We start from the raw sequence: 54,977 nt of genomic DNA on the forward strand, positions 1-54,977 counted from the left end.
GGCACGTTCGGCCAGGCGGGGGTGTTCAGCCTGTCCAAGCATCCGGGCGCGGGCTCGGGCGGCGTGCTCGCGGTGACCGACCGCGCCGACCTCGAAGCGCTCGAACGCGCCCGCGACGAGCTGCTCGTCCCCGGCGCGCTGCGCGCCGACCTGTTCAGCGTGGCCACCTCCATGGCCCGGCAGGTCGCGCTCAGGCTCGACCTCGTCCGTCCGGCGCTCGCGCTGATGCGCGCCCTCGGCATGCAGGAGGAGCGCGAGGGTTACCGCATCGCCCTGGAGCCCGACGCGCTGGAGCTGGCGCTCAAGCAGGTGCCCGCGCTGCCGCCGTTCGACCCGTGGGTACGCGCCGACCTGGCGGCCTACCGCGCCCGGCGGGGGCGGCTGGTCCGCTGGTACCAGTCCAGGCGCCTGGCCAAGGTGCCCGGCGAGCGGGCGCGGCGGCTGGCCGGGATCGCCCGGCTGGCCGAGCTGCCCACGGTGGCGCCCGCCGTGCTGGACAACCTGGACCAGCCGCTGTTCCGCGTCCCGCTGCTGGTGCGCGACAGGGACGCGGCCGTCGCCGCGCTGGAGCGCCGCGGGGTGGCCACCGGCTACCTGTACGACCCGCCGTACGACGAGTACGCCCTCGGCTTCACCGACGCCTCGCCGGACCCGGGCCCCGCGCGCTGGTGGGCCCGGCACGTGCTGCCGGTGGACCCGCTGTACGCGGCCCGCTCGCTGCCCGTCCTGCGCGGTCTGGAGCCGCCTATGTGGGGTCCGCGCGAAGCAGTCTGAGGAACGCGCGCAGCCCGGTGATGATCTCCTGGTTGTCGTTGAGGCCGTCCACGGTCTCCTCGAAGCGGCGGGCCATCAGCGTGATCCGGCGGTCCAGGTCGTGGTCGGCCCGTTCCAGGCCGGCCCGGGTGGCCGCGAGCTCGCCGCCGAGCTCCTCGGCCTGCCGGGTGAGCCGTTCGGCGGCGGCGGACAGCGCCTCGACCTGGTCGCGCAGCGCGATCACGTCGAGGCGCGGGTAGCGGACCTCGCGTCCCAGCGTCCTGACCCGCTCGCGCAGGTGCCCGACGTAGGCCCCGGCCGGGCGGAACGCCGTGGCCAGCAGGTAGAACCCGGCGAAGTAGTAGCCGATCTGCCGCCCGGAGAAGAACGTGACCACCGCGACCACGACGGCCGAGACCACGTGCCCGGCGACCGCGAGGACGAGCATGCGGCGGGCGATCGTCCTGGCCTCCTCCGCACCGCGGGCCGGGACGTCGATGCCGGTCTCGCGGGAGACCTCGATGTCGCGCACCACCTGCCGGGCGGCGAAGGACAGGTTCCACGGGAAGGTCAGCAGGACGGCCAGCCAGACCAGGCAGATCGCGCCCAGGCCCAGCGACAGGAGGGTGGACAGGGGCACGCCCGCGTACAGGACGAGCCACGCGGTGACCGCCGTGACGATCAGCGAGGCCGGCAGGAGCCAGGGTTTCATGCCCGCCACCCTGCCGACGGCGGACCGGCCGGCACCAGCGCTCAGATACTCAATCCGGTCTGAGCATCCCGGATCAGCCCGGCCAGCACCGCGCAGCCGCGCCGGACGTCCCTGAGCGAGGCCGAGCCGTAGCCGAGGACCAGGCCGTGCAGGCGGGCGCGGTCGTGGTGGTGGCGGTCGGCGGGGTCGAGCAGCACGCCCCGTTCCCTGGCCCGCTCCACGACCTCCTGGACGTCGCCCGCCGGCAGCTCGGCCAGCACGTGCAGCCCGGCGGTGTCGCCGCGCAGGCGGCAGACCGGGCCGAGGATCTCCACGACGGCGGCCCGGCGGCGGGCGTACTCCAGGCGCATCCTGCGCAGGTGGCGGTCGAGGTCGCCGCGTTCCAGGAGGGTGGCGACGGCCTGCTGGACCGGTCCGCTGGTGCGGTCGGAGACCGCGGCGCGGAGGGCGGCGATCCGGCTCACCAGGTCGGGCGTGCCGACCAGCCAGCCGACGCCGACGTCGGGGGCCAGGGTCTTGGACAGCGAGCCGAGCAGCACGACGCGGGTGGGGTCGAGGCCGTAGAGGGCGGGGAGAGGGGCGACGTCGTAGCGGAACTCGGCGTCGTAGTCGTCCTCGACGATCGTGGCGCCGGTGCTCCTGGCCCAGGACAGCAGGCGTTCCCGGCGCGGGATCGGCAGCCGGCCGCCCAGCGGGTACTGGTGGGCCGGAGTGGTGTAGAGGACGCGCAGGTCGCGGGGCAGGTCGTCGACGATCACGCCGTCCTCGTCCACCGGGCAGGGCACGACCTCGGCGCCCCTGGCCGCGAACACCGTGCGGGCCACGTGGTAGCCCGGGTCCTCCACGCCCGCCCGCCCGCCGCCGGCCAGCAGGGCCAGCGCGCACAGGTCGAGCCCGTTGCCGGTGCCCCTGGTGACCAGGACGTTCTCGGGGCCGACGGCCATGCCCCTGGCCCTGCGCAGGTGGTCGGCGAGCAGCTCGCGCAGGCGCGGCAGGCCGTGCAGGTCGGGCGAGTCGCCGGGCGGCAGCTCGCCGGCGCTGCGCCAGGCCCGCTTCCAGGCGGCCCGGTCGTAGTCGCGCACCCAGGGGTCCCCGGGACGCAGGTCGATCCACTCGCCCTCGGGACGGCGGGCGGGCGGCGCCGGTTCGTACGGGCTCTCGCGCGGCGGGACGTGCGACTCCATGGCCGCCACGAACGTGCCGGACCCGTGGCGCCCCTCCAGCCAGCCCTCGGCGTAGAGCTGCTGGTACGCCTCGGTGACGACCGTCCGGCTCACCTTGAGCTGGTCGGCCAGCGCCCGCGTGGACGGCAGCCGCTCGCCCGGCGCGAGCGCGCCGCCCATCATGGCGTGCCGCAGCCAGCCGGCGAGCTGGGTGGTCAGCGGGACGGCCGAGTCGCGGGACAGGGATACCGGCAGGTCAATGTGGGTGCGCACGAAAGTGGTCTCTAGGAAGGGTCGGTTAGTGGCCCTACAGGATAGGTCCACTTCGCGATTAGCGTCGAATCATGCTCTCCTCCACCCCGCGCACGGCTCTCGGCCGAGAGAAGCACCGCGGCAGCACCGACCGGAACGATCTCTACGACGTGCTCGACAGCGGGCTCGTCTGCCATCTCGGCGTGGTGGCCGACGGCCATCCCATGGTCGTGCCCACCGGCTACGGACGGATCGGCGACACCCTCTACCTGCACGGCTCCACCGGCGCGCGCTCGCTGCGGGCCGGCGACGGCGCCGAGGTGTGCGTCACCGTCACCCACCTGGACGGCATCGTGCTGGCCCGCTCGGTCTTCAACCACTCCGTCAACTACCGTTCGGCGATCGTCTACGGCCGGGCCCGGCTGGTGAGCGACCCCGACGAGCGGCTGGCGGCCCTGCGGGCGCTCACCGAGCAGCTCGCCCCCGGCCAGTGGGACTACGTCCGGCCGCCCACGCGCAAGGAGCTGGCCGCCACCGCCGTGCTGGCCCTGTCGCTGGCCGAGGCGTCGGTCAAGATCCGCAGCGGGGCGCCGGAGGACGAGGAGGAGGACTACGCGCTGCCGGTCTGGGCCGGGGTGCATCCGCTGGTCACGTCGTGGGGCGAACCGCAACCGGATCCGGCACTTCCAGAAGGTATCGATATACCGGTTCACATCCTCCGTCGGGAGTAGTTCCATGAATCCGGAACCACCTGGCAAACCCGACTCCTTGATCACGCGTCTCATCAGGTGGGCCGGCTCCTGATGGGAGAGGGCGATGGAGTGGAGTGCTCCCGGTTACACGGAGATCAGACAGCTCGGCGCGGGCGCGAGCGGGCGCGTCGTGCTGGGCGTGCACGACGAGACGGGCGTGAAGGTCGCGATCAAGTACCTCTCCGAGGCGCTGCTGCGCGACCCCGCCGCCCTGTCCCGCTTCCAGGCCGAGGCGCGGGTGCTGACCTCGCTGCGCGACCCGAACATCGCCACGATGTGGGAGTACATCCAGGAGCCGAACGGCGCCTGCATCGTGATGGAGCTGGTCAACGGCGTCTCGCTGCGCGCCCTGCTGCGTGAGAACGGCACGACCGAGCCGGAGGCGGCGCTGGTCGTGCTGAAGGGCTCGCTGCTGGGCCTGGCCAGGGCCCACGCGTCCGGGGTCGTGCACAAGGACTACAAGCCCGAGAACGTGCTCGTCCGCGACGACGGGATGAGCAAGCTCGTGGACTTCGGCGTCGCGGTGCCGCAGGGCACGGCCACGCATCCGGAGGGGACGCCGCCGTACATGGCGCCGGAGTTGTGGGCCGGCCGGCCCGCCTCGCCGGCGACCGACGTGTACGCGGCCACCGCCGTCTTCTTCGAGTGCCTGACCGGGCACCGGCCGTACCGCTCCACCGAGCCCAGCGTGCTCGGCTACCAGCACGTGCACGCGCCGGTGCCCTTCCACGACGCGCCCGAGCCGGTCCAGGAGCTCGTCCGGCGCGGCCTGGCCAAGGAGCCGCGGGACCGGCCGCCGAGCGCCCTGGCCTTCGTCGAGGAGCTGGAGGCCACGGCGCGGGCCGCGTACGGCGAGGACTGGGAGGAGCGGGGCAGGCGGCGCCTGGCCGCGCTGGTCGCCCTGCTCGCGCTGCTCCTGCCGGCCCCGCCGCAGCCCACCCCCGAGGTCACCACGTCCCTGGCCAGGACGGTCTTCCGCGGCCTGCGGTCCAACGCGGTGCGGGTGGGCATGGGCACCGCCCTGGTGGCGGTGGTGACGGTGGCGGTGGTGGTCGCGCTCGCCGCCCGGCGGCAGCCTGCCGAGCAGCCGGTCGGCGCGGCCGTCGCGGTGCCACCGGCCACGACCGAGGCGGTGACCGCGCCGCCGAGCACGGCCGAGGCGGTGCTCGCGCCGCCGACCACGCCCGAGGCGACGCCGCGGACCTCTCCCGAGGGGCCGCCGTCGCCGGCGTCCTCGCCCGAGCTGCTGCCTCCGCCGACGACCTCCAGGCCGCCCGTCACCACCCGGGCGCCGCGCACGCCGACGGCCGGGCCCACGAGGAAGCCGACCAGGACCGCCACGCCGACGCCCACCCGGACCCCGACGCCGTCCCCCAAACCGACCCCCAGGCCGACGCCCACCCCGACGCCGACGCCCGTCGCGACCGTTCTCGGGGTGAGCGTGGGTGACGTCACGATCGACGGCGACGGCGTCGCGCGCGCCTCCGTCACCGTCCGGACCGCAGGGGGCGCTCCCGTCAACGCCACCGGGACGTGGACCGCGCCGGGCGGCGAGGGCCACGTCCAGCGCCTCCGGCTGAGCGGCGCGACGTCCTACACCCGCGCCTTCACCTGGGACCTCGGCGAACGGCCGTGCGGCGGGACCGTCACGCTGACCGTCGTGACCTCCCCCGCCGCGCCGGGCGGCGCCCGGTCCTCCTCGGCGCCGGTGCCGGCCTGCCAGACGCGGGTGAACGGGCTGTTCGTCTCGCTGGCGATGCCCGAGGCGCCGGGGCTGACCGCGCGCGCCCGGGTCGGCGTGACCGCCGACGGCACCGGCGAGATCCCGGTCGAGGCCGCGTTCGCGGTGGACGGCGAGACCGTCGGCACCCGTACGGCGAGCCTGTCCGGCCGGACCTCCTACTCCCGCGTCTTCACCCACTCCTTCCGCGCGCGCCCCTGCGGCTCCACCCTGTCGGTACGGGTCCGCGCCGGCGACCGCGTCCGGACCGCCCGGGTCGAGGTCACCTGCCCGCCCGCGGTGCGACGGGTCTCGATCGTCAGGGCCGGGCTGAGCGAGGGCGGCCTGGCGGCGACCGTCTCGGTGGTCACCGCCGACGATCGGCCGGTGACGCTGGACGTGGGGTTCCTGCTCGGCGGCGAGCCGGCCGGCTCGGAGCGGGTCACGCTGTCCGGCGACACCACGTACACCAGGACGGTGAGCCGGGCGCTCAGGACCGTCCCGTGCGGCACCACCTGGACCGTCACGGCGAGCACGACGCCGGAGGCGGCGGGCGGCCCGGACCGGGCGAGCGGAAAAACCCCAGAATGCCCCAGAGAGACACCCAAGCCAGAAGAAACCCCAAAACCACAGGAAACACCCAAACCGCAGGAATCCCCACAATCCGATAAGCCCGACACTGTGGACTAACCTCGCAAATTCGGCCATATCGGCATATCGGTGGCGGGAAAGCCCTTCCCTCTGGTTAAGCTACGCAGCGTTTGATGCGGGTGGGGGCCCGAATGACTCCAGAGGAGACCGTTTATGTACGGCGATGGGCAGTGGGGGGTCCCCGGCTACACCGAAGTCCGGGAACTGGGCAGCGGTGCCGCCGGCCGGGTGGTCCTGGCCACGCGTGACCACGACGGCGTGGAAGTCGCCATCAAATATCTGAACGACGAGCTCAGGTCCGACATGGGCTTCGTGGCCAGGTTCCGGCACGAGGCCCGGCTGCTCGGCACCCTGCAGAGCTCGCACCACGCGCGCCTGATCGACTACGTCGAGTCGGGGCAGGGCGCGGCGATCGTCATGGAGCTGGTCAACGGCGTCTCGCTGCGCGAGATCCTGCGCTCCGAGGGGCCGACCGGGGCCGAGGCGGCGCTGGTCGTGCTCAAGGGCTCGCTCCAGGGGCTGGCCGCCGCGCACGCGATCGGCGTCGTCCACCGCGACTTCAAGCCCGAGAACGTGATGGTCCAGGGCGACGGGGTCAGCAAGCTGGTGGACTTCGGCATCGCGGTCCGGGCCGGCGAGGGGGCGAGCGCCGCGGGCACGCCGCCGTACATGGCGCCCGAGCAGTGGGCGGGCGGGGCCGCCGGGCCGGCGACCGACGTCTACGCCGCCACCGTCGTGTTCTTCGAGTGCCTGACCGGCACCCGGCCCTTCCGGGCGCCCAACATCGCCGCGCTCGCCCGCCAGCACCAGAGCGCGCCGCCGCCCGTCGAGGAAGTGCCCACGGCGCTCCAGAGCCTGGTCGAACGCGGCCTGGCCAAGCAGCCGGGCGAGCGGCCGCCGTCCGCCGAGGCGTTCCTGACCGAGCTGGAGGCCATCGCGGCCGAGGCGTACGGCGCCGACTGGGAGGAGCGCGGACGCCGCCGCCTGGCCGCCCTCGCCGGCCTGCTCATCCTGCTGTTCCCGAGCCCGTTGCACGATGCCGCCGAGACGCATACCGCACTCACCGAGACCCGTTTCCCCGACCCCGCCCGCCTGCTGAGCAAGCTCTCGGCCAAGATCGCGATCGGCGCGGTCGCCGTGGGCGTGGTGGTGGCCGTGGGCGTGATCCTGGTCAACTCCTCCTCCGACGAGCCGGTGCTGCGGGCCCAGACGAGCGAGGTCACGCCCAGCGCGACCGACCCGGTGATCGACGAGGAGCCCACGGAGGAGGAGCCGACCGCGACGCCCGAGGAGACCACCCCGGAGCCGGACCCGACGCCGACCTCCGCGGACCCGGCCGTCTCGACCCCGCCGCCCGTCCTGCCGACGGCGACGGCGGCGGCCTCGCCGTCCAGGACGCCCAAGCCGACCCCGACGCGGAAGCCGACCAGGCGGCCGGTCAGGACGCCGAAGCCGACCCCGACCGACTCCCCCGAGCCGGACATCACCGGCAAGAACAGCACGACCAGCGACGGCAGCAAGCCCACCTCGGCCGCTCCCACGCCCACCCAGACCTCCGCCCCGCCCACCAGGACGCCCTCGACCAGGACGCCCCCGAGCAGCCCGCCGCCTTCGGAGACGGAGGAGCCCAGCCCGACCGGGACGCCGAGCGGCGGCGGCGACGGCGAGGGCGGCGGCACCGAGACGCCCACCCTGGACCAGGTGGGCAAGGCGCAGGCCGGACTCCTCGCGCTCGGCCTGATGACGTCCGGCGCGGTTCCGGTCACACTTGCGGTGAAACGTCGCATGGCAGGACGCCACAGAAAGCAGCGCTAGACGCGCCGGGGGGCAAGGGGGATGGACAACCACAGGAACGGTATCGCCGGATTCCGGTTGACCGAGCACACGTGGATGACCGAGCTCGGCAACTGGATCGACGCCATCTCGCCGGACGGCCGCAGGGCCGGGGCGCTGCTGTTCGACCCGCGGGTCATCGGCCTGCCGGGCGTCCGGGAGCGCGTGGTGAACGCGGTCATGACCGACCAGCACCTCGTGCTGGGCGGCATGGGCGGGCTGATCCCGGTGGCCGACGTGGTCGCGGCGGGCGACCAGGTGTGGCTGCTCACCGCGCAGGCGGTCAGTCCCACGCTGGCCGACCTGCTCGCCGGCGCGCCCGTCGATCCGGCGGGGGCGGCGTCGGTGCTGACGGAGACCGCGCAGACGCTGCTCGCGCTGCACGCCGCCGGGGTCACGCACGGCTCGGTGCATCCGGGCACGGTGGTGATCACCGCCGAGGGGGCCGCGCTGCTGTCGGAGCGCGGCCTGTCCGACGCGATCCGCGGCCAGGTCTCGCCGCGCGAGCGGGACGCGGCGGGCTGGGCGTCGCTGGCCCGCGGGCTGGCCGCGTCCTTCACGCAGACCGCGCCGCGGGCCGCCGGCCTGTTCGAACGGGCCGCCGGCACGGCCACCACGCTCGGCCTCGAACCGGCCCGCGCCATGCTGAGCCAGGAACGCGCGGCGCTGCCCGGCGGCCTGATCAGCCGGGACGCGCTGGCGCGGGCGGCGCGCGGCAGGTCGGCGTTCGCGCAGCCGCCGTCGTTCGCCGCGCAGCCGCCGCCGGCGCCCCAGGACGAGGGCGACATCGTCACGCTGCTGCACGTGCCGGCGTCGGGGTCGCCGCCGCGCCTGCAGTTCGGCCCTGGGGTGGGCGGCCCGGGAGCCGGCCCGGGAGCCGGTGCCGGCACCGTGCGGCAGCCCGAGACGACGGCCGAACGCATCTGGCGCGAGGGACGCGACGGCGCCGCGACCGTCCACCAGCCGGAGAAGCGCTCCCAAGGCCGGGTGGCCAAGGTGTCGCGGCGACGGCGGCGGCGCACGATCCTGTCCACGGCGCTCTTCGCGGTCGTCATGGCGGGCGCGATCGTGGCCTGGTTCAGGCTGACGGACGCCCCCGAGCTGGCGGTGCGGTCGATCGACGTGGTGGCGCCGAAGAAGACGCTGGGCTGCGGCGGCGCGATCGTCCTGACCGGGACGGTGGTCACCAACGGCGGCGTGGGCGAGATCCGCTACGAGTGGCGCAAGAACCTGGACAAGGAGGTCGTCAAGGGCAGCCTGCGCACGAGCGCCGACAAGACGTCCTACTCGGTGCCGCTGCGCTGGACGTTGTCGGGCAAGAGCAACGTCAAGGCCACGGCCACGCTGAAGGTGCTCTCGCCGGGCCCGGCGCGTACCGACAAGGCGAGCTTCACCTACAAGTGCTGACCTTCCCTGAATGCGCAACAAAGCGGTTCTTACTAATCTGACGGGCATGACCACGCAGACCCCCGCGGGCTGGTACCCCGACCCGTACGGAGAGCCGCAGCTCCGCTGGTGGGACGGCAACCAATGGACGGACGCCACCCACGCGCAGGAGCGGCAGCCTCAGCCGCAGCAGCCGTCCTCCGGGCCGCAGCCCCAGTCGTCCCCCGACTGGTCGGCCACCCCGGCGAACCCCACGCTCCAGTACGGCCGGCCCTCCTCCGGCCAGCCGCCCTACGGGCAGCCCGCCGACCAGCAGCCCGCGCAGGGTCAGCCCCCCTACGGCGGTCAGCCCGCCCAGGGCCTGCCCGCTTACGGGCAGCCCACCCACCAGCAGCCCGCCTTCGGCCAGCAGCCCACGCAGTGGGCCGGCGGTCCGCTGCCCGGCCCCGGCCAGGCGCCGCCGCCCAAGCAGGGCAACCCGCTGCCGTGGGTGTTCGGCGGCCTGGCCGCGCTGGTCGTGGTCGCGCTGATCGTGGTCGCCGGGATCTTCTTCCTCAACCGGGGCAGCAGCACGCCGGTCGCCTCGCCCACCACCGAGGAGCCGCAGCCGTTCCCGACGGCCGAACCGCCCTCCGCCGGGCCGCCGACCGAGCTGCCCCCGCAGGGCGGCGAGCTGCCGCAGCCGCAGGACGGCCGCATCACCGACCCGCGGAGCGGCCTGTCCTACCAGGCGCCCGACGGCTGGAAGGTGCCCGCGTACGGCGACGTCAACGGCACCGACCCCTCCCAGCAGATGTGGACGAGCGGCGTGCAGGCCAGCTCGCAGGAGAACTACGAGGGCGACAAGGACTGGATCGGCAACGCCTACGCCGGCCCGCTGGCCGCGCTCATCCCCTACACCGGCGCCTCGGCGCTGGAGGACACCGCCAAGGCGCTGTTCATGCAGTTCAGCACCCAGTTCTACGAGCCGCAGCACACGACCAAGCTGATCGAGAACAAGGCCACGAAGATCGGCGACCATGACGCGTGGGTCATGCAGTTCCAGCTCGACTTCACCGCCGTCGCGGAGAAGAACGGCTACAAGTGGAAGAAGGAGAACGCCGCGATCGTGCTCATGGACCGCGGGGCCGGGCAGCGCCCGACGTTGTTGTACATCTCCGTTCCCGACAATCTGGGCACGGACGTGGTGGCGAAGGTTCTCGGCTCGCTCAAGCCCGCGTAAGCGGGGGCACTAGGCTGGTGGGGTAACAAGCGGGCGGATTGCTCCGAGCCGCTGGGCGAGGAGATCGAATGAGTGACGTGCTGGTCTGGATCGACTGCGAGATGACCGGGCTCGACCTGGGGCGCGACGCGCTGGTCGAGGTGGCCTGTGTCATCACCGACAGCGAGCTCAATCAGCTCGACGAAGGCGTCGACGTGGTCATCAAGCCGCCGCCGGAGTCGCTGGAGCAGATGTCGCAGGTCGTGCGCGAGATGCACACCGCCTCGGGCCTGCTGCCCGAGCTGCCGGGCGGCGTCACGCTGGCCGAGGCGGAGTCGCTCGTGCTCGACTACATCCGGCGGCACGTGCCGGAGCCGAAGAAGGCGCCGCTGTGCGGCAACTCGATCGGCACCGACCGCACGTTCATCGCCAGGGACATGCCCGGGGTCGACGCCTGGCTCCACTACCGCATGGTCGACGTGTCGTCGATCAAGGAGCTGGTGCGCCGCTGGTACCCGCGGGTCTACTTCGCGGCCCCCGAGAAGCAGGGCGGCCACCGCGCGCTCGCCGACATCAAGGAGAGCATCAGGGAGCTGCGCTACTACCGCGCGGCGATCTTCGTGGCGCAGCCCGGCCCCGACTCGGCGACCGCCCGGCAACTCGCCGAGCGGGTCAGCGGCTAATTGGATGGCGTAAAGACTCCCGAACCCCGCTACACTTTTCCTGTGCCGTCACGGAGCGGGCGGCCATGGTGGGTGTAGCTCAGTTGGCAGAGCGCCAGGTTGTGGTCCTGGATGTCGAGGGTTCAAGTCCCTTCACTCACCCCAAGCACACAGCCGGTCCCTCGGGACCGGCTGTTGTCGTTTTCTCCCGACAACGCCCCCAAATCAGGACAATGCGAGTTATGCTCGCTGTCTACCGCTAACGCCGGAAGCACGGGGGCCATCGGCGATCAGACCGTCTGCGCGCCCCCGGAGGCCGGATGAGAGTCGACGACGCAGCGTTCGACAGTGTGATCACCTCCTTGAGCAAACGCGAGGCCGAGGTCATGGATCTGATCGCCTCGGGCCGGTCCAACGGCCAGATCGCCCAATGCCTGTTCCTCAGCGAGAAGACCGTGAAGAACCACGTCAACCGGATCTACGCCAAGCTCGGCGTCGACTCCCGGGTCACGGCCATCGGACTGTGGTTGTCGCTCAGGAAGAACGGCTCCTGACCCGGCGGGGGTTCAGCCGGTCGTGATCCGGCGGCCGGTCAGGCGGGTGGGCCTGATCTTCAGGTAGTGCTGGCGCCGCCCGCCGGCCCACGGCTCGACGCCCGTGCTCGCCGCCTCGGCCTGCTCGTCCTCGGTCGTGACGTGGTGCAGCGAGCCGTGGACGAGCACGCTCCAGCCGCCCCGCGTCAGCTCCTCTATGCGATCGACCTCGAACGCGACCTCGTACTCGACGTCCTCCACACCCGTGCTCAGGTCCTCGTCGGTGCTGCCGCCCGCCGCGGTGCGGAACACGATCGCCCCCTCCGACATCCGGAAGTTCACCGGCAGCACGGTCAGGCCGTAGCGGCCCTCGAAGGCGATCCGGCCCACTCCCCCGGGCCGCAGCAGGCGCAGGCACTCCTCCTCCGCCAGCGGCACCAGCGTGGGGTGCGCCGCGGCCGGCCCCGCGCCGGCGGGCTCGGCCACCTCCCCGAGCAGTCCCTCCACGGTGGTCTCCAGCGCCTCGGCCAGGCGGGCCAGGGCCTCGCGTACCGAGATGCCGGACTGGTCCTCCAGATAGGCGACGTAGCCGACCGCCACGCCGGACCTCTCGGCCAGCTCCTGCCGGCTCAGGTTCAGCGATTCCCGACGTTCGGCTATCCGGCGGCCCAGGCGTTCCATCGTGGTCACTTGCTCAGACATACCGGTGCCCTACCCCGGATCTCCCCTCTTCCCGGTGGTGTCTACGGCAGAAATGGTTTAACCGATGCTCTGGGTGCCATATGGACCATGGAACGCAATCCGGGAAGGGACGTGGTCATGGTGCGGAGAGCGCGCGTCGTCGTCGTGGGGGCGGGCTTCGCCGGCCTGGCCGCGACGCGGGAGCTGGCCAAGGGCGGCGCCCTGGTCACGCTCGTGGACCGGAACCCCTACTCGACCTTCCAGCCCCTGCTCTACCAGGTGGCCACGGCGGGGATGGGCACCTCCGACGTCTCCTACCCGATCCGTACGTTCGCCGCGAAGTGGCCGAACGTCCGCGCCCACCGGGCCGCGCTGAGCAAGGTGCACCCGAACGACCGGCGGGTGGAGTTCGCGGACGGCTCCACCCTCGACTACGACTACCTGGTGATCGCCACCGGCGTCACCACCAACTGGGTCCACGTGACCGGCGCCGAGGAGAACGCGCTGCCGATCTACTCGCTGCGCGACGCGGCCGACCTGCGGCGGCATCTCCAGCACTGCCTGGAGGACACCGCGGCGGGCCGGCGCGAGAGCGCCCACGTCGTGGTGGTGGGCGGCGGCGCGACCGGCGTGGAGACCGCGGGCACGCTGGCCGAGCTGCGCCGCCGTACGGTGCCGCTGACGCATCCCGAGATCCGGCCCGACCAGACGAGCGTCACCCTGGTCGAGCGGTTCGACTACGTGCTGGCGCCGTACAAGCCGCGGCTGCGGGACGCGGCGGCCGAGGCGCTGCGCAGGAGAGGCGTCCGGATGCGCCTGGGAGCCACGGTGGCGGGCGTGGAGCCGGACGCCGTCATCCTGGAGGACGGGACGCGCCTGCCGAGCGACGTGACCGTCTGGGCCCTCGGCGTCACCGCGCCCAAGGAGGTGACCGACTGGGGGCTGCCGCAGGGCAAGGGCGGCCGGATCACGCTCACCGACGCACTCAGCGTGCCCGGCCATCCCGAGATCTTCGTGGCCGGCGATCTGGCCGGACAGCCGGACCCGCTGCCCCAGCTCGCCCAGCCGGCCATCCAGATGGGCAAGCACGTGGGCAGGCAGATCCTGGCCGCGGCGCACGGGCGGCCGATCGGCCGCTTCTCCTACCGCGACCCCGGGATCATGGCCACGGTCGGCAAGGCCGAGGCGGTGCTCCAGCTGCGCAACGGGCTGACCATGCGCGGCCTGCCCGCCTGGCTGGCCTGGATCTTCGTGCACGTGGCGTACCTGCTGGGCGGGCGCAACCGGGTCAGCGTGCTGCTGAACTTCTTCTGGCGCTACGGCGGGCCGCGCCGCAGCGCCACCAGCATCGCCTCCACCGAGTGAGTGCCGAGTGAGTGCCGGGTGAGCGGCGATCAGAGCGCGGCCGACAGCGCGCCGAGGCCGTGTTCGAGGTCGGCCTCGGGGATGTTCAGCGCCGGGCGCAGGCGGACGGACCGGGGCCCGCAGGGCAGCGCCAGCACGCCGTGCTCCTCCCTGAGCCGGGTCACGTAGCCGTCCCTGGCGGCCTGGTCGGGCAGGTCGAAGGCGCACATCAGGCCCCTGCCGCGCACGCCCGAGACCGTGTCGGGGTGCTCGGCCTCCAGCTTGGTGAGCCGTTCGAGCAGGACGCCGCCGAGCGTGCCGGCCCGCGCGATCAGGCCGTCGCGCTCGATGATCTCCAGCAGGCCGCGGCTGCGGACCATGTCCACCAGGCCGCCGCCCCACGTGGAGTTGATCCGGCCGCTGAGCTGGAAGACGTTGTCGGCCACCAGATCGACCCTGCGACCGGCCATGATCCCGCCGACCTGCACCTTCTTGGCGAAGGCCACCACGTCGGGGGCCAGGCCGAGCTGCTGGTAGGCCCAGGGCGTGCCGGTGGTGCCGCCGCCGGTCTGGACCTCGTCCAGGACGAACAGGGCGTCGTGCTCGTGGCACAGGGCCTGCATGGCGCGCAGGAACTCGCCGCGCATGTGGTTGTCGCCGCCCTCGCCCTGGATCGGCTCGGCGATGAAGCAGGCGATGTCGTGCGGGTGACGCTCGAAGGCGGCCCTGGCCTGGGCCAGCGCGCGTTCCTCGGCGGCCTCGACGTCGCCGAGGTGGATGGCCGGCACGTCGATGCGCGGCCAGTCGAACTTGGGGAAGCGGTCGGTCTTGCCCGGCTCGGTGTTGGTCAGGCTCAGCGTGTAGCCGCTGCGGCCGTGGAAGGCGCGGGTCAGGTGCATGACCTTGGTGCCCAGGTCGCGGGGGCGGCCGGCGGCCTCGTTGCGCCGGCTCTTCCAGTCGAAGGCGGTCTTGAGCGCGTTCTCCACGGCCAGGGCGCCGCCCTCGACGAAGAACAGGTGGGGCAGCTCGGGGTCGCCGAGCACGCGGACGAACGTGTCGACGAAGTCGGCCAGGTGCTCGGTGTAGATGTCGGGGTTGGCGGGCTTGTTCCGGGCGACCTGGCCGAGCAGGGCGGCGAAGTCGGGGTCGAAGGGCGGGTTCACACCGAGCGGGGCGGACGCGAAGAAGGTGTAGAAGTCCAGGTAGCGGCGGCCGTTGCGGGCGTCCACCAACCAGGAGCCACGGCTGAGTTCGAGATCGAGGACGAGACGGTAGCCATCGACGAGCAGGTGACGGGCAAGGCGGGTGTGTACGTCCATGCCTTCTCCAATGTCGTGAGACAGGCCGGAGGTTCCATCCAGGGAACCCGGTCGTATCCGTAAAATTTACGGTATTCCTGCCCCGCGAGTGAACTTCTTCAAACGAAGTGACAGCACAATCATCGCGATTCCATACAGGATCGCGAAAATGCCGATCAGCCAGACGAGGCTCAGCATTCCGGCGCCGGGCCAGATGATGAGCAGCACACCGAAGATCACCGACAGGATGCCGGCGATGATGAACATCCACTCGTTCTCGATGGACTTGCGCAGCCGCACGCCCGCCACGATCTCGGAGATTCCGGAGACGATGGCCCAGAAGGCGATGAGGTAGAGCAGCGCGAGCGAGGTGATCCCGGGCCAGGCGAAGGCCATGATGCCGGCCACGATGCCGACGATGCCGGAGAAGATCAGCCAGGCCCGCGACCGGGCGCCGTGCCGGAAGGCGGCGAAGAGCTCGAAGACGCCGGAGACGATGGCGTACGCACCGAAGAAGATCACCAGCACCAGCAGAGTGATCCCCGGCCAGATCAACGCCAGCACACCGAAGATGATCGCGGCAATGCCACGGACGAGCAGCAGCCACCACGAACGCGAAAGTTCCTGCATACTGGTCTGCTTTCCGTGATTCATGCGAAAAGAGACCAGTGCCGGGTCAAATGTCGACCTACATGTGGGAATAGACCACGATCGACACCGCGATGTACTGCACCAGGTACGCGGCGATCGTGCAGGCGTGGAAGACCTCGTGGAAGCCGAACCAGCGCGGCGACGGATCGGGGCGGCGCAGCCCGTAGACGATCGCGCCCGCCGAGTAGAACACCCCGCCCACGGCCACCAGCACGACGGCGGCCACCCCGGCCCCTGCGAGCAGCTGCGGCATCACGAAGATCGCCGTCCAGCCCAGCGCCAGGTACAGGACGGTGTAGAGCCAGCGCGGCGCGTTCATCCAGAACACCCGGAACAGCACCCCGGCCAGCGCGCCGCCCCACACCACCGAGAGCACGGCGACCCTGGCCGCGCCGTCGAGGGCGAGCAGCCCGAACGGCGTGTACGTGCCCGCGATGATCAGGTAGATGTTGGCGTGGTCGAACCTGCGCAGCACCTCGGCCAGGCGCGGCCCCAGCGTGCCCCGGTGGTAGGTCGCCGAGATGCCGAACAGCAGCCCCGAGGTGATCGCGTAGACCCCTGCTGCCAGCCGGGCCTGCAGGGTCGGGCCGAGCGCCACGAGCACGAACCCGGCCACCAGCGTCACCGGCAGCGCCCCGGTGTGCAACCAGCCACGCAGCCTCGGCTTCACGGTGATGGTCGTCATGTAACCTACGGTACCGTAGGTTACGGATTGAGCTGAAGTGCCAAAGGTCACAGGCCGTTCAGGAAGCGCACGGCGATCGGCACCGCGGCCGAGCGGCCCGATCCGCCGTTCCTGACGAACACGCAGAAGGCCAGGTCGCCCCGGTAGCCGATGAACCAGCCGTGCGACGTCTGGTCCTGCACCTCGGCGGTGCCCGTCTTGCCCGCCACGCCCTCCGGCAGGCCGGCCTGGCTCGCCGTCCCGTGGTCCACGACGGCGGCCATCATCTCCCGCAACGCCCCGACCACCCCCTCGTCCAGCTTGACGTCGGGGAACGGCTCGCCGTCCACGCGGCGCACGTCGTCCTCCGACAGCAGGCGGGGCGAGCGCCAGGTTCCGCTCTGCACGGCGGCGGCCACGGCGGCCATGCACAGCGGGGTGGCCACCACCGTGCCCTGGCCGATGACGTCCAGGGAGAACATGTCCGTGTCGTCGGTCTGCTGCATCGTGCCGCACCGGCCGCCCACGCCGGTCGCCATCGGCCGGTCGAACCCCCAGCGGGCGGCGGTCCTGCGCAGGTCCTCCATGGACAGCCGGCTGGTGGCCTGCTCGACGAACGTGGTGTTGCAGGAGTAGGCGTAGGCGTCGGCGAAGGTCACGGTCCCCCGGTCCACGTCGCCGTCGTTGCTGATCGCCGCCGCGAAGTCCGGCGCGTACGAGGCCGGGCAGCCCATCTCGTCGCCCGTGGCGACCCCCTTCTCCAGCAGCGCGGCGGCGACGATCGTCTTGAACGTGGAGCCGGGCGGGAAGGCGTCGCGCACCGCGCTGAAGTTGTCCTCCAGCCGGTCGGCCAGGGCCAGGATCTCGCCCGTGCTCGGCCTGAGCACCACGATCGAGGAGTTCGCCACGCCGTCCAGGGCCCGCGCGGCGGCGGCCTGGACCGGCTGCGACAGGGTGGTGCGCTCGACGTTCGCCTTCGGCAGGCGGGTCAGCAGCGTCTTGTCGGGCCGTCCCGGCATCCGCGACACCAGCTCCAGCCCGTGGTTGGCCTTGGCGAACTCGGGCTTGAGCGGGTTGAGGTAGGCGTCGGCGTAACTGTCGTTGGGGATCTTGGCGCCCTCGCTGGTCACCAGCTCGGCAGCCGGGGCCTCGACCTCCTCCACCTCCAGCGTGCCGCCGTCCTTGAGCAGCGGGTGCAGCGTCTCGGGCGTCCACAGCACCCGCCAGGCCCGGTCGCGCACGCCCAGCCGCAGCGTGCTGTCGAACGGCCACGACCCGAGGTCCGTCAGCTCCCGCACGCCCGTGAAGCGCACCTCGGCCGACTCCTCCCCCGTGCCGCGCACCGGCCCCGGCGTGAGCCGGATCGACTCGACGTGCAGGTTCTGCGACAGCTCGCGGTGCCGGTCGAAGAAGTCGGCCGGCGGCCGGTCGACCAGCAGGGCCATGCCCGCGACGTCCCCCTTCCGCCAGGCGTCGAAGTAGGCGGCGGCGGTCTTGGCGGCGCTGCCCTTGACCTGCCCGGCGGCCAGAACGGCGAAGGCGCCCGCCCCCAATACCGCGACAACCGCGATGACGAGCACAATCAGCCTCTTGCGTCGCATACGGTTCTCCCAGGGAGGGATCAGCGTGGCACGTGGACAGCGGGAACCGATGCCTGGCCTTTATCCGGTGACGTTCGGCGAGGTCGAGCTTCTCCGGGACCTGGACAGGCAGGACGGCTGGGTGCTGTCCAAGGATGGCGTACCTCAGTCGTACGTTGACCTACAAGACCCGACATTTCTGGATTTCGAGTACGTCCGGCTCATGGCGGACGTCATCGACCTCCTGCCGGAGGGGCCGCTGAGCTGCGTCCACGTCGGGGGCGGCGCGTGCACGATCCCGCGTTACGTCTCGGCCACCCGCCCCGGCTCCCGGCACATCGTGATCGAGCCCGACGGCCTGCTGGTCAACCTGGTCCGCGAGCAGCTCGACCTGCGCTCGGTCCCCCGGCTGAAGGTCATCGTGGCCGGCGGCCGCGAGGGCACGGCCAAGGTGTGGGACGACTCGGCCGACCTGGTCGTGCTCGACGCGTTCACCGGCGCCACGATGCCGGTGGAGCTGGCCACCGCGGAGTACATGGGCGACCTGGCCCGCGTGCTGCGCCCCGACGGCACGCTGCTGATCAACATGGCCGACGGCAAGGGCCTGGCGTTCGCCAAGCGGCTGCTGGCCACGGTGTGCGACGCGTTCCGGCACGTGGCGCTGCTGGCCGAGCCGGGGATCATGCGGGGCCGCCGGTTCGGCAACCTGATCGTCGCGGCCTCGCGCACGGAGCTGCCGCTCGACCTGCTGTCCCGGCGCGCGGCCGGCGGCCTCACCCAGGCGCGCTGCGTGCACGGGGAGACGCTGAAGAACTTCATCGGCGGCGCCTACCCCATCAAGGACGGCGACGCCGTGCTCGCCCCGGTCCCGCCCCCGGCCGTCTTCGGCTGAGTCAGCGGTCGGCCGGGCCGAGGTAGGCCAGGACGGCGGCCACCCGCCGGTGCACGTCGCCGCTGTTCTCCAGCCCCAGCTTGGTGAAGATGGCGTTCACGTTCTTCTCCACCGACGAGATCGACAGGTGCAGGGCACGGGCGATGCCGGCGTTGGAGCGGCCGTGGGCCATCTCGCGCAGCACGTCCCGCTCCCTCGGGGTCAGCGACTCCCCCTGCCCGCGGACCTCGCGCCTGGCCAGCAGGCCCTCGACCACCTTGGGGTCGATGACCGAGCCGCCCCCGGCGACCGCCCGGATCGCGCCGAGCAGCTCGTCGAGATCGCCCACGCGGTCCTTCAGCAGGTAGGCGAACCCGGCCGTCCCGTGCTTGAACAGCTCGAAGGCGAACAGGGCGTCGGAGAACTGCGACAGCACCACCACGCCGGTGCCGGGGTGGCCGGCCCTGATGCGGTGGGCCGCGTCGATGCCCTCGAAGCCCGGCCGCCACTCGCCGCCGGGCATGCGGATGTCGGTGACGACGACCTGCGGCTCCAGCCGGCGCACGGCGTCCAGCAGCTCGTCGGCGTCGCCGACCGCGCCCACGACGGTCACCTCGCCGGACAGTTCGAGCAGCTGCCGGGTGCCCTCGCGCACCAGGTAGTGGTCGTCGGCGACGACCGTGCGGACGGGCTCAGGCATCGGCCGGCACCCACGCGTGCATGCGTGTCCCCTTTCCGGGCTCGCTGTGGACTTCCATGCCGCCGCCCAGCGCGTCCAGGCGGTCGGCGAGCGTGGCCAGGCCGCGGCGGGCGGCGGTGGCCGGGTCGAAGCCCCTGCCGTCGTCGGCGACGGTGGCCCGTACCCGGCCCGGCGCCAGGGTCAGGCGTACCTCGATCCTGGCGGCGGCGGCGTGCTTGAGCGCGTTGGCGACGGCCTCGCTGACGGTGAAGTACATCGCGCCCTCGACCTCGTCGGCGAAACGGCGGGCCCGCAGCCCGGGGTCGGCGGTGACGGTCGTGGGCACCGGCAGCCCGGAGCAGCGTTCCTCCACGGCCTCCACCAGGCCGCCCTGGCTGAGAGCCGACGGATGGATGCCGGCGGCCAGCTCGCGCAGGTCGGTGAGCGTCTGGCGGGCCTGCTCGCGCAGGCGGGCCAGCGCGTCGGGGCCGGCGCCGGTGACGCGGGCCAGCTCCAGCCCGGCGATGAGCGCGACGAGCTGCTGCTGCACGCCGTCGTGGATGTTGCGCTCGATCCGCCGCCGCTCGGCCTCCTGGGCGTTGACCAGGCGGGCGACCAGCCCGGCGCTCTGGATGGCCAGCCCGGCGGGCACGGCCAGGGCCTCCAGGAGGCGCCGGTCCTCCCGGTCGTACCGGCCGGCGCGGCGCGGGCCGAGCTCGATGCGTCCGAGGCCGCCGCGCACCGGCACGGTCAGCGCCGTCCCGCCCTCCTCCTCGCCCGCGGCCACCCGGGTCCCGTCGGCCAGCGTCACGGCCGCCCACCTGGCCTCCAGCCCGTCGCGGACGGCGGCGGCGAGCCTGCCGAGCTGCTCGACCGGCTCGGGCGTGGCCGCCAGCGCGGTGCCGAGGCCGGACAGCACCTCGTCCACGGTGGGCCGCAGGTCGAAGATCAGGTGCAGGCGGGAGCCCCGCAGGCCGAGCCGGATGTCGAGCAGCCGGTGCCGCACGATCCCCACCAGGACGGCGACCGGCAGCGCCGCCATCACCGTGAGCAGGCCGATCACCACGGCGCCCCACAACCGGGCGTCCAGCAGGAACAGCAGCAGCACGCCCGCGCAGAGCTGGACGGCGGTGCCGGCGACCATCCAGGCGTACTGTCCGCGCTCGGCCCGCTCGCTGCGCCGCCAGCGGACCACGAGGCCGGCGAGGACGACGACGGCCGTCAGGAAGGTGAGGAGCTGGCCCAGCGCGCTGGCCAGGGCCGCCCAGATCGCCCCGGTCGTCAGCACGGCCGGCAGCTCGCCGGGCCGGGCCGGGTCGACGCCGAACAGCCCGTTTCCCACCGTGTGCATGGCGATCGCGACCCCGCCGATCCAGGCCACGGGCCGCCAGCGCCGGGACGGCAGGCGGCCGTCGGGGAAGAGCAGCGGGACGAAGATCCAGGTCAGGCCGTAGAACGTGGCATAGAGCGCGGACAGCCAGACGACGACCGGTCCGCTGTAGTGGAACCTGACGGCCAGGCCGGTGCCCAGCGCGGCGAGTCCGAAGCAGGCGGCCGCGGCCAGGAACAGCCAGCCGTACCGCAGGTCGGGACGGCGGACGGTGAGCAGCCAGCCCAGCGCGGGCAGCACCAGGCCGAGGACGCCGAAGGCCCATTCCTGCGGCGGCGCGGGCAGCCCGGACCCCAGCAGCGCACCCGCCAGGGCGCCCCCGGCGCCTATGGTCGCCAGCGACCCGGCGAGCAGCCTGGAACTCATGGACCACCATCGTCAGGGGAAACCGAATGGGCGTCTATGAGGTTAACCGCACATTCGGTACGGACAGCCTCACCTGCGAGAACGGCGGCGCATATGGTGGGCGCGGGCCCGGCCGCGGCTGTTGGCTGGGCACATGTCTCACTACAGGTTCACCGCACTGGCCACCGCCGTCATGGCCGTGGCGGTCACGGCCTGCGCGACGCAGCCCGTGCCAGCCCTGGCCACCGTCACCGGGTCCGCCACCGCCACGCCGACGGCGAGCGCCGCGGTCGAGATCCCCGACACCCCCGTCGGCCGGCAGCTCCGCTGGCTGCTGGAGGCCGTCACCCGGCTGCCCGTCGGCGACGCCGAGCTGGCCGGGCACTTCGCGCCGAGCTTCCTCGACCACATCCCACCGGCGCAGCTCAACCAGGCGCTGGCCGGGTTCGAGGACATGCGGCTGGACCGGCTGGACCAGGCCCAGGAGCGGACGTTGTCGGCGACCGTCAGGGCGGCCGGCAAGTCGTTCACCCTCGCGCTCGGGGTGGACGGCACGGGGAAGGTCGACTACATCCAGTTCACCGGCGTCGCGCTGGCCAGCTGGCCGGAGCTGGACCAGCGGCTGCGCCAGGCCGCGCCGCGGGCCGGCTTCCTGGCCGCCGAGCTGACCGGCGACGGCCGCTGCCGCCCGGTCCACGCGGTGGCCGGCGAGAAGACGTTCCCGCTCGGCTCGATGTTCAAGCTGTACGTGCTCGGCGCGGTGGCCGAGCGCATCAGGAGCGGCGCGTTCGGCTGGGACACCGAGCTGACGATCAGGCCCGAGCTGAAGAGCCTGCCGAGCGGCGAGCTGCAGAACCGTCCGGACAACAGCAAGGTGACGGTGCTGGAGGCGGCCCGGCTGATGATCTCCATCAGCGACAACACCGCCACCGACCTGCTGATCCACCAGGCCGGTCGCAAGGCGGTCGAGCGGGTCGTGCGCTCGTGGGGCGGCGACCGGCGCAACGTGCCGTTCCTGACGACCCGGGAGCTGTTCGTGCTCAAGGGCGCCGACTACCCCCGGCACGCCGAGCGGTACCTGTCGCTCGGCACGTCGGCGCGCCGCGGCTACCTGGCCGGGGTCGTGGACAAGGTGCCGCTGTCGAAGGTGCGGCCGTGGACCGAGCCGCGCGAGCTGGACCGGCTGGAGTGGTTCGCCACGCCCGCCCAGGTCTGCCGCGCCTACGCCGGGCTGGCCCGGCTGAAGGACGCCCGCGTCGGCGAGGTGTTGTCGATCACCGACGCGGGGCTGCGGCTGGACAGGAACCAGTGGCCCGTCGTGTGGCACAAGGGCGGCTCGGAGCCGGGCCTGCTGACCATGAGCTTCCTCGCCCGTACGGCCGCCGGCCGGACCTACGTGGTGTCCACGGCGGCCGTGAACCCGGACGCCCCCTTCCAGCAGGGCCCGGTGGCCCAGGAGCTGCTGGTGCTGACGCGGGGGGCGTTCGGGCTGGTCACGTCCTCATAGGGCGGCGTGGGCGAGGTCGACGAACAGGGCCGAGGACCAGCCGAAGCCGGTCGTGGCGCGGCCCGCCCGCCGTCCCGTGAGGGGGTTCCAGTACTCGTACAGGCCGCCGCCGTCGCGGACCATGGCCAGGGTGCGGGCGGCGAGCTCGGCGGCGACGTCCGGGTGGCCGGAGCGGCGCAGGCCGTCGATCAGCAGGTAGTTGACGTTCAGCCAGACCGGGCCGCGCCACATGGCGTCGGGGTCGAAGCGCGGGTCGTCGAAGGCCACCGTGGGGACCGGCCGCTCGCCCCAGAAGGCGGGCGAGGTCAGATCCTGGACCAGCCGGTCGGCGATCTCGGCCGGGAGGCGGCCGGTGAGCAGCGGCATGAGGTCGAGCGGCGTCCGCACGTCGGCGTCGGCCGCGCCGGCGACCTTGGTGACGAAGCGGCGGCCGTTCCAGCGGCGTTCGACCATGCGGTCCACGAGCGCCTGGGCCCTGGCCCGCCACTCGCCGGCGTCCTTGCCGAGCGCGGCGGCGATGTCGCCCAGGCGGTCGTACTGGAGGGCCAGGTAGGAGTTGAGGTCCGGGGGCTCGGCGCGCGGGCCGCCGTCCCAGATGGGGCTGTCGTCCAGGCCCGAGGAGTACGGGTGCAGGTACTCGGCCAGGCCGTCGCCGTCCGGGTCGGAGTGGGCGAACCACCACTGCTGCGACCTGACCAGCGGCTCGTAGACCTCGGCCAGGAAGCCCGGGTCGGGGTCCACCTCGTGGATCTTCCACACCGCCCAGGCGGTCAGCGGCGGCTTGGTGACGGGCACGACATGCCGGATCGGCTCGCCGCCGACGTGCTGGGCCAGCCGGGCCAGGTCGGAGCGGGGCAGGTCGGTGGTCTCGGCGAGCACGCCGTGGTCGTGCACCACGTCGGGGATCAGGCCGTCGGGACGCTGGTTGTCGAGCAGGATGCGGATCTGCTCCCTGGCCAGGGCCGGCTCGGCGTGCCGCAGGGCGATGGCGTGGAAGTAGGAGTCCCAGTTCCACAGGCCGACGTAGCCGTACTTGGAGGGGATGAGGGATTCCCTGCCCTGGATGCGCACCAGGTTGACGGCCAGCGTCCACCAGGCCTGCTCGGCGCGTTCGCGCAGCTCGCCGGGGACGGCGGGCATCCGGGCGAACCAGGCGGCCCAGCGTTCGGCGGCCTCGGCCAGCACCTTCGCGCCGTCGGTGACGGTCCGCCCGCCGGCCAGGGTGAGGCAGCCGTCCACGGCGGCCTCGCCGCCGTCCCAGACGGCCCTGGCGCCCTCGCCGACCGCGACGAGGGTGTCGGGGTCGGCGAAGGCCAGGGTCACGTCACCGTCGAACTCCACCCGGTGGGGCAGGGCCCGGCGCACGCGCAGCTCCCGGGAACCGGCGTAGAACCGCAGTCCGGCGCGGACGGTCGTGTCGTCGAGCCGGGTCTCGTAGAGCGCCTCGGCGACGCGCAGCGAGCCGTCGTCGGCCGCCATGACGAGCAGCCGCGAGCCGCGCTCGGTGAAGGGACGTTCGCGCAGGTCCAGCACTTACTTTCCTCCCAGGCCGGAGGCGGCCATCGAGTTGATGATCTTCCGCTGCCCGATCAGGAACGCGATCAGCGTCGGCACCACGGCGATCGCCGAGGCCGCCAGGATCTGCCCGTAGTCGGTCGCGCCGTGCTGCTGGGCGAACTGGCTGAGCAGCAGCGGGACGGTGGCCAGCTCCGGCGTGTTCAGAAAGATCAGCGGGAACAGGAACGAGTTCCAGGACGCCAGGAACACGATGATGCCGAGCGCGCCGAGCCCCGGCCGGATGTTGGGCAGGACGATGCTCCAGAAGCACCGCCACCGGCCCGCGCCGTCGATCCTGGCCGCCTCCTCCAGCTCGATCGGCACCGCCCTGATGAACTGACGCAGCAGGAACACCGCGAACGGGTTCGCGATCGTCGGGATGATCAGCGACAGGTGCGAGTCGATCCAGCCGAACTTGGCCAGCATCAGGTAGAGCGGCACGATCGTCACCTGCGCCGGCACCATCTGCGTGGCAAGGAACAGCACGAACAGCACGCCCGAGCCCCTGAACCTGATCCGGGCGAAGGCGTAGGCGGCCATGGCCGAGGTGAGCAGGGTGAGCACCACGTTGAGCGCGGCGATGTAGAAGCTGTTCCAGTACGCCAGCCCGAACGGCATGGTCGACAGCGCGTCGGGATAGTTCTGCCAGGTCCAGGGGTTGGGCAGCCAGGCGGTCGGATCGTTGATCATCTGCCGCACGCCCTTGGCGGAGGTGAACAACATCCACACGAACGGGAACAGCATCAGCAGCCCGCCGACCGTGAGCGCGGCGTGCAGACCGATCTGCCGTGATCTCATGCGTACCGCCTCACGAGTCGTAGTGGACGAAGCGCTTCTGCGCGGCGAACTGGACCAGCGTCACGAGCAGCGTCAGCACCAGCAGGATCAGGGCGGCCGCGCTGCTCGGCCCGAACTCGAACTTCTTGAAGCCGAGATCGAAGATGTGATACACGATCGTGCGCGCGCCCTCGTTGTCCTTCGGGTCCACCAGCACGTAGATCTGGTCGAACGCCTGGAACGAGCTGATCACCGCGACCACGCTGGAGAAGAAGATCGTGGGCGACAGCAGCGGCAGCGTGACCGACCGGAAGATCCGGAAGGAGCTCGCGCCGTCGATCCGGGCGGCCTCGACGACCTGCGGCGGGATGGTCTGCAGCCCGGCCATGAAGATCACCACGTTGAGGCCGAGCGAGGACCAGATCGTCACCACGGCGATCGCCACGATGACCCAGCCGGGGTCGAGCAGCCAGTCGGGGCCGCTGACGCCGAACCAGCTCCTGAGCGAGGTGTTCAGCACGCCGTTCTCGTCGCCGGCCAGGATGACCTGCCACATCAGGGCGACGGCCACCGAGCTGGTGACGACCGGCATGAAGTACACGACCCGGTAGACGTTGCTGCCCTTGATGCTGTTCAGGGCCACCGCGATCAGCACCGCCAGGGCGAGCCCGAACGGCACGGTCAGCAGCGCCAGCTTGACCGTGTTCCACACCGCGCGGCCGAACAGCGGGTCGGTGAGCTGGGCGGCGAAGTTGGACAGCCCGGCCCACGACTTCTCGCCGAGCCCGTCCCAGTTCATGAAGGCCAGCACCACGGCGAACCCGAGCGGGATCACCAGGAACACCACCAGCGCGCCGACCTGCGGCGCGAGGAAGATCGCGGCCCACCAGCCGTCGCGGTCGCGCAGCTTCTTGGCGGGCCGCGCGGCGGTCTTGCCGCGCGGCCCGGCGAGCACGGCCATCCGCTAGCCCAGCTTGCCGTCGACGAGGGTCTGCAGCTCGGTCATGCCCTGCTCGAAGCCGAGCTTGCCCTGCCAGACCTTCATCAGGTGCTCGTTGATCGAGGCGGTCAGGCCGGGCACCGCGACCTCTTCGGGGTAGTTCGCGAAGCCGGTGTCCCGCACGTCGAGGAACGTCTGGGCGTGCGCGGGGTAGTTGCCGTCCAGCACGACCTGCTCGGCGCCCTTGATCGAGGGGACCGCGCCGCCGTTCTTGAGCCGCAGGAGCTGGCCCTCCTTGCTGACGAACTCCGTCAGGAAGGTGAAGGCCTCCTTGGGCTGCTTGGTGCCCTTGTTGAGCGCCAGGTAGGAGGCCGCCACGGCGCCGGGCATCGGCTCGCCGGTCTCGGACGGGAACGGGACGATGTCGTAGTTGTCCAGCTCGCCGCCCTTCTTGACGATGTCGATCATCCAGCGGCCACCGGCGAAGAAGCCCGCCTTGTGCTTGATGAACTGGGTGTTCGCGCCGTTGCTGGCCGGCAGCACGTCCGCGCTCAGGAACGTCTTGTCCTGGTAGCCCTTGGCCAGGGTCTCCAGCGCCTTGCGGGACTTGGGGTCGGTGGTGGCGACGAACTTGCCGCCGTCCCAGACCTTGCCGCCGAAGCCGGAGACGACCGAGTACGTGGATCCGTACCAGTTCCAGTAGATGGACCCGCCCAGGCCCGCGGCCTTGAGCTTGGCGTTCATGTCCAGGTACTTGGCCATGGTCCACTGCTTGGACGCGTTGAGGGTGGCCGGGTCCTCGGTGATGCCGGCGGCCTTCAGGGCCTTCTTGTCGTACCAGAGGACCTCGGGGTTGGTGTCGTTCGGGACGCCGTAGATCTTGCCGTCCTTCTTGGCGCCGCCGTACACGCCCTCGAAGAAGTCCTCGGGCTTGCTCTTGGAGTCCGGGCCCGCGAGCTGGTCGTTGAGCGGCGAGACGACACCGGCGGAGACGAACTTGCCGATGTTGTCGTCGCCCACGAAGAACACGTCGGGAGCCGTGCCGCTGGTGAGCTGGGCGAGCAGTTTGGGGTGGTAGTCCTCGTACTTGGCGACGGACTCCAGCTTGAGCTTGATGTTGGGGTGACGCTGCTCGAAGTCCTTGGTGAAGGACTCGTAGAGCTTGACGTCCTCCGCCGATCCCCACGTGGACCAGCGGATGGTGACCTGCCCTGCGGCGGCGTTCCCGCTCACGCCTGGAACGTTCCCTCCACCGCCGCTGCAGGCGGTGGCGGCGGTGGCGAGCAGACCCAGTACGGCCAGCGCACGCTTCATGATGGGCTCCTTCGGGGGGTGGTGCTGTTGGGGCTACGCGAGCCCGCCGCCGTCGACGACGAGAGCGGAACCGGTGATGTAACTGGCGGCGTCGCTCGCCAGGAAGAGGACGGCCTGGGCGATCTCCTCGGGGCTGCCCGAGCGGCCCATCGGCCGGTCGGCGGCGTCGGCCTCGAAGGCGGCCCAGTCCTCGTTGAGCTGACGGGCCTCGTCCCGCAGCATCGGGGTGTTCGTGTCGCCGGGGTTGACGGAGTTCACCCGGATCCCGGCCTTGGCGTGGTCGATCGCCAGCGCCCTGGTCATGTTGACGACGGCTGCCTTGGAGGCGCAGTAGGAGATCGCGTTCCCGCCGCCCTTGAGGCCCCAGCCGGAGCCCGTGTTGACGATCGAGCCGCCCTCGGTCATGAGCGGGATGGCGTGCTTGCACATCAGGAACACCGAGCGCACGTTGACCGCCATCACGCGGTCCCACTCGTCGGCGTCGAGGTCGAGCGCGGTGGTGCGGCGGATGATGCCCGCGTTGTTGAACAGGACGTGCAGGCCGCCGTAGGTGTCCACGGCCGTGCGGGTGATGCGCCGGCAGTCCTCCTCCGCGGACACGTCCCCCTGGACGGCCACCGCGGCCGCCCCCGTCCGCGTGATCTCCTTGGCCGTCGCCTCGGCCCCGGCGCCGTCGATGTCGGCGACGACGACCTGGGCGCCCGCCTCGGCGAAGAGCAGCGCCGTCGCCCGGCCGATGCCGGAGGCACCGCCGGTGACGATCGCGACCTTGCCATCGAGCCTGTTCATCCGTAGAACTCCTCACTTGCCGCACAAATGCGATAAATCGTGCTTTCGCGGTATCCGGTGATCACCCGTACGTGCCCGGCCAGCTTCCGGTCCAGTTCCTGGTCCCCGCTGTCGGCCAGCAGCGGCCGTCCGCCGAGCCCGGCCAGCTTCTGCTGGGTGGCCAGCACGACCAGCCGGTCGCCGGACCCGTCACCGAGCACCTCGTCGAGCACCCGCGGCGAGACCTGCTGGTTGCCGCGGCCGAGCACGAAGCCCTGCCCGCCGATCACCGACAGCACGATGACCGTCTCCCGGCCGCGTACCAGCTCGAACAGCTCCCCCTCGGTCACGTCGGCGGCCACCAGGTCGGCGCCACCGCCCGCGCGGGCCTCGATCACGTCCACGCCGAGCAGCGTGGTGGCGAGCCCGAGCTCCCTGCCCACGGCCGCCGTGGTGGCGCCGGGACCGAGCACGTAGCGCGCCCCCGGCCGCAGCCGGGCCGCGACCTCCCGGGCGATGCCCTCGACCGTGGCCGGAGCCGCGTCCGAGGAGCCCGCCTTGCGTCCCGACAGGGCCGCGCGGCCTGCCGGGACGCGCAGGCTACCGTAGAGCCGGGGGCTGACGAGCCCGCGGCGGTAGCGCTCCTCGTCCAGGTCGACCACCTCGGCCTCGACGCTGTCCGGCCGGGCCAGGAAGTCGGCGGCCACGAACCCGGCGGTGGCCGGGCTGAGCGCGAAGCACCCCGAGTACACCTTGACCCCGGCCGGGATCCCGAGCACGGGCGGCGCCTGGCCGCCCAGCTCCCGCACGGCGTCGAGCACGTCGCGCGCCGTGCCGTCGCCGCCGGCGAACAGCAGCAGGTCCACGCCGGCGAGCGCGGCGACGGCCGCCCGGGTGTCCGCGGCCGTGGTCGCTGCCGTGCTCATGCCATCGTCCTGGACGCCGGAGGGCGCCAGCTCGTACGGGACCGCGGCGGCGCGGGCGCTGTCCTCGCCCATCGCCCCCGCCACGGTCACCAGCCGGGCCCCGGGACGGCGGGCGAGCAGCGTGGCGACGGCCTGCGCGGCCCGCCGCCCGGCCCTGGGCTCGGCGCCCTTGGCCAGGGCCGCGCGCTGCACGTCGGCGCCGTCGCTGCCCTTGAGCCCCACGGACCCGCCCAGCCCGGCGACCGGGTTGACGACCAGCCCGATCACGCCGTTCCCTCCGGACGTCATGGCTCAGCCGCCCGCGGCCAGGTGCTTGCGCACGTACGCCCGCCAGGTCGGCGCCCACTGCTTGGGGTCGTCGAGCGGCGTCGGGTCGATCTTGTGGATCGTCTGGTTGTACGGCGCGCCCTTGACGAACTCCGGATCCCGCCGCGCCTCCGAGGCGACGTGCTCCAGGATCGCCGCGTACTCGTCCAGGTCCTCCCGCGAGTACGACTCCGTCGGCTCCAGCGTGAACGGCTCCGGCACCAGGTACGGGTGGTGGCTGGTCCAGTAGTGGACGCCGAAGTCGGCGGCGCGCACCCCGATCTCCTCCGAGTGCACCCCCGTCTCCTCCGACAGCTCCTGCCAGGAGTAGCGGACCTGCTCGATCCGGCGCTGGTTCCACGGCGCCGAGGCCCCGGGGATCTGCAGCACCTTGTGCATCAGGTAGTTGTTGTTCAGCGCCGATGTCTCGGCCACCTCGCGCAGCCCCTTCGCGCCCAGGGTCATGATCCAGGCGTAGGCGCGCACGATGTTCGGGGTGACGCCGAGGAACGGCCGGATCTTGCCGACGCTCCGCGCGGGCGTCTCCAGCCCGTAGGACTCGCCGTCGAAGGAGACGACCGGGCCGGGCAGGAACGGCTCCAGCTCCGGCGAGACGCCGCAGGCGCCGGCCGCCGGGCCGCCGCAGGCGTGCGGCGTGGAGAACGTCTTGTGCAGGTTGAAGTGGCACAGGTCGAACCCGGCGTCGCGGGCCCTGGTGATGCCGAGGATGCCGTTGGCGTTGGCCTGGTCGTAGCAGGCCAGGCCGCCGACCTCGTGCACCAGGTCCACGAACTCCTTGATCCGGGAGTTGTAGATGCCGGTGTCCTCGGGGTTGGTGATCATCAGGGCGGCCGTGCGCGGGCCGACGGCGGCGCGCAGGGCCTCGATGTCGGGCAGGCCGTTGGCGTCCGGCATGAGGGTGATGACCTCGTACCCGGCGACCTTGGCGCAGGCCGCGTTCGAGGGGTGCGAGAACATCGTGGTGATGACCTGGTCCCGGTGGCCCTCGCCGCGGGCGGCGTGGTAGGCCCTGATCATGGCGATGTTGGCGTAGATGGCCGCCGAGCCCGAGCCGGGCTGGAGCGACACCCGCGACATGCCGGAGATCTCGGCCAGCATGCGCTCCAGCCGCCAGTAGATCTCCAGCACGCCCTGCACGGTGTCCTCGTGCTGCAACGGGTGCAGCTCGGCGATCGCGTTGGCGAACTGGTCGTTGACCTTCGGGCTGTACTTCATCGTGCAGGTGCCCTGGCCGATGTCGATGTTGAGGTCGACGCCCAGGTTCTCCTGCGACAGCCGCAGGTAGTGCCGCACCACGTGCGGCTGCGCCATCTCGGGCAGCTTCGGCGGGGTGGCCCGGCCGACGCCCTCGGGCAGCTCGACCTTCGGCGCGCCCGGCTCGGGCACGGCTATGCCGCGGCGGCCGGGGCTGGACAGCTCGAAGATGATCGGCTCGTCCCAGCGTGCCTGGTGGAAGCGGCGCAGCGGCGGCTTGGGCGCCACCGGCAGTTCCGCGAAGGACTCGGCTCCGTGCCCGCTCATGCCTGCACAACCTCCTGTACGGCTGCCGCGAGCCGGTCGATGTCGTCGATGGTGTGGCGTTCGGTCACGCAGACCAGCACCGTGCGCTCGTCCAGCGGGACGCCGCCGTAGATGCCGCGCTCTCGCAGCGCGGCGAGCAGCGCCGCGGAGTCGGCCACCTCGATCGCGAACTCGCGGAAGTGCACCGAGCCCGCGTGCCGGACGGTGACCGACCGGCCCAGGGCGTCCATCGCGTACCGGGTGCGGGCCAGGACGGTCTCGCCGAGCTCCTTCATGCCCTGCGGGCCCATGAGCGCGAGGTAGACCCCGGCCGTGATGCCCCACAGGGCCGCGGCCGTGCCCACCCATTCCTTGCCCTCTTCGCGCAGGGCGAAGGAGGTGCGGTCGTAGAAGACGTCGCCGAAGCCGTACTCGCCGGGGACCTTCGTCGGCGCGATGCCGAACAGGCGCGAGGGGAACTCGGCGACCAGCGGCTCGTGGTCCTGGGTGGCGATGTAGCCGGCGTGGCCGCCGCCGTAGTTCTGGTGGATGCCGAGCGACTGGATGTCGCCGCAGACGATGTCGGCGCCGTAGGAGGCGGGCGGGGCCAGCACGCCCAGGGAGATGGGGTCGGCGCTGACGACCAGCAGCGCGCCGGCGGCGTGCGCGTGGTCGGCCAGCTCCCGGCCACGGGTCTCGACGACGCCGTAGACGTTCGGGGTCTCCAGGTACAGGGCGGCGTAGGAGTCGTCCAGCGCGACCTCGCCGATCTGCCCGTCCTCGGCCACCGGGGCGAGCTCGATGGTGATGTCGGGGGCCAGGAAGTCACGCAGCTTGCTCAGCTTGTCGGCGGCGATCGCCCCGGTGACCAGCACCTTCGACCGCTTGGTGTAGCGGCAGGCCATGCGCAGCGCGGTGCCCGAGGCCTGGAAGCCGTCGTAGGTGGGGACGTTGACGACGTCCATCTCCAGCAGCTCGCCCATCATGCTGACGTACTCGAACAGGGCCTGGAAGCGGCCGTGGTCCTCGTACGGCTCGCCCGCGTACGCGGTCAGGAACTCGCTCCTGGAGTTGACCTCGTCGCAGACGGCGGGCACGTGGTGCGGGTAGCAGCCGTGGCCGAGGAAGCTGAGCGCCTCCTCGGTGTCGGTGTTCCGGGCGAACAGCCCCTTCATGTGGCGCACCAGGTCGCGCTCGGCGGTGAACGGCGCCGGCAGGTCGAGGGGCCGGTCGAGCCGCAGCTCCGCGGGGATGTCGGCGTAGAACTCGTCGACGCTCGACGCGCCGACCGCCGCGAGCATCTCGGCTCGTACGCCCGGCTCGGCGTTGGGTATGTACGGGTGCGTCACTTGTCTCCTTCGATCCTGAGCACGACGGCGTCGCGCGGGGCCAGCTCGATGCCGCCCCGCAGTTCGGCCCCGGTGAGCAGGTCCGTCCCCGGGTGCGGGAGCGTGACCGGCTGCGGGGCGGTGGTGTGGTTGAGGAGGAACAGGTGGCCGCCCCTCCTGACGGCCTCCACGCCCTGCGGCACGTCGATGCGGTCGATGCCGTCCAGCAGCGGCTCCAGCACCGGCGTCACGTCGTCGAGCAGGCAGCCGACGTAGGTGGCCGTGCCCTTGCGGGTGACGGCGGGCAGTCCGTCCAGGTCGCCGCCCTCGAACAGGGCGACGGGCTCGGCGCCCTCCAGCCTGATCCACTCGGCCCAGGTGCGGGCCTCGCCCAGGCCGGTGCGCTGGACGTCCCCGTCGGCGAGCGGCCAGAACTCCTCCACGGCGATGCCGAGCAGGCCGGCCAGCGGGCCGGGCGCGCCGCCCTCGTGCACCTGGTCGCTCTCGTCCACGACGCCGCTGAACGGGCCCACGACGAGCCTGCCCTGGTACGCCTCCAGCGCCTTGGCCTGCTCGGCGGTGCACATGTACAGGTTCGGGGCGATGACCAGCTCGTACGGCGACAGGTCTCGGCCGGGCGGCACCAGGTCGACCGCGATGCCCCTGGCGTGCAGCGGGGCGTACCAGGCGAGCAGCAGCTCCTTGAGCCTGAGCCGGTTGGACGGCATGGACTCGGGGGCCTCCAGGGCCCACCAGCTCGGCCAGTCGAGCACCAGTGCGACCTGGGCGCGGGTGTCACTGCCCGCGACCTCCGACAACCGCCGCAGGTCGGCGCCGAGCGCCAGGGTGTCCCGCCAGCCGCGGGTACGCGTCCCGCCGTGCGGCAGCATCGCCGAGTGGAACTTCTCGGGGCCGTACTTGGCCTGCCGCCACTGGAAGAACATCACGCCGTCGGAGCCGTGGGCGAGCGCCTGGAGGCTGTGCAGGCGCATCATGCCGGGCGGCTTGGGGACGTTCACCTCGCGCCAGGACACCGCGGACGGCGCGGACTCCAGCAGCAGCCAGGGCCCCTGCCGCAGCGAGCGCATGAGGTCGTAGCTGAGCGCCACCTGCACGTGCGAGGTCGGGTCGGCCGGGTCGGGGTAGGCGTCGTCGCTCACCAGGTCCTCGGCCGCGGCCCACTTCCAGTAGTCGAGGCCGTGCAGGATGCTCATGAAGTTCGTGGTGACCGGGACGTCCGGCGTGATCGCGCGCAGCGCCGCCTTCTCGGCCAGGAACAGCTCCAGGAGGGCGTCGCTGCAGAAGCGCCGCCAGTCGAGCACCTGGGCGGGGTTGACCGGGCCCGGGGCCGTCCTGGGCGGCTCGACCTGGCCGAAGGACGTGTAGTGCTGACCCCAGCAGGAGGTGCCCCAGGCGGCGTTGAGGCCGCCGACGGTCGCGTACCGCTCTTCCAGCCAGCGGCGGAAGTGGGCGGCGGACTCGGGGCAGAAGCACTCCAGCGTGTGGTCGGCGTACTCGTTGCCGATGTGCCACATGGCCAGCGCCGGGTGGTCGCCGTAGCGCTCGGCCATCGCGGTGGCCATCCGTACGGCGTGCTCGCGGTAGACCGGCGAGCTCGGGCAGTAGCCCTGCCGGGAGCCGAACTCCAGCCGCACGCCGTCGGCGTTGACCGGCAGCATCTCGGGGTGCTCGCGCACCAGCCAGGGCGGCGGCGTCGCGGTCGCGGTGGCCAGGTCGGCGGCGATGCCGTGCTCGTGCAGCAGGTCGATGACCCGGTCGAGCCACCCGAAGTCGTAGACCCCGCGCTCGGGCTCCAGGCGCGACCAGGAGAACACCGCGACGGTCGCCATGTTGACCCCGGCCTCGGCCATGAGCCGCGCGTCCTCGGCCCACACCTCCTCCGGCCACTGCTCGGGGTTGTAGTCTCCGCCGAACAGCAGCCCCGGTATCCGGGTCAGCCCCACTCGAACTCCTCGATCATGCAATGTAATATTTTGTATGCCGAATTCATAGTGCAGTATTTTGCATCACGTCAAGGGTTAAGATTCGGTTGTCCTGAACGAGAGGGAGTCCCCCATGCCGATCGAGCGGCGACCGTTGCGTGAGCAGATCAGGGAAGAGCTGCTGAGCCGGCTCGACCGGGGCGACTTCGCCGCCGGCACCGACATCAACGAGGCCTCCCTCGCCGCCGACCTGGGCGTCAGCCGCACTCCCCTGCGCGAGGCGCTGATCACGCTGGCGGGCGAAGGCGTGCTGGAGAGCAACCAGGGGCGCGGTTTCCGGTTCGCCCCGGTGAGCCGGCGCGAGTTCCGCGAGCTGTGCGAGATCGTGGCCGCCCTGGAGTCGCTGGCCCTCGACTGCTCCGACCCGGCCCACCTGCGCTCGATCGCCCCCGACCTGCTCAAGCTGGCCCAGGACTTCCCCGACAACGTGGCCGAGCAGCAGGTCATCGAGCGCCACGACGACGAGTGGCACGACCTGCTGCTGAGCGGCTGCCGCAACGAGCGCCTGCTCGACCTCATCACCAGCGTCAAGGCCGGCATGCGCCGCTACGCGCACCTGATCGCCGGCGACGACGCGCCCCTGGAGCGCGAGGCCGCCGAGCACCGCCGCATCGCCGAGTTCCTGCTGGCCGACGAGCCGGCCAAGGCCGTCCAGGCGCTGCGCGACAATTGGATCAACGGCATGGAGCGGATGATGTCCCGCATCCCGTGACGCGACGGAATAGTTGAAATCTCAACTTGGTTGCATGGGGCAGATCCCGCTGGAAGGAGCGCGACATGCCCGCCGTAACCGTTGAGAACCCGCTCACCCTCCCCCGCGTGCCCGCGCCCGTGGCGGGGGTTCCCGAGCGGAAGGTGCTCGCCGTCGAGACCGCGCCCAGCGGGTTCGAGGGCGAGGGCTTCCCCGTGCGCCGCGCCCTGGCGGCGATCAAGCTCGAATACCTCGACCCGTTCGTGATGATGGACCAGATGGGCGAGATCGACTACGCCGCCGGCGAGCCCAAGGGCACGCCCTGGCATCCGCACCGCGGCTTCGAGACCGTCACGTACATGATCGACGGCGTCATGGAGCACCTCGACTCCAACGGCGGCGGCGGCACGATCAGCAACGGCGACACCCAGTGGATGACGGCCGCCTCCGGCATCCTGCACAAGGAGGCGCCGCCGGAGTGGCTCGTGCAGAAGGGCGGGCTGTTCCACGGCATCCAGCTCTGGGTCAACCTGCCGGGCGCCAAGAAGATGATCGCGCCGAAGTACCAGGACATCGGGCGGTCCAGCGTCGCGCTGCTGAGCAGCCACGACGGCGGCGCGCTGGTCCGGCTGATCGCCGGCGAGCTGGCCGGGAACACCGGTCCGGGCAGCACGCAGACGCCGATCACGCTGCTGCACGCCACTGTCACCCCGGGCGCGCGACTGACCCTGCCCTGGCGCAAGGACTACAACGCCCTGGTGTACGCCCTCTCCGGCCGCGGCACGGTCGGCGCCGAGCGGCGTCCGCTGAACAGCGGGCAGCTCGCGGTCTTCGACGGCTTCGGCAACCGGCCGGGCCTGACCACCCTGGGCGAGACCATCACGATCGAGGCCAAGGACACCCTCGACGTGATCGTGCTGGGCGGCGAGCCGATCGGTGAGCCGGTGGCCCACCACGGACCGTTCGTCATGAACACCCGCGCCGAGCTGGTCCAGGCGTTCGAGGACTTCCAGGCGGGCCGCCTCGGCACGATCCCGGCCGAGCACGCCCACTCCTGACCGTCCTGCCGCGAAGGCCCGTGCGTTCCGCACGGGCCTTCGCTTTTTCTGGTAGACATTCATTGTGAAGGACGTACATAAATTTGACCAGGAGCCGGACGGCTCCCTCTTCGACCCGCGGGCCAGGGCGGCCATGAGCGAGTTCGCCGGCGGCGGCGACACCGCGGCCTTCGAGGCGGCCGCCGCCGTGCGGACGGCGTACCAGGCGGTCGAGCGCATGCGCGCGCACGGCAGCGAGGGCCGCGGGCTCAGCTCGGGCGCGATGGACGTCCTGCTGCGCCTCGGCGCGGCGGGCGCCGGCGCCGGCATCAGCATCGGCGACCTGGCCCAGGCCGCCGGGGTCAGCTCGCGCAACGTGACCGGCCTGGTGGACACCCTGGAGCGTGACGGCCTGGCGCGGCGGGTCCAGGACAGCCGCGACCGGCGCTCGGTGCTGGCCGTGATCACCGACGAGGGCCGGGCGTGGATCGAGGCGTTCCGCACGCCGTCGCAGATGGCGATGCGGGCGATGTTCCGGGGCTTCTCGGCCGCGGACCTGACCATGCTGCGGCACCTGTGCCTGCGGCTGGCCGACAACGAGCAGCGGCTCGCGGCACACCTGGAGGGGCGATGACGGGCACCCGCGAGGTGGTCAGGGCCTACCACGAGGCCAGGCTCCGCGGCGACGTGCCGGCCGCGGCGGCGTTGATCGGCGAGGACTTCTCCTTCAGGAGCCCGTTCGTCTCCTCCTCCGACCCCGCCGGTCACCTGGCCGGCATCGAGGCCCTGGTGAGCGTGGTGACCGGCGTCGACCTGATCAGCGAGCTGTACGGCGAGTCGGAGGCGACCCTCGTCTACGACCTGCACACCGCCACACCGGCCGGCACGCAGCGCACGGCCGAGCACTTCAAACTCGGCCCCGACGGGCGGATCCGGACCATCATGCTGATCTTCGACGCCGCGCCCTGGCAGCCGATGGCGGCGGCGATCAGGTGAGCGGCAGGGCGGCGGCGGTCTGGCGCCAGATCCTGCCGTCCCTGACGACCAGCGTCCCGAACGTGGTGACCCGGTTCCCGCCCACGGTCATGACCGCGTTGTAGAAGATCACGTCGTCCTCGACGCGCAGCGACGTGATCTCCTCCACCCGCGGCCCGGCCGCCAGGTAGCCGGTGAACAGCTCGCGGATCTCCGCGGCGCCCCTGGCCGCCCGGTCGAACCGGACGACCACCGCCTCGTCGTGGTACTGGGCGAGCAGCGCCGCCAGGTCGCCGTCGGCGATGGCGGCGAGCTGGCGGTCGAACACGTCCTGGGTCACTTCATGGGTCACGGTGTGCCTTCCGGGGAGGGGCGCAGCAGGTCGTAGCCCACCTGTGCGGCGCCGTACAACAGCAGGAGCGGGAGCGCCGCCGCGACGGGCAGCGCCGAGGAGGCGAGGGCGAGCACGGCGGCGGCCAGCCGGACGGCACCCGCCCGGCGGTCGGCCGAGCACAGGTGCTGAAGGCCGAGCACGGCGAAGACCACGGCGGCCGGCACCCCGACGGCCCAGCTCGCCCCCGACGGGTGCATGATCGCGTGCTCGATCCCGATGCCGAAGGCCACCAGGCCCATCGACAGCGGCAGGTGCGAGTACACCCACACCTGCCCGGCCAGCTTGGTGCGCAGCACGACGGACTCGTCGACGTGGTCGAAGTACAACCACCAGAAGGCCATCGCGATGGCCACCCCGGCCAGCGCGACCAGCAGCACGGACGGGGTGACCTCGTGCCCCTTGAGCCCGGTGACCACGGCGGCGACCACCTCGCCGAGCACGATCACGACGAACAGCCCGAACCGCTCCGGCAGGTGCTCGCTCTGCGGCGGGAGCCGGCTCTGGTGGCCGCGACTGAGCAGCGGGGTGGCCAGGTCGATCACCAGCGCCACTGCCCACAAGGCGTACCGCTGCGGCGGATCGACGGCGAGGGAGGCCAGCCAGATGACCGCGGCGACGCTGAACCCGGCCGCGTACCGCACGGTGAGCGGCCTGGCCTCGGGGACGTGCCGGCCGGCTCTGAGGTAGGCGACGACCAGCAGGATCCGGGCCGCGGCGTAGGAGATCGCGAACAGGGCCGAACGTTGCTCGATGTCGCTGACGCTGGCCGCCATCGTGGCCACCGCGAGGATCTGCGGCAGCGCGAGCAGGCGGTGGCTGACGTCGTCGGTGTCGAACCGGTTGGCGTAGAAGACGTAACCCGCCCAGGACCACCAGACCGGCACGAACAGGCCGACGAAGGTGAGGACGCGACCGGCGTCGGCCCCGCCGGCGAGCACGTCGGCCAGCTCGGCGACCGCGACGACGAAGACGAGGTCGTAGAGTAGCTCCAGCCAGGTGGCCCGGCGGTGCACCTGCTCGAACAACCGTAAACGGGGCGGCTGCCACTGGCGGCTAGTCAACGCGGGACCTCCACAATATGTAATTGTGTAATTATGCACGCCTTTCGGCTAGTGCAGCGTCAGGCAGGCCACCCGAGGGCCCGCCTCGCCCGCGTGGGCGCCGCTCTTCTTCGTGGCCTTGGCGTGGATGACCAGCGACTTCGGCAGGGCGGCGGGGTCGAGGCTCCAGGGATGGCGGGCCGTCGAACGGCCCGCGCCCGACCCGTCGGTGGTGACGTCGAGCCAGATCTCGCTGGCCGGGTCGGCGTGGCCGGGGTTGTGCTGGTAGTGGCCGCCCGCGGCGTCGGGGTCGGCGCCGCAGGGCGCGGTGTGCAGGTGGGCGCCGTAGTGGTGGCGGGGTAGGAAGCCCTCCACGACCAGCGAGGTGCGGGTCTCGCCGCCGGTGGACTCGGCCGTGAGGCTGGCCTGCGCGCCCTCGGGGGCCAGGCGGCGGTCGTAGGCGATCGCCGCGGTGTCGCCGGAGGTGAACTCACCGCCGCCGCTCAGCTCGGGCACGCCCGGCGGGCTCGGCTTGGTGACCTCCTGGAGCGGCGCCGGCGGCCCGGCGCAGGCGGCGGCCGTGAACAGGACGAGCAGGAGTGCGGGCACGCGCATGAGGGACCCTCCGGGTGTGCTGGCGGAAGGCCCCTCACTCTAACGAGTAGCCGTACGGCTACACGCCGTGTTCGGCGAAACTCACTTCAGCGCCCCCGAGCTGAGCCCGGACTGGATCTGCCGCTGAAAGATGATGTAGACCACCATCACCGGCAGGATCGTCATACTGAGCGCGGCGAACAGGCCCGGCCAGTCCGCCTCGTAGCCGGCCCTGGTGGAGATCCGGGCGATGCCGAGCGTGAGCGGCCACTTGTCCGGCGCGCCGCCCATGAGCGCCAGGGGCAGCAGGTACTGGTTCCACTGCCCCAGCACGTTGAAGATCGTGATGCTGACCAGGCCGGGCTTGGCCATCGGCACCATGATCTGGAAGAACGTCCTGGTGTGCGAGGCGCCGTCGATCAGCGCCGCCTCGGCGACCGCCTCGGGCAGGGTGCGGAAGAACGCGGCCAGGAAGAAGATCGTGAAGGGCAGCGAGTACGCGATGTAGACGATGATCAGGCCGATGTGCGAGTCGAGCAGCCCGAACTGCTTGACGACGAAGAACAGCGGCCCGAGCGCCAGGAAGATGGGGAAGGCGAGCCCGGCGACGAAGTAGTAGTAGATCAGCTTGCCGCCGACGAACTTGTAGCGGGCCAGCACGTACGCCGCCATCGAGCCGAACAGCATCGTGCCCGCCGTGCCGAAGAACACGACGATGACCGTGTTGAGCATGTACTGCCCGACGTGCGCCTTGTCCCAGGCCCGGCCCCAGGCGTCCAGCCGCAGCGCCCCGGGGAGCTGGAGCGGGTCGCCGAAGATCTCGGTGTTGCTCTTGAACGAGGCCAGGAACGTCCACAACAGCGGCAGGATGATCAGCAGGGCCCAGACGGCCAGGGCGACATGGGAGAGCCCGCTCAGCACGCCGGGCCGCGGCCTGCCCGCTCCACGCGAAGCCATCAGAGCTCAACCCTTTCACGCCTGGTCGTGCGGAGCGTCAGCACGGCGAACGTCACGGTCAGGAAGAACAGCACCACGCCCATCGCCGAGGCGTAGCCGATCTTGTGGTAGTCGAAGGCGGTCTTGTAGATGGTGATGGGCAGGATGGTGGTGGCCCCGTCGGGCTCGCCCCGGTCGCCCGCCAGCACCTGGATCAGCGCGAAGCCGTCGAAGGCGGCGATCCCCAGGTAGATCCAGCCGACCTGGAGGGTGTCGCGCAGCAGCGGCAGCGTGATGGAGAAGAACAGCCGCACCCGGCCGGCCCCGTCGATCGAGGCGGCCTCGAAGTAGTCCTTGGGGATGGCGGCCATGCCCGCGGAGAACAGCACCACGTAGAAGCCGACCGCCTGCCAGACCATCACCGCGATGATCGACCAGAGCGCGAGGCCCGGCTCGGTGAGCCAGCCGATCGGCTCGGACAGCCCGAGCCTGGCCAGCGTGCCGTTGATCACACCGTCCTCGTCGGGACGGTAGATGGCCTGGAACAGCACGCCGACCACGGCCACGGCGAGAACCTGGGGGAAGAAGAACACCACCCGGTAGAAATTCGACCCCCACACCCCGCGCATTCCCGCGCCGCGGGTGCCGCCGCCGAGATTCAGCAGGAACGACAGGAACAAGGCGATGACGATGGTCAGGAGCGGCAGCACCAGCAGGAGAATTCCGTGATTGCGCAGGGCCTGCCAGAAATTGTCGTCCTCGAACAACCGGCCGAAATTGTCCAGCCCCACGTATCGGACGACCGAGCTGACGCCGTTCCAGCTCGTCAGCGAGAGCTGGAAAGCCTGCACATATGGGCTGATCACGAAGACCGTGTAAAGCGTGACCGGGACGGCCAGGAACCCGATGACGAATCCGTACTTGCGCAACCGCTCCATGTGCTCAGGCGCTCCGCGTCTGCTTGGTGACGGAGTCGTCCTTCTTGACGTCGTCGGCCTTCTTCTGCATGCGCTCGCAGAACTCGTCGGGGGTGATGCGGCCGGACATCAGGACGTTGGTCTGCTCCCAGCCGTAGTCGAACAGCTCCTTGTACCAGCCCTCGAACCGGGCGTCGGTGATGATGTTCTCGCCGGCCGCCTCCTGCGCCTTGGCGGCGCTGACCAGGCCGGGCGGGAACTCGGAGCTGTCGGCGGCGCCGGTCACCACCGTGAGGTTGTTGGTCTTCTTGGTGAAGCCCGCCGCGCCCTCCTTCGACAACATGATCCGCAGGTACTCCAGGCCGCCCTGCGGGTTCTTGCCCTTCGCCGCGACGACGAAGTTCTCGCCCACGCCGACCTGGATCGCGCCGTACGGCATCTTGTCGGAGGCGGTGACGTCGGGGATGGGGGCCAGGGCGTACTCGAAGTCGAGCGGGATGTCCTTGGTCATCTCGTTCTCCAGCCAGGAGCCGCACGGGTAGAACAGCACCTTGTTCTGCAGCTGCTTGACCTGGGTCTGGGTGTGGTCGAGGCCCAGGTACGCCTTGTCGCCGTACTTCTGCTGGACGTCCAGCCAGGCGGTGACCGCCTGCTTGACCGCCTCGCTCTTCCAGGCGTTGTCCACGAGGTTGTCGATGTCGATGATGACCTGGTTGCCGCCGATCTTGGCGGCCGTGTAGAGGACGTTCCAGAGCTGGTAGTACGGGCCCTTCTTGCCGGGATAGGCGAAGAGCACGACGCCTTCCTTCTTGGCCGTCTCGCCGAGCGCGGTGAACTCGGCCCAGGTCTTCGGCACGCTCCAGCCCTTGGCGGCGAACAGCTTGGCGTTGTACCACAGCGCCCGGTGGGAGACGGTGTAGTTGAGCACCAGGTCCTTGCCGTCGAGCTTGCCGTTCTGCAGCACGAGGGGCGTGATCGTGTCGCGGACCTTCTTGGACGGGTCGTCGAAGGAGGGCGCGTCGTAGAGCGGGGTCAGGTCGGCCAGGTGGCCCTCGGCGGCCAGCGCGGCCAGGTCGAGCGCCTCGGGGCCGGAGTTGTTGATCACGTCGGGCATGTCGTTGCCGACGATGCGCGGCCGGAGCTGGGTGCCGATCTGCTGGGTGGCGGTGTGCTTGACCGTGACGCCGGCGTGGGCCTTCTTGTACAGCTCTTCGTGCAGGTCCTTGGCGTAGGAGTCGCCGTAGCCGCCGCTGAAGATGACCACTTCGAGCGGCTTCTTGACGTCGACGCCGAAGGGGTTCTTGGGGTCCGCCGACGCCGCGATCGACGTGGCGGGCGCCGCCGAGGGCTGGTCGCCGCCACCGCCGCTGGTCGCGCAGGCGCTCAGCAGGCTCGCGCCGGGCCCGGCCACGAGCGCGGTCAGGCCGATGCGGCGGAGCAGCTGACGCCGAGTGATCTCGCCCGGGTGGGTCATGGGGGCTCCCGAAGAGGATTCAGTTAGGAAAGTTTCCTAAACGTTTGCCCGAACGTACGAACGCCCGCCGACACGCGTCAAGGGGGCGCAATCGAGACGTGACCTTGCCGTGATCCCTTGCCTAGAACGACGTTCTAGAAGCAGGGTGGGTCACATGATTATCGAGTACGCGGACCGGGTGTGGCGCGGCGAGTCTGACGACAGCATCGTGGACACCGGCATGGAGGGCAAGGGCGTTCAGACCGTGACGGAAGGCGTGGGCTGGTGGGCCGGGTTCGGCAACGCGATCGCCTTCGAGACCGAGGGCGAGCTGCTGCTCTTCGACACCGGCGGGCCGTGGGCCGCCGGACGCCTGCACGAGGACGTCCGCCGCTGGTCCCGGGCGCCGCTGACCACCGCGTTCTACTCACACGGGCACATCGACCACGTCTTCGGCACGGGACCGTTCGAGGAGTCGGGCCCTCGGGCCACGGTTTACGCCCATCAGGCGGTGATCGATCGGTTCGACCGCTACCTGCTGACAAATGGTTACAACACGGTGATCAACCAGCGGCAGTTCCAGAACACCCGCCTGCGCTGGCCCGCCGACTACCGGCGGCCCGACGTCACCTACACCGACGCGCTGACCGTACGGCGCGGCGGGCTGACCTTCGACCTGCTGCACGCCAAGGGCGAGACCGACGACGCCACCGTCGGCTACGTGCGCGAGCACCGGCTGCTGCTGCCCGGCGACCTGTTCATCTGGGTGACGCCCAACTGCGGCAACCCACAGAAGGTGCAGCGTTACCCGCGTGAGTGGGTGCACGCGCTGCGCCGGATGGCGGCCCTCGACGCCGAGATCATGCTGCCCAGCCACGGCGCGCCCGTCTTCGGCGCCGACCGCGTGCGGCAGGCGCTGCTGGAGACGGCCGAATGGCTGGAGTCGATCATCACGCAGACGCTCGACCTGCTCAACGCGGGCGCCCGGCTCGACGAGATCGTGCATTCGGTGAAACCTTCCGAGCGCCATTCCGACCGGCCCTATCTGCGGGCCCGCTATGACGAGCCGGAATTCGTCGTACGCAATCTCTGGCGCCTTTACGGCGGCTGGTACGACGGCAATCCGGCCAATCTCAAACCGGCCCCCGAGGCGGTGCTGGCCAAATCCGTGGCGGAACTCGCGGGCGGTCCGCACGCGCTCGCCGACGCGGCGCTCAAAGCCCTTTCCGAAGGCGACGAGCGGCTCGCCGGACATCTCGCGGAAATGGCCGCGCTGGCCGCTCCTGACGACTCGGGAGTACACCGGGTAAGGGCCCAGGTTTTCGCCGCCCGGGCGGCCGGTGAACAGTCATTGATGGCGAAGGGCATTTTCACCTGGGCCGCCACGGAATCCTCGGCCCGGGCTGACCGGGGAACCCCGGCACCCCCCGAAGGCGCATAGGCGCCCGCGGGGCCGGTGCCGGGGCTCACGGACTCAGGGACCGGTCCAGCCGTCCTGTGGCCGGTCGGCCCGCGGAAGGGAGTCCTTGGGGACGTCGGCGGAGGCCACGGCGTCCACCCTGACCGTGTCCGAGGCGACCTTCATCACGCTGTCGACGATCCAGTCGTCCTTGACGTGCTCCGCGGCCACGTCGTAACCACTGCCGCTGCCGTCGGGGTTCTGCCACATCACCACGTACTCGATCTTGAGGCCGCGGCGCGACAGCTCGGCCCTGGCGTGCGAGACGGGCTTGCCCACGAGCTTGACGCCGGCCACGCCGTCGGCGGCCACACCCACCGTGCTCGGCGCCATCGCGGCATACCGCTCGCCGGGCTCGGCCGGGCGGCCGATCCCGATGACGACCCTGCCCTTGTACCCGGTCGGCATGGAGATCGTGCCGCACCACACCGACGTGCAATTCTCGACGCCGCGAACGGTCACGCCGGTCCCCGGCGGGAAGTTCCCTGGGGTGGCGGGGCCGAACAGCATGCCCGCGTACTCGGGCGCGACCGGGATCTTCTTCACCGTGGCGTCCAGGCCGACGGCCCTGAACGCCTCGGTGTAGGCCGCCGCCTCCGCCTCGGGGTCGGTGATGACGACGTCGATGTAGTCGTCGCCGGTCTTGACGGTGACGGCGGCGTTGGCGTACTCGGTGACCGGGCCGAAGATCGGCAGCGTGACGGCGAGCACGGCGGCCAGCCCGGCCGCCACCGCCCCCAGCAGGAACATCTTGCGCGGCGCCCTGCGGCGCGGGCGCATGACGGGCTCGCGCCCCTCGGCGGTGATCGGCTCGGACGTGATCGACTTCATGAGCGCCCGCGCCCCCGCGCCGGACGCCTGCCCGGCGGGCACGCCCGCCAGCTCCTCGTCGCGCACCCGGGCGAGATCGGCGATGTTCACAACGAGCTCCTTGCCGCGCCTGCGCGCGGGATCGGCGACGTTCACAACAGACTCCTTGTCGCGCCCGCTCGCGGGATCTGGGACGTTCACAACGGGCTCCCTTCGAGGGCGACGGCCTGTGTGCGCTCGACCCCGGCCTCGGTCAGGCGGCGGGCGAAGCGCCGGCGGGCCCGGTACAGGCGGACCCGTACGGCGTTGCGGGTGATGCCGAGGGCGGTGGCGATCTGGCCCGTGTCCAGCTTCTCCCAGGCGACCAGGGCGAGCAGCTCCCGGTCGTCGTCGGAGAGCGTCCTGAACGCCCGGGCCAGCGGCGACAGGTCCTCGACGGACGGCCCGGCGACCACGGGCGCGGCGGCCAGTTCCGCCCGTAACGCCTCGGTGCGCCGCTCGTGGCGGCGTTCACCGCGCCGGTGGTTGGCCAGCACCTTCCTGGCCACGCCGTACAGCCAGAGCCGGGCCTCCTCTCCGCTCGGCACCTCCTCGATGCGCCGCCACGCGATCATGAACGTCTCGGCCACCACGTCGGCCGCGTCGTCGGGGTCGGGGCAGCGGCGCAGCGCGTAGCCGAGCAGGGGTCTGTAGGAGAATGCATAGATCTCCTCGAACCGGCTCTCGGGATCGGCTCCCATCCGGTCTCCTTACGTGAGCATCAACAACACTCACCCCATGTCCGGATTTTTGGCAGCATTACAGCTCTTGGCGAGAGGAGTCGGTTTTGACGGTGAATCGCATCGTAGGCGTCGGCGTGCTGCTCACGGACCCGGACGGGCGCGTGCTGCTCGGCGAGCGGGTGAAGGCGGGCGAGCCCCTGTCGTGGTGCCTGCCCGGCGGGGCGGTGGAGCCCGGCGAGACCTTCGAGGCGGCGGCCGTCCGCGAACTGGCCGAGGAGACCGGCATCCGCGACGCCGGGCCGCCGGTCGTCACCGGCGGGGCCCTGGACCACCCGGAGGGAGCCGTACGGGTGACGGCGGCGGTCGCCATGCTCCGGGGCGCCGACGCTCCGGCGGTGACCGAGCCGCACGTCTTCCGTTCATGGCAGTGGTTCCCGTACGACGAGCTGCCGTCCCCGCTGTTCCCGGCGACCGCCCTCGTCCTGGCCGTCCCGGCCTCCGGCTCCGGTTCCCGCGACGGGCTCTACAGGATCACGCCGCCGCCCGTCGCCCGGCCGTGATCCCGGTCGTCAGGAGAAGACCTGCTGGAGAGATCGTCCGGCGTTCGCGCGGACGGTCCAGGCCACGAGGTGGTCGACCTCGGTGCAGGCATCGATCCGCTCACGGACGTCGTCAGGCACCTCGATCCCACGCTCGGTCAGCAGGCACTTGAGCACACATTTCATGCCGGCCAGCCGAGCGTGATCATCGTATTCCTCCTTGTAGTTCTCTCCGTAGCCCTCCTTGTAGCCCGCCATGAAGGCCAGCAAGCCGAGCATCCATTCGGGCGCCCAGTCAGCCACCGTGCGGCGCTGCTTGTACGCCTCGCGAACGGAAGGCCGGTACACCGGCCAGTTGATGGACGTCATGGTCTCCTCTCGAACGCCGATTGCCGTGAACGGGGTCGCACCGGGACTGATCATGTGCCCTCAACCGGCCTCCGGCTGTCCGGCACGTCGCCACGCCTCGGCACCCCGTCATCCCGAGCACAGTCAAGATCTGCTGCTGAACCAGCAGACAGGACGATCAGAACCTGGACCGGGTGCACCTGAGTACCCGGCGCCAAGTGCGTCAGCCGTCCGAATCGTCGAACAGGTCGCGGGCGGACTGAACACTGCTCGCGCGAACGGTCCAGTGCATGAGCAGGTCGACGTCGGTACAGGCGTCGACGCGCGCGCGAACGTCCTCGGGGACATCGATGCCACGCGCGTCCAGCAGATACAGCACGATTCTCCGTGCGGTCTCGTGACTGCCCTCTGCGTGGCCCACTGCGTGGCCCCTGCCGAAGTGTTGGTGGGCGAAGCGGGTGTGGCCCGGCCAGTCGGTGGACGCCATGATCTCCTCCAAGATGAGTTTGACCTCGGGTGCGGACATGCTGCACGCGTATTCACTGTACTTCGGAGCGTGATCGCCGACGGTTTCCGCCAGCGCCGCCGCGAACGCCTCGATGACCTTCCGCTCACGCCCGTGGATCATGACGGACATGACCGCGAGTTCGAGGTGGGCGGCGGCCTCTTGCGGGTCGGTGATCGCCGGTACGTCGTCGGGGCCCAGCACGTACGCCTGGAGGCGGTAGCCGGTAAGCCCGGTGTCGATCGGCTGGGAGTAGTAGGCGGCGGCTCCCCGGTCCGGACAGACGACCAGGACTGTCACGTCGCAGCGCAGCATCAGCCACTGCGCGGCGGCGTAACGGGCCAGTTGCCGGGGGTCTTTGGACTTGTCCTGCTGGATCTCCACGATGATGGCGTGCGCGGGGCTCTGCGGCGGGCCGAGCACGATGCCGAGGTCCGGCTCGATGTCGTCGGAAGGCCGGGTGTTGAACAGGCGGTCCTCCTGCCGGACCAGCGAGGTGGAGGGCAGGTCGACGCCCATCAGGTCACGCAGGATCTCCACCGCCACTTGAGGCCGGTCGGCGAACATCTGTCTGAGAGCGTCATGTCGGGGGGACGGCATGACACTTATTGTCACACGGCGAACGCGTAGTGTGACCATCGTCCAGAGAGGAGCGCTCGTCGCGGGGCTGCGAGCCGGATGCGACGCTACTGGGGGCGGGGAAGCACGCGGCCGAAGGGGCACCACGGGAGCGCCTGAGAGGCCAGAGAGCCGTTCGCAGCGGGACTCCCAAGGCTCACCTCTGGTGACCCACCATGGGAGCCGAAAGCGCCGTTCGCGGCGAGGTCATCACACCGGGTTCCGCAGGCCCACCCGGTCGTCAGCCAACGGGCGGGCCGAACCAGAGGCGCCGGAGGCGCCCTCCGGGGCGGGGTCCCGCACGCCCAGCCGGTAACCGGGCAACGGGTGGGCTCAAGGGCGGCGAAGGCGCCGTCGGGGGTGGGGTCACGCTGGCCCACCCGGTGACCGGGCGAACGGGTGGGCCGTTCGGGTGAGGGTCAGCTGAAGTGGGTGCGGGTTTCGGTGAAGGCTTGGTCGGTGGCCTCCAGGGCGCGGGCCACGTCCTCGTCCGTCAGGGCCGCCGACATGAACCAGTTGTGCCACGGGTGCAGGTACACCCCGTGCCGCAGGCAGGCGTCGCTCCAGTACAGAGCCGTGGACAGGTCGGCGTCGCCGTCGAAGCTGAGCCACGGGATGGTCACCGGGCCGGTCTGGTTCACGACGAAGCCATGGGACTTGGCCTGGGCGTACAGGCCCTCCCTGAGCTGGGTGCCGGCGCGCTCCATGGCGGCGATGCCGTCCGTGTCGCGCAGGGTCTCGATGGTGGCCTTGGCGGCGGCCATCGCCACGGCCGAGAACCAGAAGGAGCCGGTCGTGTAGAGCGTCTGGGCGGCGCCGCGCAGGGCGTCGGTGCCGGTGACGGCGGCGATCGGGTAGCCGTTGGCCATGGCCTTGGACCAGGCGGTCAGGTCGGGACGCACCCCGTACGGCTCCCACGACCCCCGCAGGTCGATCCGGAACCCGGCCCGCACGTCGTCGATCACCAGGGCCGCCCCGATGCGGTCGGCCAGGGCGCGGGCGCCGCGCGCGAAGGCGGGTTCGACCAGCTCCTGGTCCTCGAAGGAGTCGTGCTTGAAGGGGGTGCAGATGATCGCCGCGACGTCGCCCTCGACGGTGGCGGCGGCGGCCTCCAGGGACTCCAGCGAGTTGTAGGTGAACTCGACCAGGTCGGCGCGCTCGTTCGGGGTGGTGCCGGCGGTCGAGGGCGTGCACCAGGGGTCGGCGCCGTGGTACGCGCCGTGCGCCATCAGCACCTTCGTGCGCCCGGTGGCGGCGCGGGCGACCATGAGCGCCTGGGTGGTGGCGTCGGTGCCGTTCTTGGAGAACATCGCCCAGTCGGCGCTCGGCACGGTGTCGACCAGCAGCTCGGCCAGCTCCACCATGATCGGCCCCGGGCCGTTGAGGCAGTCGCCGAGCGCGAGCTGGCGCGCGGCGGCCTCCTCCACGCGCGGGTGCCGGTGCCCGAGCACGACCGGTCCCCAGCTGCACATGAGGTCGATGTACTCGCGTCCGTCCACGTCCCACTGGCGGCAGCCCTCGCCGCGCTGGAAGAACTGGGGGTAGCCGGGGGCGAAGATGGCCGCGTTGAGGTGCCCGTACATGCCGCCGGGGACGACTTTCAGCGCGCGCTCGCGGAGTTCGGCGTCAGTCATGCGAGAGTCCTTAGGGTGGATTCGAGGTCGGTGAGGCCGGCGTCGGAGCCGAGCCCGGTGGCCACGCGGGCCGCCGCGGCGGTGCCCCAGCGGGCGGCCTCGACGACGTCGCGGCCGTGCAGCAGGCCGGTCAGGAAGCCGGCGCAGTACGCGTCGCCGCACCCGGTCGTGTCGGCGACCTCCGTCTCCAGCGCCGGCACCCGCTCGGGCCCGCCGCCGGAGGTCAGCACGAGGCTGCCGGCCGCGCCGAGGGTGACGAGCACGCCCTTGGGGCCGTCGGCGAGCAGGGTCGCGGCGGCGGTGGCCACGTCGGGGTCGCCGGTCATGAGCAGCGCCTGCGACTCGTTGGGCAGCACGTAGTCCACGTGGGGCAGGAACGCGCGGGCCATCGCCAGCAGGTCGGGCAGCTCCGACAGCAGGTCCATCGTGACGATCGCGCCGCCCGCGCGCGCCTCGTCGAGGAGGGCGAAGAAGGCGGGGTCGCCCAGGCCGAAGGTGACGTCCATGCCGCCCAGGTGGATCGCCCGGGCGCGGCGCAGGACGTCGGGGTCCAGGTCGGCGAGGGTGACGCCGAGGTTGGCGCCGGGCACGTGGAAGCTGGGCCGGCCGCCGTCGGGGCGGATGGGCAGGATCGAGGCGGCGGTCTGCTCGCCGGCCCTGCGGACCAGGCGGGAGGCGTCCACACCGCGTTTGGTGAGGACGGCCACCAGGAAGTCGCCGAGCTCGTCGTCCCCGATCGCGCCCATGGTGATCACGTCGTTGCCGAGTTTGACCAGGTCCACGGCCGTTCCGGCGGCGGCGCCGGCGGCGGTGAGGCGGATCTGCTCGACGAGTACGGTGTCCTGGCCCTCGGGGATGTGCTCGACGGGCCTGGCGAGGATGTCGACGATGTGCACGCCGACAGTGGCGACGGTCATGGACTAAATAGACAGACGTCCGAATAAAAAGTCAATATGGTGGGAGTCGCCGCGAGAAGAGGGGGATCCCGATGCCGAAGATCGTCGATCACGATGAGCGCAGGGCCGAGGTCCTGTCGGCGGCCCGCAGGGTGATCGTCAGGGACGGCATCGACGCCGCCACCACCAGGGCCATCGCCAAGGAGGCCGGCTACTCCAACGGCGTGCTCGCGCACTACTTCGCCGACAAGGACGAGATCCTGCTCTCGGCGCTGAGCCAGTCGCACCAGCGCATCAGGGAGCGGCTGACGCGCAAGGTGGAGGGCGTCACGGGCCTGGCCGCCCTGCGCGAGCTGCTGCTGGACAACCTGCCGCTGGACGCCGAGCGCACCCAGGAGAGCCGGCTGGAGGTCAGCTTCTGGAGCCGCAGCCTGGCCTCGGACCGGCTGGCGGAGGTCCAGCGGGCCGAGGCCGACGAGCTGCGCGCCGCCGTACGGGAGCTGCTGGGCCAGGCCCGCGCGGCCGGCGAGGTGCGCGCGGACGGCAGCCTCGACGACCTCGCCGAGCACCTGCTCGCCCTGGTCGACGGCCTCAGCCTGCACCTGCTCCTCTACCCGGGCCGGCTCACCCGCGTCGACCTCGAACGGCTCATGCTCCAGGCACTCGACCGCCTCTGACAACGGCAACCGCTGGAAGTATTTCGGACGACCGACTACTGTGCCCACCCATGAGCCTCCGCGAGCAGTTGTGCGAGTACGGCAGGCGCGCCGTCGAGCTGGGCCTGGTCATCGGCACCTCGGGCAACCTGAGCGTGCGCCGGGGCGACCAGGTGGCGGTCACCCCGTCCGGCGTGGCGCTCGACCGGCTGACCCCGGAGGCGTGCCCGATCGTGGACCTGGAGGGGCACCTGGTCGAGGGCGAGCTGCAGCCGTCGTCGGAGACCCCCATGCACCTGGCCGTCTACCAGGCGACGGGCACTCAGGCGATCGTGCACACGCATTCGGTGTTCGGGACGGTCGTGGCCACGACGATGACCGAGCTGCCGCCGGTCCACTACAACGCGCTGCTGCTGGGCGGCGTGGTCAAGGTCGCCGAGTACGCCACCTACGGCACGCCCGAGCTGGCCGCCAACGTGCGGGCGGCGCTGGCGGGCAAGCAGGCCGCCCTGATGGCCAACCACGGCGGGGTGACCATCGGGGCGACGATGGAGCAGGCGTTCGAGGCCACCCGCCTGCTGGAGTGGCTGTGCGAGGTCTACGTGCGCGGGCTGGCCGTGGGCCGGCCGGCGGTCCTGACCGACGAGCAGCTCGCCGCCGTCGTGGATCGCGCGGCCAACCCGCCGGCGTTCCCGCGCCGCCCGAGCTAGCCCGGGGAGCGCGAGCGGGGCGGTCAGGCCAGGGCGGCCTGTTCGGCCAGGCCCAGCGGCAGGCCGCCGGAGCCGGCGATCCGGTCGTGGAACTCCCGCAGCGACCCGGTGAACGACTCCCGGATGCGGTCGATCTCGATGGCGCCCGTCAGGTACGACGGCGCCTGCGTCGGCCAGGCGCAGTAGCGGTTCACCTCGCCCCGGGCGGTGCCGGGCGACAGCGACGCCTTGGTGGCCATGAACGTCTCGGCCTCCTCGATCGACATGTCCTCGCAGTGCAGCGCGGTGTCCACGATGATCCGGGCGGCGCGGAAGAGGCGGAAGTCCAGGTGGGCCAGCTCGGTGGCGGGGGTGTCGAAGTAGCCCTGCTCGTGCAGCACCTTCTCGACGTACAGGGCCCAGCCCTCGGTGAAGTACGGCGTCCTGAAGACCTTGCGGACCGTACGCGGGTTGTCGGCCATGTACGACAGGTGCCAGTGATGCCCGGGATAGGCCTCGTGCACGGCGATCGAGGGCATCTGGGCGCGCGCGTTGGTGCGCAGGCGCTGGCGCACCTGCTCCTCGGTGAAGTCGTCGGGGGTGTAGGGGACGAAGAAGATGCCCGTGCGCGAGCTGCTGAGCGGCGGCGGCGCCAGGTAGTGGGCGACGTACAGCACCGGGCGGGCGTACTCGGCCGAGGGCAGGACCTCGCACTCCTCCCCCTCGGGGAAGGTGACCAGCCCGCGCTCGCGGACGAACTCGCGGGCCCGCCGGGTCTCGGCCTCGTACTCGGCCCGCATGTCAGCCAGGGTCGGCGGGTGGTCGTCCATGAGGGACTCCATGGCGGCCCGCCAGTCCTCGGCGCCGGTCATGCCGAGGGCGACCCGGCGCATCCGGGCGTCCAGGTCGGCCCAGGCGGCCCTGCCCTTCTGGTGCAGCTCGGCGGCGCCGTACGTGAGCATCTCGCGCTCGCGCAGCAGGGTGGAGTAGAGCTTCTCCCCCATCCGCCAGGTGCCGCCGCACTGGAAGCCTTCGAGGAAGGACACCAGCGCGTCGAACGCGTCGGCGGCGGGTTCGGCGGCCTCGGCCAGCCGGGCGCGCAGCGTCTCGTCGCCGACCATCGCGGGGAGCGTGCGGGTGAGGAAGTTGCGGCCCGTACGGGCCTGGTTGAGCCCGCGCGTGACCAGCAGCGGCGCGGCGAGGTCGGGGTCCAGGTTGGCCTGGCAGGCGGCCAGCACGCCGGGCACCTCGGCCAGGCGGGAGATCGCGGCGGCGACCAGTTCGGGCTCCGGCTTGAGCCGCTGCTGGAAGGCGTTGAACAGCGACCCGAAGACGGCCGAGAGGTACAGGCCCGGGTTGCGCCGCCACTCGGGCCAGGATTCGAGCGCGACCGAGCCCCTCAGCTGGGACAGAACCAGGTCTCTGTCGATGGCGTCGTCGAGCGAGTCGGCCGGGGCGTCGGAGAGGCGGTCGATCCAGCGGAGCTCTTCCCGGGCTCTGTTCTCCCAGGCGGAGGCGGTGAAATCGCCGAGGGTGTGGTCGTAGCCGTCGGCTCCCAATTGGCTGGCGACGACGGGACGGTCGGAAAAGTACCAGTTGAGAAACTCGTCCACCTACGCACCATATCCTGACGTTCATGCCCCTGCAGATCACTGGCGCGCTAGGCGACCCCGACCTCATCCGGCTCCCCTGGGACGTCCCGCTGGCCGACTGGCCCAAGCATCATCTGGTCGATCTGCCGCGCGGCATCTCCCGCCACGTCGTGCGGTTCGCCCGGCTCTCCGGCAAGGTCTACGCGATCAAGGAGATCAGCGAGCGGTACGCCAGGCGCGAGTACCAGCTCCTGTGGGACCTGGCCAGGCTGGACGCCCCGGCCGTCGAGCCCGTGGCGTACGTGACCGGCCGCGACGAGGGCCTGGACGCCGCGCTGATCACCCGGCACCTGCAGTTCTCGCTCCCCTACCGGGCCGTGATGTCCGGCACCCTGCGCCCCGACACGCTCACCCGCCTGCTCGACGCGCTCGCCGTGCTGCTGGTGCGCCTGCACCTGAACGGCTTCTACTGGGGCGACTGCTCGCTGTCCAACACGCTCTTCCGCCGGGACGCCGGCGCCTTCGCGGCCTACCTGGTGGACGCCGAGACCGGCGAGATGCACCCGATGATCAGCGAGGGCCAGCGGCTGACCGACATCGACGTCGCCCACACCAACATCTTCGGCGAGATGCTGGACCTGGAGGCCGGCGGCCTGCTGCACCCGTCGATCGACCCCATGGAGACCGCCGAGGACATCGTCACCCGCTACCACCGCCTGTGGGCCGAGATCACCGACAGCGAGATCATCGACGAGGTCGACTGGCACCGCGTGGAGCAGCGCATCCGCCGCCTGAACCTGCTCGGCTTCGACGTCGCCGAGATGATGGTGCGGCGCAAGGTCGGCACCGGCCGCCTGATCGTCCGGCCGAAGGTGGTGGACGCCGGCCACCACCAGCGCCGGCTGATCAGGCTGACCGGGCTCGACGTGGAGGAGAACCAGGCCCGGCGGCTGCTCAACGACCTGGACGGCTACCGGGTCGCCAAGGGCCTGCGCCACGAGGACGAGGCCATCGTCGCCCACCGCTGGCTCGCCGAGGTGTTCCACCCGACGGTCGACGGCATCCCCGCCGAGCTGCGCGGCAAGCTGGAGCCCGCGCAGCTCTTCCACGAGATTCTCGACCACCGCTGGTACCTGTCGGAGACGGCGGGCGGCGACGTCGGGCTGGCCACGGCGGTGAAGTCGTACGTGGACAACGTGCTGGTGCACAAGCCCGACGAGAAGGCGCTGCTGCCCGACGACCCGGACGAGGACGATCAGTAGGCGACCGTGATGCGGGTGCGCGGGTGGGCGTGCTCCTCCAGCTCGTCGGCGATCGCCACCGCGTAGTCCTCGGCAGTGATGAAGCTGCGGCCGTCGGCGTCGCTGAGCAGGTCGTCGCGGCCGATCCGGTAGACGCCGGTGCGCCCGCCGGGCGCGATCTCGGCGGCCGGCGAGACGTAGGTCCAGTCGAGGTCGGTCACCTCCCGGTAGAGCCCGAGCGCGGCCCGCGCGGCCCTGGCCTCCTTCTTGTAGATCTCCGGGAAGCCGGGCGTGTCGACCAGGTCGACGTCCGGGCCGGCCTTGAGGCTGCCCGCGCCGCCCACGACCAGCACCCGGCTCACCCCGGCGGCGCGCAGGCCGTCGATGAGGGCGCGGTTGGCGGCCAGGAACGGCGGCTCGGGCTCGGTGCCGTCACGCGGCGGGGCGATGGCGCAGACGACGGCGTCGTAGCCCTCGGCGAGCGTGGCGGCGTCGTGGACGTCGCCCTTGACGGGACCGCGGCGGCTGACACCGGTGACGTCGTGGCCGCGGCCGGTGAGTTCGGTGACGATGCGCTGACCGATCATTCCGGTCGCGCCGAACACGAGGATCTTCATGAGAAGCACAGTATCCAATGGATACTGGTTACTTCATCGTGCTATAAGTACCTTATGGATACCGGTGATGCCTTCGACCCGAACTGCCCGACTCGGCTGGTCCTCGACCGGATCGGCGACAAGTGGTCGGTGCTGGTGCTGCTCAGCCTCAGCGACGGGCCGATGCGCTTCACCGTGCTGCGCGGGCGGATCGGCGGGGTGACGCCGAAGGTGCTCACCCAGACGCTGCGGGCCATGGAGCTGGACGGGCTGATCACCCGCGAGGTCTTCGCCGAGGTGCCGCCGCGGGTGGAGTACGCGCTGACCGACCTGGGCCGCTCGCTGCACGCGCCGATCTCGGTGGTCGCGCGGTGGGCCGAGGAGAACGTGCACGAAATGCTCCGCCATCGTGAAAAAACCTCGTGAATTGATCATATTTCCGCACGAGTGATGCTTTTCTTCGTCCTGGCCGTATAAAAACGTATCCCTCGGTAAATCGCCTGCCTTCTGGTCTCTTGTGGCCCCCTACGCTTTCCCCGTCCCACGACGGAGGGAGGCTCGCGGTGC

General features: G+C 71.4%; 54 protein-coding genes and 1 tRNA gene (2 of these 55 running past the window's edge). 23 read left to right on the top strand and 32 right to left on the bottom strand.

Translation table 11 applies throughout. The annotated features are described in order from the left end of the window. A protein-coding gene (locus tag ACWEJ6_RS00280) for a DegT/DnrJ/EryC1/StrS family aminotransferase (RefSeq protein WP_452420245.1) crosses the window boundary here: on the top strand, window positions 1–774 show its 3' portion. Its footprint begins 357 nt before the window's first position; 774 of the gene's 1,131 nt are visible here — the last part of the coding sequence; the start codon falls outside the window, past its left edge; it ends in the stop codon at window positions 772–774. Here ACWEJ6_RS00280 and ACWEJ6_RS00285 read toward each other — a convergent pair. Continuing rightward, the gene (locus tag ACWEJ6_RS00285) at window positions 746–1,465 is read right to left on the bottom strand and encodes a hypothetical protein (protein ID WP_358288044.1); all 720 of its coding nucleotides are present in this window, start codon (window positions 1,463–1,465) and stop codon (window positions 746–748) included. The two genes, ACWEJ6_RS00280 and ACWEJ6_RS00285, sit on opposite strands and share 29 nt — an antisense overlap. 41 nt (window positions 1,466–1,506) lie before the next feature. Beyond that, on the bottom strand, window positions 1,507–2,901 hold the full coding sequence (gene pdxR, locus ACWEJ6_RS00290) for a MocR-like pyridoxine biosynthesis transcription factor PdxR (protein WP_358288047.1): 1,395 nt from the start codon (window positions 2,899–2,901) through the stop codon (window positions 1,507–1,509). Between the two features lie 71 nt (window positions 2,902–2,972). Here pdxR and ACWEJ6_RS00295 point away from each other — a divergent pair, with 71 nt between their 5' ends. From ACWEJ6_RS00295 to ACWEJ6_RS00330, 8 genes are all read left to right on the top strand, one after another. Then, the gene (locus tag ACWEJ6_RS00295) at window positions 2,973–3,611 is read left to right on the top strand and encodes a pyridoxamine 5'-phosphate oxidase family protein (protein WP_452420247.1); all 639 of its coding nucleotides are present in this window, start codon (window positions 2,973–2,975) and stop codon (window positions 3,609–3,611) included. A gap of 85 nt (window positions 3,612–3,696) precedes the next feature. Continuing rightward, a complete protein-coding gene (locus ACWEJ6_RS00300; RefSeq protein WP_452420249.1) occupies window positions 3,697–6,042 on the top strand; it encodes a protein kinase domain-containing protein in 2,346 nt (781 codons plus the stop codon). Between the two features lie 114 nt (window positions 6,043–6,156). Beyond that, the gene (locus tag ACWEJ6_RS00305) at window positions 6,157–7,818 is read left to right on the top strand and encodes a protein kinase domain-containing protein (RefSeq protein WP_452420251.1); all 1,662 of its coding nucleotides are present in this window, start codon (window positions 6,157–6,159) and stop codon (window positions 7,816–7,818) included. 57 nt (window positions 7,819–7,875) lie between these two features. After that, on the top strand, window positions 7,876–9,243 hold the full coding sequence (locus ACWEJ6_RS00310) for a hypothetical protein (protein ID WP_452420253.1): 1,368 nt from the start codon (window positions 7,876–7,878) through the stop codon (window positions 9,241–9,243). A gap of 46 nt (window positions 9,244–9,289) precedes the next feature. Beyond that, entirely contained in the window at window positions 9,290–10,444 is a 1,155-nt protein-coding gene (locus ACWEJ6_RS00315; RefSeq protein ID WP_452420255.1) for a DUF2510 domain-containing protein, read from the top strand. Between the two features lie 68 nt (window positions 10,445–10,512). Further along, window positions 10,513–11,106: an oligoribonuclease gene (gene orn, locus ACWEJ6_RS00320; protein ID WP_357978410.1), complete on the top strand. Its 594-nt coding sequence runs from the start codon at window positions 10,513–10,515 to the stop codon at window positions 11,104–11,106. 68 nt (window positions 11,107–11,174) lie between these two features. After that, window positions 11,175–11,250, top strand: a tRNA-His gene (locus ACWEJ6_RS00325). A gap of 197 nt (window positions 11,251–11,447) precedes the next feature. Beyond that, window positions 11,448–11,639, top strand: a complete 192-nt coding sequence (locus ACWEJ6_RS00330) for a helix-turn-helix domain-containing protein (RefSeq protein WP_452420257.1) — start codon at window positions 11,448–11,450, stop codon at window positions 11,637–11,639. A gap of 12 nt (window positions 11,640–11,651) precedes the next feature. Here ACWEJ6_RS00330 and ACWEJ6_RS00335 read toward each other — a convergent pair whose 3' ends face one another. Beyond that, window positions 11,652–12,320 carry a pyridoxamine 5'-phosphate oxidase family protein gene (locus ACWEJ6_RS00335; protein WP_452420259.1) on the bottom strand — a complete coding sequence of 223 codons (669 nt, stop codon included), beginning with the start codon at window positions 12,318–12,320 and terminating at the stop codon, window positions 11,652–11,654. 87 nt (window positions 12,321–12,407) lie between these two features. Between ACWEJ6_RS00335 and ACWEJ6_RS00340 the strand changes: the two genes are divergently transcribed. Continuing rightward, window positions 12,408–13,664, top strand: a complete 1,257-nt coding sequence (locus tag ACWEJ6_RS00340; RefSeq protein WP_452420261.1) for an NAD(P)/FAD-dependent oxidoreductase — start codon at window positions 12,408–12,410, stop codon at window positions 13,662–13,664. Window positions 13,665–13,693: 29 nt separating this feature from the next. Here the strand turns inward: ACWEJ6_RS00340 and lat are convergent, their stop codons facing one another. The 4 genes from lat to ACWEJ6_RS00360 all read right to left on the bottom strand — a co-directional run bounded on the left by lat (window position 13,694) and on the right by ACWEJ6_RS00360 (window position 17,857). Next, window positions 13,694–14,962 carry an L-lysine 6-transaminase gene (lat, locus tag ACWEJ6_RS00345; RefSeq protein ID WP_358288073.1) on the bottom strand — a complete coding sequence of 423 codons (1,269 nt, stop codon included), beginning with the start codon at window positions 14,960–14,962 and terminating at the stop codon, window positions 13,694–13,696. 66 nt (window positions 14,963–15,028) lie between these two features. Continuing rightward, complete coding sequence (locus ACWEJ6_RS00350; protein ID WP_358288076.1) at window positions 15,029–15,571, bottom strand: HdeD family acid-resistance protein; 543 nt, start codon at window positions 15,569–15,571, stop codon at window positions 15,029–15,031. A gap of 58 nt (window positions 15,572–15,629) precedes the next feature. After that, complete coding sequence (gene trhA / locus ACWEJ6_RS00355; RefSeq protein ID WP_452420263.1) at window positions 15,630–16,277, bottom strand: PAQR family membrane homeostasis protein TrhA; 648 nt, start codon at window positions 16,275–16,277, stop codon at window positions 15,630–15,632. A gap of 47 nt (window positions 16,278–16,324) precedes the next feature. After that, window positions 16,325–17,857 carry a penicillin-binding transpeptidase domain-containing protein gene (locus tag ACWEJ6_RS00360; protein ID WP_452420265.1) on the bottom strand — a complete coding sequence of 511 codons (1,533 nt, stop codon included), beginning with the start codon at window positions 17,855–17,857 and terminating at the stop codon, window positions 16,325–16,327. Between the two features lie 67 nt (window positions 17,858–17,924). Between ACWEJ6_RS00360 and ACWEJ6_RS00365 the strand changes: the two genes are divergently transcribed. Beyond that, window positions 17,925–18,728 (top strand): spermidine synthase, encoded by an 804-nt coding sequence (locus ACWEJ6_RS00365; protein WP_387670742.1) that lies wholly within the window; start codon window positions 17,925–17,927, stop codon window positions 18,726–18,728. A gap of 1 nt (window position 18,729) precedes the next feature. Here the strand turns inward: ACWEJ6_RS00365 and ACWEJ6_RS00370 are convergent, their stop codons facing one another. Then, window positions 18,730–19,407, bottom strand: coding sequence for a response regulator transcription factor (locus ACWEJ6_RS00370; RefSeq protein WP_387670744.1), 678 nt, complete (start codon window positions 19,405–19,407; stop codon window positions 18,730–18,732). Then, window positions 19,400–21,142 carry an ATP-binding protein gene (locus tag ACWEJ6_RS00375; RefSeq protein WP_452420268.1) on the bottom strand — a complete coding sequence of 581 codons (1,743 nt, stop codon included), beginning with the start codon at window positions 21,140–21,142 and terminating at the stop codon, window positions 19,400–19,402. The genes ACWEJ6_RS00370 and ACWEJ6_RS00375 overlap by 8 nt, the downstream gene beginning before the upstream one ends. A 133-nt stretch (window positions 21,143–21,275) precedes the next feature. On the opposite strand from ACWEJ6_RS00375, the gene ACWEJ6_RS00380 reads away from it, so the two are divergent. Beyond that, window positions 21,276–22,628: a serine hydrolase gene (locus ACWEJ6_RS00380; RefSeq protein ID WP_452420270.1), complete on the top strand. Its 1,353-nt coding sequence runs from the start codon at window positions 21,276–21,278 to the stop codon at window positions 22,626–22,628. Here the strand turns inward: ACWEJ6_RS00380 and ACWEJ6_RS00385 are convergent. Genes ACWEJ6_RS00385 through ACWEJ6_RS00425 form a run of 9 tightly spaced genes read right to left on the bottom strand, consistent with a single transcriptional unit; the run spans window position 22,623 to window position 34,029 of the window. Continuing rightward, a complete protein-coding gene (locus ACWEJ6_RS00385; protein ID WP_452420272.1) occupies window positions 22,623–24,161 on the bottom strand; it encodes an amylo-alpha-1,6-glucosidase in 1,539 nt (512 codons plus the stop codon). The two genes, ACWEJ6_RS00380 and ACWEJ6_RS00385, sit on opposite strands and share 6 nt — an antisense overlap. Then, on the bottom strand, window positions 24,162–24,983 hold the full coding sequence (locus ACWEJ6_RS00390; protein WP_358288097.1) for a carbohydrate ABC transporter permease: 822 nt from the start codon (window positions 24,981–24,983) through the stop codon (window positions 24,162–24,164). Window positions 24,984–24,993: 10 nt separating this feature from the next. After that, window positions 24,994–25,923, bottom strand: a complete 930-nt coding sequence (locus ACWEJ6_RS00395; RefSeq protein ID WP_358288100.1) for a carbohydrate ABC transporter permease — start codon at window positions 25,921–25,923, stop codon at window positions 24,994–24,996. A 3-nt stretch (window positions 25,924–25,926) separates the two neighbouring features. Continuing rightward, on the bottom strand, window positions 25,927–27,216 hold the full coding sequence (locus ACWEJ6_RS00400; RefSeq protein ID WP_452420274.1) for an ABC transporter substrate-binding protein: 1,290 nt from the start codon (window positions 27,214–27,216) through the stop codon (window positions 25,927–25,929). A gap of 33 nt (window positions 27,217–27,249) precedes the next feature. Then, window positions 27,250–28,005: an SDR family NAD(P)-dependent oxidoreductase gene (locus tag ACWEJ6_RS00405; RefSeq protein WP_452420276.1), complete on the bottom strand. Its 756-nt coding sequence runs from the start codon at window positions 28,003–28,005 to the stop codon at window positions 27,250–27,252. Then, entirely contained in the window at window positions 28,002–29,198 is a 1,197-nt protein-coding gene (locus ACWEJ6_RS00410) for an ATP-NAD kinase family protein (RefSeq protein WP_452420278.1), read from the bottom strand. The genes ACWEJ6_RS00405 and ACWEJ6_RS00410 overlap by 4 nt, the downstream gene beginning before the upstream one ends. A 3-nt stretch (window positions 29,199–29,201) precedes the next feature. Further along, a complete protein-coding gene (gene gcvPB / locus ACWEJ6_RS00415) occupies window positions 29,202–30,758 on the bottom strand; it encodes an aminomethyl-transferring glycine dehydrogenase subunit GcvPB (protein WP_452420280.1) in 1,557 nt (518 codons plus the stop codon). Then, window positions 30,755–32,086: an aminomethyl-transferring glycine dehydrogenase subunit GcvPA gene (gene gcvPA / locus ACWEJ6_RS00420; protein WP_452420282.1), complete on the bottom strand. Its 1,332-nt coding sequence runs from the start codon at window positions 32,084–32,086 to the stop codon at window positions 30,755–30,757. The genes gcvPB and gcvPA overlap by 4 nt, the downstream gene beginning before the upstream one ends. After that, entirely contained in the window at window positions 32,083–34,029 is a 1,947-nt protein-coding gene (locus tag ACWEJ6_RS00425; protein WP_452420284.1) for a beta-galactosidase, read from the bottom strand. The genes gcvPA and ACWEJ6_RS00425 overlap by 4 nt, the downstream gene beginning before the upstream one ends. A gap of 112 nt (window positions 34,030–34,141) precedes the next feature. Between ACWEJ6_RS00425 and ACWEJ6_RS00430 the strand changes: the two genes are divergently transcribed. The 4 genes from ACWEJ6_RS00430 (at window position 34,142) to ACWEJ6_RS00445 (ending at window position 36,792) form a co-directional block, all read left to right on the top strand. Continuing rightward, entirely contained in the window at window positions 34,142–34,780 is a 639-nt protein-coding gene (locus ACWEJ6_RS00430) for a GntR family transcriptional regulator (RefSeq protein WP_352326109.1), read from the top strand. 65 nt (window positions 34,781–34,845) lie between these two features. Then, window positions 34,846–35,817 carry a pirin family protein gene (locus ACWEJ6_RS00435; protein WP_452420286.1) on the top strand — a complete coding sequence of 324 codons (972 nt, stop codon included), beginning with the start codon at window positions 34,846–34,848 and terminating at the stop codon, window positions 35,815–35,817. A gap of 64 nt (window positions 35,818–35,881) precedes the next feature. Continuing rightward, window positions 35,882–36,430, top strand: a complete 549-nt coding sequence (locus ACWEJ6_RS00440) for a MarR family winged helix-turn-helix transcriptional regulator (RefSeq protein WP_452420288.1) — start codon at window positions 35,882–35,884, stop codon at window positions 36,428–36,430. Next, window positions 36,427–36,792, top strand: a complete 366-nt coding sequence (locus ACWEJ6_RS00445; RefSeq protein ID WP_452420290.1) for a hypothetical protein — start codon at window positions 36,427–36,429, stop codon at window positions 36,790–36,792. The genes ACWEJ6_RS00440 and ACWEJ6_RS00445 overlap by 4 nt, the downstream gene beginning before the upstream one ends. Here ACWEJ6_RS00445 and ACWEJ6_RS00450 read toward each other — a convergent pair. The 6 genes from ACWEJ6_RS00450 to ngcE all read right to left on the bottom strand — a co-directional run bounded on the left by ACWEJ6_RS00450 (window position 36,785) and on the right by ngcE (window position 42,126). Then, window positions 36,785–37,123, bottom strand: a complete 339-nt coding sequence (locus ACWEJ6_RS00450; RefSeq protein WP_452420292.1) for a nuclear transport factor 2 family protein — start codon at window positions 37,121–37,123, stop codon at window positions 36,785–36,787. The genes ACWEJ6_RS00445 and ACWEJ6_RS00450 overlap by 8 nt on opposite strands. Beyond that, a complete protein-coding gene (locus ACWEJ6_RS00455) occupies window positions 37,120–38,226 on the bottom strand; it encodes a low temperature requirement protein A (RefSeq protein WP_452420294.1) in 1,107 nt (368 codons plus the stop codon). Before ACWEJ6_RS00455 ends, ACWEJ6_RS00450 begins: the two co-directional genes overlap by 4 nt. A 48-nt stretch (window positions 38,227–38,274) precedes the next feature. Then, entirely contained in the window at window positions 38,275–38,820 is a 546-nt protein-coding gene (locus tag ACWEJ6_RS00460; protein ID WP_364329975.1) for a superoxide dismutase family protein, read from the bottom strand. Between the two features lie 81 nt (window positions 38,821–38,901). After that, entirely contained in the window at window positions 38,902–39,756 is an 855-nt protein-coding gene (locus ACWEJ6_RS00465; RefSeq protein ID WP_452420296.1) for a carbohydrate ABC transporter permease, read from the bottom strand. Then, on the bottom strand, window positions 39,756–40,673 hold the full coding sequence (locus ACWEJ6_RS00470; protein WP_452420298.1) for a carbohydrate ABC transporter permease: 918 nt from the start codon (window positions 40,671–40,673) through the stop codon (window positions 39,756–39,758). The genes ACWEJ6_RS00465 and ACWEJ6_RS00470 overlap by 1 nt, the downstream gene beginning before the upstream one ends. Before the next feature lie 4 nt (window positions 40,674–40,677). Then, complete coding sequence (gene ngcE, locus ACWEJ6_RS00475) at window positions 40,678–42,126, bottom strand: N-acetylglucosamine/diacetylchitobiose ABC transporter substrate-binding protein (protein ID WP_358288139.1); 1,449 nt, start codon at window positions 42,124–42,126, stop codon at window positions 40,678–40,680. A gap of 154 nt (window positions 42,127–42,280) precedes the next feature. Here ngcE and ACWEJ6_RS00480 point away from each other — a divergent pair, with 154 nt between their 5' ends. Further along, window positions 42,281–43,546 (top strand): alkyl sulfatase dimerization domain-containing protein, encoded by a 1,266-nt coding sequence (locus tag ACWEJ6_RS00480; RefSeq protein ID WP_452420301.1) that lies wholly within the window; start codon window positions 42,281–42,283, stop codon window positions 43,544–43,546. A 33-nt stretch (window positions 43,547–43,579) separates the two neighbouring features. Here the strand turns inward: ACWEJ6_RS00480 and ACWEJ6_RS00485 are convergent, their stop codons facing one another. Beyond that, the gene (locus ACWEJ6_RS00485; RefSeq protein WP_452420303.1) at window positions 43,580–44,530 is read right to left on the bottom strand and encodes a hypothetical protein; all 951 of its coding nucleotides are present in this window, start codon (window positions 44,528–44,530) and stop codon (window positions 43,580–43,582) included. Between the two features lie 41 nt (window positions 44,531–44,571). Further along, window positions 44,572–45,114 (bottom strand): RNA polymerase sigma factor, encoded by a 543-nt coding sequence (locus tag ACWEJ6_RS00490; protein WP_452420305.1) that lies wholly within the window; start codon window positions 45,112–45,114, stop codon window positions 44,572–44,574. A gap of 92 nt (window positions 45,115–45,206) precedes the next feature. Here ACWEJ6_RS00490 and ACWEJ6_RS00495 point away from each other — a divergent pair, with 92 nt between their 5' ends. Then, window positions 45,207–45,656, top strand: coding sequence for a nucleotide triphosphate diphosphatase NUDT15 (locus tag ACWEJ6_RS00495; protein WP_452420307.1), 450 nt, complete (start codon window positions 45,207–45,209; stop codon window positions 45,654–45,656). Between the two features lie 9 nt (window positions 45,657–45,665). Here ACWEJ6_RS00495 and ACWEJ6_RS00500 read toward each other — a convergent pair whose 3' ends face one another. The 4 genes from ACWEJ6_RS00500 to ACWEJ6_RS00515 all read right to left on the bottom strand — a co-directional run bounded on the left by ACWEJ6_RS00500 (window position 45,666) and on the right by ACWEJ6_RS00515 (window position 49,657). After that, window positions 45,666–46,004 (bottom strand): hypothetical protein, encoded by a 339-nt coding sequence (locus ACWEJ6_RS00500; RefSeq protein ID WP_387670780.1) that lies wholly within the window; start codon window positions 46,002–46,004, stop codon window positions 45,666–45,668. Between the two features lie 202 nt (window positions 46,005–46,206). Further along, a complete protein-coding gene (locus ACWEJ6_RS00505) occupies window positions 46,207–47,055 on the bottom strand; it encodes a hypothetical protein (protein WP_452420309.1) in 849 nt (282 codons plus the stop codon). 470 nt (window positions 47,056–47,525) lie between these two features. Continuing rightward, window positions 47,526–48,740: an aminotransferase class III-fold pyridoxal phosphate-dependent enzyme gene (locus ACWEJ6_RS00510; RefSeq protein ID WP_387670783.1), complete on the bottom strand. Its 1,215-nt coding sequence runs from the start codon at window positions 48,738–48,740 to the stop codon at window positions 47,526–47,528. Beyond that, the gene (locus ACWEJ6_RS00515; RefSeq protein ID WP_452420311.1) at window positions 48,737–49,657 is read right to left on the bottom strand and encodes a carbohydrate kinase family protein; all 921 of its coding nucleotides are present in this window, start codon (window positions 49,655–49,657) and stop codon (window positions 48,737–48,739) included. The genes ACWEJ6_RS00510 and ACWEJ6_RS00515 overlap by 4 nt, the downstream gene beginning before the upstream one ends. Window positions 49,658–49,728: 71 nt before the next feature. On the opposite strand from ACWEJ6_RS00515, the gene ACWEJ6_RS00520 reads away from it, so the two are divergent. Both ACWEJ6_RS00520 and ACWEJ6_RS00525 read left to right on the top strand, forming a co-directional pair. After that, on the top strand, window positions 49,729–50,313 hold the full coding sequence (locus ACWEJ6_RS00520) for a TetR/AcrR family transcriptional regulator (protein WP_357998699.1): 585 nt from the start codon (window positions 49,729–49,731) through the stop codon (window positions 50,311–50,313). Between the two features lie 50 nt (window positions 50,314–50,363). Beyond that, window positions 50,364–51,002, top strand: coding sequence for a class II aldolase/adducin family protein (locus ACWEJ6_RS00525; protein WP_387670789.1), 639 nt, complete (start codon window positions 50,364–50,366; stop codon window positions 51,000–51,002). A gap of 23 nt (window positions 51,003–51,025) precedes the next feature. Here the strand turns inward: ACWEJ6_RS00525 and ACWEJ6_RS00530 are convergent, their stop codons facing one another. Further along, complete coding sequence (locus tag ACWEJ6_RS00530) at window positions 51,026–52,594, bottom strand: DUF885 domain-containing protein (RefSeq protein WP_452420313.1); 1,569 nt, start codon at window positions 52,592–52,594, stop codon at window positions 51,026–51,028. A 23-nt stretch (window positions 52,595–52,617) separates the two neighbouring features. Between ACWEJ6_RS00530 and ACWEJ6_RS00535 the strand changes: the two genes are divergently transcribed. Beyond that, a complete protein-coding gene (locus ACWEJ6_RS00535) occupies window positions 52,618–53,835 on the top strand; it encodes a DUF4032 domain-containing protein (protein WP_387670792.1) in 1,218 nt (405 codons plus the stop codon). Here the strand turns inward: ACWEJ6_RS00535 and ACWEJ6_RS00540 are convergent. After that, complete coding sequence (locus tag ACWEJ6_RS00540) at window positions 53,829–54,431, bottom strand: NAD(P)-dependent oxidoreductase (RefSeq protein ID WP_452420315.1); 603 nt, start codon at window positions 54,429–54,431, stop codon at window positions 53,829–53,831. The genes ACWEJ6_RS00535 and ACWEJ6_RS00540 overlap by 7 nt on opposite strands. 54 nt (window positions 54,432–54,485) lie before the next feature. On the opposite strand from ACWEJ6_RS00540, the gene ACWEJ6_RS00545 reads away from it, so the two are divergent. Together ACWEJ6_RS00545 and ACWEJ6_RS00550 are read left to right on the top strand one after the other, a co-directional pair. Next, window positions 54,486–54,836 carry a winged helix-turn-helix transcriptional regulator gene (locus tag ACWEJ6_RS00545; protein ID WP_358288175.1) on the top strand — a complete coding sequence of 117 codons (351 nt, stop codon included), beginning with the start codon at window positions 54,486–54,488 and terminating at the stop codon, window positions 54,834–54,836. Window positions 54,837–54,973: 137 nt separating this feature from the next. Next, window positions 54,974–54,977 carry the start of a roadblock/LC7 domain-containing protein gene (locus ACWEJ6_RS00550; protein WP_352352017.1) on the top strand. The gene runs 371 nt beyond the window's last position, so the window shows 4 of its 375 coding nt (coding positions 1–4); it begins with the start codon at window positions 54,974–54,976; its stop codon lies off the right edge, out of view.

This window comes from Nonomuraea sp. NPDC004702 (genome assembly GCF_053601695.1).

Coding starts and splice junctions, on each gene's coding strand:
- ACWEJ6_RS00285 (WP_358288044.1), bottom strand. CDS start 1,465: ATGAAACCCTGGCTCCTGCCGGCCTCGCTGATCGTCACGGCGGTCACC.
- ACWEJ6_RS00295 (WP_452420247.1), top strand. CDS start 2,973: ATGCTCTCCTCCACCCCGCGCACGGCTCTCGGCCGAGAGAAGCACCGC.
- ACWEJ6_RS00300 (WP_452420249.1), top strand. CDS start 3,697: ATGGAGTGGAGTGCTCCCGGTTACACGGAGATCAGACAGCTCGGCGCG.
- ACWEJ6_RS00305 (WP_452420251.1), top strand. CDS start 6,157: ATGTACGGCGATGGGCAGTGGGGGGTCCCCGGCTACACCGAAGTCCGG.
- ACWEJ6_RS00315 (WP_452420255.1), top strand. CDS start 9,290: ATGACCACGCAGACCCCCGCGGGCTGGTACCCCGACCCGTACGGAGAG.
- orn (WP_357978410.1), top strand. CDS start 10,513: ATGAGTGACGTGCTGGTCTGGATCGACTGCGAGATGACCGGGCTCGAC.
- ACWEJ6_RS00335 (WP_452420259.1), bottom strand. CDS start 12,320: ATGTCTGAGCAAGTGACCACGATGGAACGCCTGGGCCGCCGGATAGCC.
- ACWEJ6_RS00340 (WP_452420261.1), top strand. CDS start 12,408: ATGGAACGCAATCCGGGAAGGGACGTGGTCATGGTGCGGAGAGCGCGC.
- lat (WP_358288073.1), bottom strand. CDS start 14,962: ATGGACGTACACACCCGCCTTGCCCGTCACCTGCTCGTCGATGGCTAC.
- ACWEJ6_RS00350 (WP_358288076.1), bottom strand. CDS start 15,571: ATGCAGGAACTTTCGCGTTCGTGGTGGCTGCTGCTCGTCCGTGGCATT.
- trhA (WP_452420263.1), bottom strand. CDS start 16,277: ATGACGACCATCACCGTGAAGCCGAGGCTGCGTGGCTGGTTGCACACC.
- ACWEJ6_RS00360 (WP_452420265.1), bottom strand. CDS start 17,857: ATGCGACGCAAGAGGCTGATTGTGCTCGTCATCGCGGTTGTCGCGGTA.
- ACWEJ6_RS00370 (WP_387670744.1), bottom strand. CDS start 19,407: ATGCCTGAGCCCGTCCGCACGGTCGTCGCCGACGACCACTACCTGGTG.
- ACWEJ6_RS00375 (WP_452420268.1), bottom strand. CDS start 21,142: ATGAGTTCCAGGCTGCTCGCCGGGTCGCTGGCGACCATAGGCGCCGGG.
- ACWEJ6_RS00380 (WP_452420270.1), top strand. CDS start 21,276: ATGTCTCACTACAGGTTCACCGCACTGGCCACCGCCGTCATGGCCGTG.
- ACWEJ6_RS00390 (WP_358288097.1), bottom strand. CDS start 24,983: ATGAGATCACGGCAGATCGGTCTGCACGCCGCGCTCACGGTCGGCGGG.
- ACWEJ6_RS00395 (WP_358288100.1), bottom strand. CDS start 25,923: ATGGCCGTGCTCGCCGGGCCGCGCGGCAAGACCGCCGCGCGGCCCGCC.
- ACWEJ6_RS00400 (WP_452420274.1), bottom strand. CDS start 27,216: ATGAAGCGTGCGCTGGCCGTACTGGGTCTGCTCGCCACCGCCGCCACC.
- ACWEJ6_RS00405 (WP_452420276.1), bottom strand. CDS start 28,005: ATGAACAGGCTCGATGGCAAGGTCGCGATCGTCACCGGCGGTGCCTCC.
- ACWEJ6_RS00410 (WP_452420278.1), bottom strand. CDS start 29,198: ATGACGTCCGGAGGGAACGGCGTGATCGGGCTGGTCGTCAACCCGGTC.
- gcvPB (WP_452420280.1), bottom strand. CDS start 30,758: ATGAGCGGGCACGGAGCCGAGTCCTTCGCGGAACTGCCGGTGGCGCCC.
- ACWEJ6_RS00430 (WP_352326109.1), top strand. CDS start 34,142: ATGCCGATCGAGCGGCGACCGTTGCGTGAGCAGATCAGGGAAGAGCTG.
- ACWEJ6_RS00435 (WP_452420286.1), top strand. CDS start 34,846: ATGCCCGCCGTAACCGTTGAGAACCCGCTCACCCTCCCCCGCGTGCCC.
- ACWEJ6_RS00445 (WP_452420290.1), top strand. CDS start 36,427: ATGACGGGCACCCGCGAGGTGGTCAGGGCCTACCACGAGGCCAGGCTC.
- ACWEJ6_RS00460 (WP_364329975.1), bottom strand. CDS start 38,820: ATGCGCGTGCCCGCACTCCTGCTCGTCCTGTTCACGGCCGCCGCCTGC.
- ACWEJ6_RS00465 (WP_452420296.1), bottom strand. CDS start 39,756: ATGGCTTCGCGTGGAGCGGGCAGGCCGCGGCCCGGCGTGCTGAGCGGG.
- ACWEJ6_RS00470 (WP_452420298.1), bottom strand. CDS start 40,673: ATGGAGCGGTTGCGCAAGTACGGATTCGTCATCGGGTTCCTGGCCGTC.
- ngcE (WP_358288139.1), bottom strand. CDS start 42,126: ATGACCCACCCGGGCGAGATCACTCGGCGTCAGCTGCTCCGCCGCATC.
- ACWEJ6_RS00480 (WP_452420301.1), top strand. CDS start 42,281: ATGATTATCGAGTACGCGGACCGGGTGTGGCGCGGCGAGTCTGACGAC.
- ACWEJ6_RS00490 (WP_452420305.1), bottom strand. CDS start 45,114: ATGGGAGCCGATCCCGAGAGCCGGTTCGAGGAGATCTATGCATTCTCC.
- ACWEJ6_RS00500 (WP_387670780.1), bottom strand. CDS start 46,004: ATGACGTCCATCAACTGGCCGGTGTACCGGCCTTCCGTTCGCGAGGCG.
- ACWEJ6_RS00505 (WP_452420309.1), bottom strand. CDS start 47,055: ATGTTCGCCGACCGGCCTCAAGTGGCGGTGGAGATCCTGCGTGACCTG.
- ACWEJ6_RS00510 (WP_387670783.1), bottom strand. CDS start 48,740: ATGACTGACGCCGAACTCCGCGAGCGCGCGCTGAAAGTCGTCCCCGGC.
- ACWEJ6_RS00515 (WP_452420311.1), bottom strand. CDS start 49,657: ATGACCGTCGCCACTGTCGGCGTGCACATCGTCGACATCCTCGCCAGG.
- ACWEJ6_RS00520 (WP_357998699.1), top strand. CDS start 49,729: ATGCCGAAGATCGTCGATCACGATGAGCGCAGGGCCGAGGTCCTGTCG.
- ACWEJ6_RS00525 (WP_387670789.1), top strand. CDS start 50,364: ATGAGCCTCCGCGAGCAGTTGTGCGAGTACGGCAGGCGCGCCGTCGAG.
- ACWEJ6_RS00535 (WP_387670792.1), top strand. CDS start 52,618: ATGCCCCTGCAGATCACTGGCGCGCTAGGCGACCCCGACCTCATCCGG.
- ACWEJ6_RS00540 (WP_452420315.1), bottom strand. CDS start 54,431: ATGAAGATCCTCGTGTTCGGCGCGACCGGAATGATCGGTCAGCGCATC.
- ACWEJ6_RS00545 (WP_358288175.1), top strand. CDS start 54,486: ATGGATACCGGTGATGCCTTCGACCCGAACTGCCCGACTCGGCTGGTC.